A 40,936-nucleotide genomic window follows, 5' to 3' on the forward strand; every position below is an offset into this window, starting at 1 on the left:
ACATGAGCTACATTGGAGAAGCTGTATTCATCATTACTATTTCCATTAGCATTTAAATATGTATGTGTTTTACCGCCAAAGGAACGTAAGTACCAAGCTTGTAAACCAAGACGAGCACCAATTTGTTTCTTGTATTGAATAAATGCGGCCTTATCGATGGCTGGTACAGTATCTTTTTCAAGAACTACACCTTCTGTTCTGATCAAGTTGCCAATGACCTTACCGATTGCTTCGCGTGGTAATTTATTTTCAGACTCTGCATCATGTACAACATTTTCAAGATTATACATATAGTTATACATAGCATTTGGCATGCCCCAACCATAATAAGAACCACCTTCACCATAATCGTTATAGGACATTGTAAAGTTCTTCTTATATAAGGCCTCTTTAGCATCATAATCGCTAAATACGTATTTACCACTATCATATTTATAAGTCTTAGCCCCTAAGAAACCAGTAAATTCGTAATCACTAGATGGTTGACCATAGTAATCATAAGATCTCTTAAATGTACCATCAGCTTGTTTTACCCAAACCTCATCAAGTGAACCATTATTATAATTCTTCCAATTATCTGTAGCATTATATTTAGCAATTTCTGAAATGGATTGATTAATCTCATTACCATGTTTATCAACATAGCCCTTAGGATTCACCAAAGCTTCTTTATTATCAGTAGGTACGATAAGTCCTTTAGCCTTATCTTTTAGATATTCAGGGTATAACGGAGAGTTCACATTATACATAAGATCACCAGTCTTATAGAGTTTTTCCCCTGTTTTCTTATTAGTAATTTCGTACATTGTATATCCACCAGATGGAATATCGAGGGAGAATTTCTTCTCAGCCATCTCTGTAGGATACGCTTTTGTAAGAATATCTTGTAAACGACTCATAACTTGAGCTTGTTTTTGTTGTATTTCTGCCAACTTAGCATTAGCCTTTTCAACTTCTTGATCGCGGTTTGGATTACTCCAATTTAGGTTTAATGTAGCCTTATAAGCTTCATATTCATCTTGCAAATCTTTAAGCTGTTGATAGAAATAAAGGCTATTAGTCTTGCCTTTATAAGTAGAATCATAAATGCCATTAGGACTATCTGGTGCTGCCGGAGCATCAGAATCTTTTATTTCACCATCCGAACCAGATTTTGTAGCACTGTAGATATCATATGGATAATCATCACGATTGATACCAATCAATTCAGCTGCTGTTGGTGGTCTAAAGATAACTTTATGCACTGCATGTGTATATGCAGAATCAGTGATACCTGTACTATGTTTGAAAGTACCAACACCAATACGAACTTGAGAATCATGGCCATTCCAAACAGCACGAACGCCATCATAAGATTGACCAAACCAGTAGCCACTAGCGCCCATAGGCTCGGTTAAGCGGCCCACTGATACATCCCATTTCTTAACGCGTCTTGTAAGATCAACTGTATCGAGTCGTTGATGGTTGAGACCTTTGGAATCAGATTTTGTCCAGCTTGTATCTACTCCACTCATACCACTCATGCTGCCAATAACCTTGAGATTTGTGAACTCATTGAGTCGAGCATCAAAGCCAAGACGTAAGCGTTGTTCAAAACTATGACGATTAGCATCGTACATATTGGCTTTTGCAGAACCGATGGCAGAATTTGCTCTAAATGGAGATTGCGGTCTATTAGAACCATCATGTGCCATCCAACGCGCTCTATAGTCGCCAACCATTGTAATACCACGTTCTTTAGTAGTATCAAAATCAGAACGAATAAAGTCAGTTAAACGAACTATATCAGCTACGTTTTGTACACCAGATTCAGAATTTACCACTTCACCATTAGCTACATTAGCCCCTGTAGCATTAACTTTTGAACCATCCTTAGTTTTGCCGATGGCCGTAGTTTTACTACTATCGCCACCACCAAATTTAAGGTTAACACCCATGCGGTATACGCGTTCTTGTGTAGCACGATCATCATCGCGATGGTTAAAGATATTGTTGATACCGAAATACATCATGGCATTTTTATTGAAACGTTTTTGAATCATTACATTCCAAATGCCAAATGTTTTCTTTTCATACATTTGTTTCTTATAAACGCCTGCATCACCAGACAAGATATCTGGCCAGTAGTTACCACCGTTATTAAGAGTATTACTATCAAGCATATTGATATAGTAATCACCCCAGATGGAGCCATTCCAACCGGATTTAGGGTTATCATAAGTAATGCCAATATCAACTTTGTGCATTGGTTTATCCAATAATTGACGTGGCATGGATGGATCGCTTTTGTTGATGGCGTGTAAATATGTATAACCTAATTTACCAGACCAATATTTGCCGAATTTTTGTTGTACTTCCGCTTGCAACCCTGTAATTTCAGCTTTACCAATATTTTTAAAGCTGTAAATCATATCCGGTGCACGTTGGTATTTCGCATCACCTTTGAGATATGGTGCGAAGTCCATAAAATCACCAGTGAAGTATACAGACATATAGTTCTTAATACGGTTATGGAATACACCTACGCGTGCATATGTATTTTTATTTTCACCTTCCAAGCTCATGTCGAAATTGACTGATTTTTCTGGTTTCAAATTAGGATTGCCAGCCCAGTACCAACCGAGTTTTGCTACCCCAATCCCTACAGGGTTAGAAGCATACATTTCCCAGTTATACCACAATTCGCCCATACCAGGTTCTGTATAACCAGTACCTACATTGGCTTTAAATCTGCGATGTGTATTACCATTAACGTTATATGTCATACCCAAGGATGCAGATACGTTAGAACCAAACAAGCTACTATTATCAAAACGCACAATTGGAGACAATGTTAAATTCTTATTGACTTGCCATGTATCAGAAATATAAGCGTTTATTTTACGAATCGTACCACTACCAGTAGTCAAGCGTTGGTCGCGATTACGGTACTCTTCCAAGAAAGCCTTACCATTTAGCTTAGGTGCTTTCTTACGCATTTCTGGATCGTTAGACTCACCATATTTAAAATAGTCGCCTACGATATTTGCACGATGCGCCGCCATTTCAGGATTTTCCGATTTCAACCGATTTTCTAAAGCATAATATCGCTTCTTAAATTCATCCGTTACGGGCTGATTATTCGGCGATGTGCTTGACCATTCACTAAGTCTGCTTTCCGATAAACCATAATTCACATAATCATCGTACGTAATGCCCGGCTTTTGTGCCTTTGTTTCAGCCCCATAGTATTCATAATCCATATCCCATTGCGGCATGCCGCCACCGGAATTAATGAATTTATAGTCATGGATGTGAGAGTAAACTTTAACACTATTATCGCCTTTACGTCGCACGAGACGATCAAGGCGGTCTACTAACAAGCTTTTATCGTAATCCCATGGATCAATGTACATCGTACTTGTATTAGGAGAACTCTTTAAGCGACTACCAGAACCTTCTTCACGAGCATAGCTAACACCATAGCTTAGCAAATGATTTTTATTGACTTGCGTATTAGCATTGACTCGAATATCTAATTGACGATGATCGATGTTATCAATATAACGCAACTCATTAGAGCCTTCATAAGCGGAACGACCTGTATAGTTAATGAGGGCTACGTCATTTTCTTTAATACGAGAGTAATTAGTTTCTACCGTCCAGTCACTCTTTCCAGCTCTAGAGGACCATTGCAGGTTAGCTGTATTACGATCTGCCGTACGTTTGAAGTGTTGTTGTGGCTCTAAGTCAGAGTCGGAGTGCTTAACATCGCGTACAAGATCTTCCGTGTACCGATTAAGTCGCAATTCCACCTTATTTTTATCATTTGCCTCATAGGTCGCTACAAGACCAATATCTGCCGCATCACCATAGTAACGAAGTACATTTGGCTTGAAGTTATGTTTTGCATAATCAAAGGCCATCCCAGAGGCACGACGTTTAACAGATGCTAGAACAGGCATAAGATCTCGTTTACTACCTGATAAACCAACCTTTAACTTGCCCATTTGACCAGAATCGGCACGAATGAAGAAGTTTTGGAACGGAAACACATCGCCATCGCTCTTGCGACGCAGGCCTTCAGCATTAAATTGTACGGATGGTTTCTTTTGTGCTTTTTTAGTGATGATATTAACTACACCACCTACTGCATCGGATCCGTATTTAGCACTAGCCGCACCTTGAATAACTTCAATTCTCTCTACGTTCTCTGTACCCAAACGTTGTACTTCATCGGCCGCACCAGAGTACTTATCAAAATCACCTAGCACTGGTTGACCATCTACGAGGATAAGAGTGTGACGCGCTTCTGCACCGCGAATGGACACGCCCACACGCCCCATAGCATCAACTGTTCTAGATACGCCTGTTTGCGTAAAAATAATATCTTCAACGGACTTCGCCTGTTTCTTTTCAATCTCTTTCTTGGTAATGATTTGCACTTGCTGTGAGTTCAATTTTGCTTCTTCTTCTGCCCATGTGCCTTTCACATTAACAACATCTGTAGTGACAGTCGCATTATCTGCCCAAACCACTAGAGGTGCGCTAAGCCACAAGGCAACTGCACTAGACAGGATTATGGTACGCTTTGTATGTCCCCACCGGTTCATTATGCCCTCCTAAACTTATAACTAAACATATGTCTTGTATCTCCCACACAAAAATTAAAAAGATACACTTCACCAACATTAATGACATTGAATATCATTCACATTTTAATGTTAGCAAAGTGTATCTTGCATATCTACTCCGAATAGACCAAAAATATACGTTTCGGACAAATCGGATATAAATTTTTAGAATTTATACGTCATTTGGAAACGAGTATAATTCCCAAGTTTAAAGTTTTCAGATCCATATAAGGTATCTCGTTTATTGATCCCTTTTGCATTAAATGTATAGAATGCTTGTAAAAGAAGATCTTTAGTTGGCACATAGCCACCACCAAAGGTAAAGCTCTTAATACCATCTAAGTAACGGTCAGGAACAGCCTCTGTACCATTGCCACCAAAGAAGGAACCATGGGCAAAGTATTTATAGTCTACATAGGCATTCCAAGAACCAGGTTTATTCATATCGGCACGACCAACATCAAAGCGCAATGCCCAGAAATGAGGTACACCACCTACGTCACGGCCCTTGATATCGAATTGAGAGGATCCAGCCTTATGGTCATAATGAGTATTGCCATTCATGAAGCGACCAAAGTCACTACGGTTTTGTCCATAGTCGAAGGAAACACTTACATTATGATTTAATTGATACTTAGCTCCAACGCCGAAAACATTAGCCATATTGTTGAATTCATGCGCTTCTGTAGCATTACCATTCGCCGTATAGAAGCGATAGTCACTACCGCCAAAGGAGCGTAAGTACCACGCAGCTAAGCCAAGTCGAGGTGTGACCATATGTTTAACTTGAACATAGGTAGCCTTTTCAATTGGTGGAATTGTATCCCGCTCCAATACGACACCTATTGAAGGAATAACAGCACCTGTATATTTGCCTAGCGCCTCTCTCGGCAAACGACTGTTGCCGTCCGCTTTTTCTAGCATTCGGGTCAAGCTATTAAAGTACGAAGCTATCATAGAAGGATAATAGGCACTTCCTTTTACGTTAATAAGACCAGACGTGCCGGAGTCGTTAATATCAACGACATTCGCCTTATAAATAGACTTGTCCAGCCCGTCAAAGGCATTATCTTCAAATTTCATCGTATACGGATTATTGCCGAAGCTATAGGTTGCTATATCTTTCGCCTTGGCACGATACGCCTCCACGATAGCCGCCTTATTCTGATTGTACCAATTTGAAATAAACGTTTTTCCACCATTGGAAAGAACAGTGGTATCACTCAACTTCATTTCAAACAATGGGTTTTTCTTATCAAGCCCAATCGTTCCCGGTGCTATTTTCTGAGTGAAAGTACGTTCGTCTTCATACCATTGTTCATCATCTTCATCATAGTATCGCGATTTATAAGAATACGTTACTGACACATCCGGCATCTTAATCGATACAGTCTGTTTAGCCGCATCCGCACCATAAGCTTTCACCGCGATTTCCTGCATCCGGCGCAACACATCAAACTGCGCAGCTCGCAACGGTTCCCGTTCTTTCGCCACACGAGCTTCCACATCCGGTAAAGATGCTTCCAACTTTGCCAACTCCGCTTTTAATGGAGCCAGTTGATCCGCGGACATGCCGTCAATAAATTCTTTAGACCAGATATCGGAAGTCATATCGTCGATTTTCTTCTTTAATGTACCTACCTCCGCATCTAAGGTGCCTTCCTTATCGCGCAAGGCTTTTAATTGCTGGTAGAAATTAATAGTATTCCCTGCATTTGGTACGATGAGTTCCTTATTGGCACCATCCGAATCCATAGTAACACCTAAGAATTCCTCTACCGTTGGAACCCGTTTAAAATGCGTATAAATAGCATGAGTATAAGCACTGTCGCTAATTCCCGTACTATGTTTAAAGGTCCCCACACCGATACGGACTTGAGTATTCTTATTCGTCCAAACACTACGAAGGCCGTCATATTCTTTATTAAACCAATAACCTGTAACCCCCATAGATTCAGTAATACGACCAACACTATGATCCCATTTAGAACCGTGATGTGTTACATCTAGTTCTTCGAGACGTTGATGATTAAAACCTTTAAAACCTTCTGTTTCATGACTGCTATCTACACCAGCTTGGCCAGAAGCACTACCCACAACACGTACATTCGTATTATCGTTAATACGAGCATCGACACCGACACGTATACGTTGATTCAAGCCATGTTCCTTGCGGTCCGCCAAATTCTTTGCGGCCTCGTCGGATACGTAACTTGTAGCAGTCACCCGCGTAGCAGGACGATCAGATCCAAGATGACTGTCATTACGTACACGATAATCACCTACAAGTTCCATACCTCGTTTTCTGTCTGTATCGAAAGGACGCGTAATAAAATCCTGCAGCATAACCGGAGGTAACGATTCAAACTGCTCCTTCGTAAGTTTCGTTTTACTTTCACCTGAACCGAAACCGAATTTCATATTTAATCCGATACGATATACTCGAGCCGATAAAGCCCGATCATCATCACGATGATTAAAGAGATTATCAATACCGAAATAGATTCGCGAATCCTTATCAATCTTCTTTTGAATCATCAAATTCCATATGCCATAAGTTTTATGTTCATACATATCGGCGGTTTTTCTATTATTCAAATTATATCTGATAACGGAACGATCGGAATTATTAGGATCAATATAAGATACCATATAATTACCGCCACCAGACAAGGAGTTACTATCCAGCATATGGATATAATAATCTCCCCACAGACTACCGCTCCATCCGCTAGCCTTATCCTCAAAATCCACACCGATATCCACTTTATGACGAGGTTTATCCAGTAATTCACGAGGCATATCTTTATCGCTCTTATTAAGCGCTCGTAAATACGTATATCCCAAACGGGCCTTCCAGTGCTTATTCAAAGTTTGTTTAACTTCAAATTGAAGTCCCGTAATTTGGGCCTTTCCGATATTACGGAAGCTGTAAATCATATCTGGTGCATGAGCAAATTTCGCCGCTCCATATGTGGTAGTTTCATCATACTGAGGATAAAAATCCATCAAATATCCCGTATTGTAAATCGACATATAATTCCGAATATTATTATGGAATACGGTTACTTTACCATAGGTATTTTTATTTTCCCCTTCCAAAGAGAGGTCAAAATTCATGGATTTCTCCGGTTTAAGGTTCGGATTTCCGACCCAATACCAACCTAATCGGGCTTCACCGCCACCGATAGTGGCATTTGTAATATTCGGGCCATACATTTCCCAGTTATAATACAGCTCGCCCATACCAGGTTCCGTATAACTGGTACCCACATTAGCCTTTAATCTGCGGTGTACATTTCCATGTACATTATGAGTCATGCCGAAATTAAACGACCAGTTGGAGCCAAATAAATCACTATGATCCAGTCTTATAATTGGTGATAAAGTAGTATTTTTATTAACCTGCCACGTATCCTGAATAAAGAAATTCTGTTTCTTGATTTCCGCACGTCCTGCGGTCTGTTGATTAACGCGTTTTAAATACTCTTCTTTAAAATAAGCTCCGTTTAATTTCAACTTCGTAGAATCAAAATCCGGTACGGCGCCATAGTAAAAGCTCGGTAAATATGCATCATAAAGTGCTGGATAATACTTACCGTTTTCATCTTTTCGGCCCTCCTTATTAAAATGATAGTCTTCAATAAATTCTTTATTCTCCGCTAATAAACGTTTAGCAAACTGCTGATATCGCGCATAAGCTTCAGGATTCCGTTTTTTCAGCGTACGCTCCGTCACGGGGCCGTCCACAAGTCCCATTGCGGCCGCTGAATCAATTCCCGCCTGCGGATCCAAATATTGAAGATATTCTTCGTAAGTAAATTCCGGCAATGTATTTGGCTTGCTTTTATCTCCGTTATACCATTCTTTCTCCTTATTCCACTGCTCTACACCGGCCTCGTTTTTTCTGAAAGAATGGTCATAAATTGTGGATGAAGGAACACCGTTTTTTACCGCCAGACTTTTATCGTAATCCCAGGGATCGATATGCCGTTTATAGGTATGAGGCGCATTTTTAAGTCTGCTACCTTCGCCTGTCTCCCGTATAAACCCAATACCATAAGACAAGAGATGTTTCTTATTGACTTGCGTATCTGCCCCGAGTGTTACGCTCCATTGACGATGATCTACATTATCCACATAGTTTAATGTATTTTTCCCTTCATAGGTACTGTTCCCGTAGTCACTGGTTAATGTTACATCATCTTCTTTGGTTCGAGTATAATTCAGCTCCGCTTTCCACGAACTCTTATTGTCCTGACCAGTATACGTCAAATTAAGATTGTTCCTATCTAAATCCCGTTTGTAATGAACCTGAGGTTCCAAATAAGAAGTACTGCGCTTTACATATCGTTCCAAGTCTTCATTATACCTATCGATACGGACTCCCAAAGACTGTTTATCATTAATATCATACGTAGCGGCCAAACCTATATTGGAATTTGTACCGTAATATCGTAGGGAATTCTTTAAAAACCCGTGATCTTCATCATTGGTCATAGCGCTGATACGACGCCGCTCGCTAGCATAAATAGGCATAATATCACGTTTACTACCGTGAATATTAACTTTTAACTTACCTAATGAGCCAGAATCAGCGCGCATAAAGAAATTGGAAAACGGTACGATATCACCGTCGCCTTTAGTTCTACGACCTTCTGCATTAAACTGAAGGCCAGCGATCTTACGCGGTTTATTGGTAATAACATTGATAACACCACCGATGGCGTCGGATCCGTATTTAGCGCTAGCTGCACCTTGAATAATTTCTATACGTTCCACATTTTCTGTACCGAGACGCTGTAATTCATCACCGGCGCCTTGATATTTAGCAAGATCGCCCATCACAGGCTGTCCATCCACAAGAATCAAGGTATGACGCGGATCCGCACCACGGATAGATACACCGACGCGCCCCATCGAATCAACGGTTCTGGATACACCAGTTTCGGAAAATACAATATCTTCTACGGATTTTGCCTGCTTTTTGACAATATCCTTCTTCGTAATAATCGTCGTCTGTTGAGACTCTTGTTTTGCCTGCTCTTCAGCCCATGTACCGCGAACATGAACCACATCGGTTGTTACAGTCGCATTATCCGCCATAACTACCGGCATTTGCAACCAGCACGCTACTGCGCAGGATAATATAACATATCTCCTTGCCCGCACCCAACTCCTATTCATTAAATTTCCTCCACACATATATTTAACCATGCATATAAAAATACACTTTACCACCACAACCAAATGACATTGAAAATCATTTACAGATTTAATGGTAGCAAAGTGTATTATACATATCTACTCCGAATAGACCAAAAACATACGTTTCGGACAATATTTAATTTTCATAGACTATCAAACCTAGCCTAAAGCACAAAAATTTTTAGCTAGGATAATATAAGGTCCAAATTATTTAGACCTTACGATAAGCACTTGGCGTTACACCAGTAGCCTCTTTGAATGCACTAGTAAACTTACTACCATTCTCATACCCTACCGCATTAGCGATTTCTAAAATAGACTGATCTGAGTCTTGAAGCAATCGCTTTGCCGCATTAATACGACATTCTTTTAGATACTGATGTATGGTTGTACCAAATACACCTTTAAAGCAACGTTTCAGGGTAGATGTAGGAATATCAAACTGTTCAGACAAGGAGTCAATAGTAATACGCTTCATAAACTGTGTCAATACATATTCACTTACAGCTTTTACAATATCTACCTGTTGCTTTCTATAGGTACTTCTCTTTTCAGGATTAGCTGTAGAGATAACAGATAATAATAAAAAAATTTCAATTACTTTTAATTTAAAATAGTGCTCCTTTATTTGATCTGGCACATTATATAAACTGGAAAAAATGTGACGAACTGTTTCCGTTTCTTCCATCATCATACCAAAATCAGAATGCTCACAAAACCGATTGGCCAGCTCAGTCAAATCAATTCGAGAATCACTAACAAGTGCATCTAATACGGGTTGTGCCTTTTCAACATCTACTAATAATACAATTCCTTTAAATAGTTTTGTAGGAAAGTAATTTTCATGTTGGTAAGCGGAGCGTGTATGCCACCCTAACGACATATCCCCTGGACCCATATATAAATACTCACCAGATGTGAACTTGCACTCAATGCGCCCTTCTTCACAGTGATTTATAGCAAACGTCTTGGTATGTGATTTAGCATAAAATTGAATCGTCTCTTGCTTCACATCTAAGAACATCAAATCGATACCGTCAAATATCGTATGTCTTGACATAGATGTTCCAGCATGTGAAACCGCATGATTATGTGGATTCATACTATCACCATATACACAAATACTATAAACATAAATTAATAATATTATATTATAGTATACTTATTGATAGTCATTGTCAACTTCTAATTAGTAATAATTCATTTTAGATTTAAAAACACAAGCTAGTTCGTTTTAGTAATATAAAACAATTAAGATCTTCGTTGAGAGTTATTCTAGTGTACTATAAAATAAGCCTCATGAATTAAACTACAACAATTTAATTCATGAGGCTATATTCAAAACTAAGGATATAAGTTCCTATTTTTTTGTTTTAATAATAAAAGCTAATGCTATGACATGCGCTACCCATATAATGCCCATAACCATTAGAGCAATAGGCATATCTTGACTAAAATAGGCACCAACCGCCATTATGGCACTAACGGATACGAGAATGGACAACTTTGCCCGCAAGGTCAACGCTTTATCGCGTTCATAAGCAGCAACAGTCTTTTGATATAAACTAGATTCCAAAAACATTTTATGGAATCGTTCAGACCCTCGAGCTAAACAAAATAAAGTTAGCATATAAAAAGGAACTGTTGGCAATAGTGGTAATACGATACCTGCTGTACCAAGTCCAAAACTTATGGCTCCAATAGTCAGGAATACATATCGTACTACAACATTACTGTGTTGCTCAGTTTTTTTCATTAATCCTCTTCTACATAATTAATAACTTTACCTTTTGTTTTAATAAAGTTAGGAATAATAAGTACTAAAGCGGCAATAGCTACAATGCCATAAATACCAGCCATACCTACCCATTCATAAGCATTACCTAATACGAGACCCATCACTGCAAAGTCCGCATCACCAAAGGTTGTATTTTGGAAGCCTAATTGACCAAGAACTGGCAACGCCAAAGCTGGCAAGAATGTAATAGCCAAACCATTTAGGAAAGCACCTACCGCTGCGCCACGACGACCACCAGTAGCATTGCCATAAATACCTGCTGTAGCACCACAGAAGAAGTGTGGCACAAGACCAGGAATGATTAATACGCCACCTACAGCCCCAAGGATAAGCATACCGATGATACCACCGATGAAGGAACTAAGGAAGCCTAATACAACCGCAGTTGGAGCATAGGTGAAGAATACGGCACAGTCTACAGCTGGAATTGCATTAGGAATAATTTTTGTAGCAATCCCTTGGAATGCAGGAATCAAATCACCTAAGATCATACGCACACCTGAGTATACGATTGTTACACCAACAGCAAAATTCATAGCACTCATAACAGCGTATAAATATGGGCTCATATCACCTGATAAAGTAGCGACAAATTCGGAACCTGCTGCAAATGCCGCAATTAGGTAAAATACGATCATAGTTAATGCTGTAGATAATGTTGAGTCTCGTAAGAACCCCCATTTTTCTGGTATTTCAATATCTTCTGTGCTATCTTCAGCTTTCCCAACATATTTAGCAACCCAAGCCGATAAATAGTAGCCTAAACTACCGAAATGACCAATGGCAATTTCATCACCATCTGTCACTTTGGATGTATAACTTTGACCAATAGCTGGAGAAATGGCAGACCAAGCCCCCATTAAGAAACCACCTACAAGAATTAGTTCCATGCCAGATAATCCTGCAGTACCAAGCACGGCAGACATAAGACATGCCATAAATAAGCTGTGATGACCAGTTAAGAACACATATTTGAACTTGGTGAAACGAGCAATACATAAGTTCATCAATAAGCCTACTACGAGAATAGACATCGTTTCAACGCCAAGTACCTTTTGTGCAACAGCTACGATAGCTTCATTATTTGGCACTACACCAGTAATATGGAATCCATGTTCAATCATTTTCCCCAATGGGTCAAGATTGCTAACGATAACACCCGCACCTGCAGCTAACATTAAATACCCAAGAATAGGTTTTAATGTGCCCGTCATTATTTTATGAAACGGACGTTTCAAGGCGATCAAGCCTATACATGACATAATACCAATCAAAAGTGCCGGTTGAGACAGCACATCACGCAAGAACTCTAATACCATTTCCATGGCACTACCTCCTATATATAATTGTTACATATTATTGAGCGGCTTGTTTTAATGCTTCAAGAACATCTTCTGTAATCTTCTTTTTATTAATATAGCTACGAACAATAGCAACATTTTTATCGTCAAATTGTTCAGCCAATTCTTTTACAGTTACGATAAGGTCAGCCTTACGACCTTGAGCCGCGTTAAAATCGATAGATTCAACTTGTGCATCGATACCATTTTCAGCACAAATTTCTTCAATTTTCATTTTTAACATCAAGCTAGAACCAATACCATTACCACATACAGTTAATACAGAAATCATACTTGCCTCCTTCTAAATGTTTATTGCTCGTCTAAATGCTCTGCCAAGAATGCTTGTACGTCGTCAATACTTTCAAAGTCAACGGCCGCATCTAAGAACTCTTCATCCTCAAATAAAGTAGCAATATCTGTTAACAATTGAATATGCTCATCTTTATTGGGAGCACATAAGAATAATGCGACAGATACTGGGTCATTATCAGGGCTGCCAAAATTCAATGGTTTTTCCAATGTCACTAAAGCTGTCCCTACACGCTTAGCACCATGTTCTGGGCGCGCATGTGGCATAGCAAGACCGGGAGCCAATACGATATATGGACCCATTTCACGAACTACTTCAACCATAGCCTCTGTATAAGATGGATCCGTAAAGCCCGCATCAACCATCAGTTGACCACCATGACGAATTACATCTTCCCACGTTTCGGCGGGATAATGAAAGGATACATTATCCTCAGATAATAAATCTTGTATCAAACTAACACCTCCTAAACATTCTATTGTACATATAATTCTATTATAGCTATTCTAATAAATTTTTCATATATCAAAATAACAATGAACTTATAAAAATGAATAAAGCTAACATAAGATTTTGCTATTTATAATTTAATGAATCTTCACACTTATAATACCTATACAGGTATTAATATTGTATATATATTGAAAATTCTCTATACTTAGATAAGACTTAGACTACCTAAATAAAAATAGAATAAGGAGATTTTATGCAGACTGCGGTAAAAGTATTTATACTCTGTCTAATCCTCTGTATTTCATTGGTAACAGCGTTACAGTTTGGATCTAAATTTGTACCACTAGACCAAATTATTTCAGCACTTATGTCTATGATTGATGTAAATGCTACAGCATCTATGACTGATACGATTATTACAGATATCCGCTTACCACGACTTATTTACTCTGTTCTAACAGGTATAGGCCTATCACTTGTGGGTCTATTAATGCAAACGGTCACGCGCAATGCCCTCGCAGATCCCTATGTATTAGGTGTTTCTTCTGGTGCAAGCACAGGTGCGATTTTCGCTATTATCATGGGTGGGCTTCCATTCTTAGGTCATTACAATACGCCTATTTTTGCGGCCCTAGGCGCAGCACTTTCAATTATATTAGTACTACTATGTGTTGGTAAAAGCAACAGTCCAGTAAAGCTTATCCTCATAGGTATGGGCATGACCGGTGTATTCTCAGCCATAACAATGATGATTATTTACGGAGCTAAACACGAAGCACAAGTGCGAAGTGCCATGTTCTGGCTACTTGGCAGCTTTGCAGGCATACAATGGAGTGATTTACCATTAACAGCAATCATCATAACCTTGTTTATACTATACATCTATATGTTCAATCAAGACCTTGATGTATTGCTACTTGGTAATCATGAAGCAGCACAAATGGGCCTTTCTGTTAAGCAGTTACAATTAAGCATCGTTATCTTATCCTCTATTGTGATCGCTACACTAGTATCAAAGGTTGGTGTAGTAGGCTTTATCGGCCTTATCATCCCGCACCTTGCTAGGATTATAGGCGGACCTAAACATAAACATACATTAGTATTCAGTGCACTCATCGGTAGTATCGTTATGATTTGGTCAGACGTATTATCGAGAGCACTCTACAGTCCAGAAGAAATCCCTATTGGTGTGCTTACATCTTTATTGGGGGCTCCACTCTTTATTTGGATTATCATGAATCGTTATAAACACAATGGTTAGTGTATATCATATCTATAGGAGATACTATGTATCAAATTAATCAGCTGTCTTTTTCTTATGAAACCAAAGAAGTGTTAAAGAATATTTCTGTAACATTTCCTACCAATAAAATAACAGCCATAATTGGACCAAATGGATGTGGTAAGTCTACGCTACTTAGCCATCTATATCGACTTCATCCATCAAAAAACAAAATCACATTAAACGAAAAACCTTTAGAGTCTTATAAAGGTCGCGAGTTTGCTCAATTGGTAGCAGTCTTAACACAATCTAGAGACGCTATGATCGATGATTTTCTCGTAAAAGATATCGTTCTCATGGGCCGGTATCCGTACAAACAACACTTTGGCACCTATAGTTCTGAGGATGTTAAAATTGCAGAGCATTATATGAATGAAGTAGGCATCACCCATTTATCAAATGAAGAAATTCATCATTTATCAGGTGGTGAGAAGCAACGCGTATTCATTGCTAAAGCCTTAACCCAGAAACCTCAAATACTTCTTTTAGATGAACCTACTAATCATTTAGATATGAAGTACAAAGTGGCGCTAATGGAACAATTACGGGCTTTTAAAGGCACTACGATTGTAGTCCTTCACGACTTAAATCTAGCGGCTCAATATTGCGATCATATTGTCATCATGAACAGCGGAACTATCCTAAAAGAAGGTTCCCCTACCGAGGTGCTCACACCTGAAATTCTTGAACCAATTTTTGAAGTTCCTTTTAAAACCTCTTGGGATGAAGGGCGCTATCATTTATATTATTAATTAGTAAAGAAAGGACTTACTATGTTTCAGAATTTAAGAAAGTCAAAAAAATTATTATTAATCGCTATGACATGTGCTACATTCGCTATTGCTGGTTGTGGTTCTGATACTACAAAAACTACAGCGGATAATGGAACCTCTGTAACATGGAGTGAAACATTTGACGGTACAAAAACAGACTTTGCCGTAAAATCCGCCCCTACTCATGCAGTGTCCATGTCGCAAGCAACAACGGAAATGATGTTACAATTAGGCCTTGAAGACAAAATGGCTGGGACGGCTTTCAAAGAAGAAGAAATCTACCCACCTTTACAAGCGGCTTACGACAAAGTAAAAGTATTATCTGATAAATGGCCTTCCTATGAAGTATTCATGTCCGTAAAGCCTGACTTCGCAACGGGATGGCCTGATTCTTTTAGCAAACGAGCTATACCTGCAGATAAAATGATTTCCCAAAAGGTTAATATTTGGATCCCTGAATCCATGTTATCTACTAAAGCTGACCTAGAAACCAACTTCAGCGACATGATTAAATTAGGTGAGATTTTCGGCGTAAAACCTAAGGCAGAAGAATGGGTTGCAGGTCAACGTAAAACATTGGCAGCTATCCAAGACAAGCTAAAAGACTTGCCTCGCAAACGCGTTTTCATTTATGACTCCGAAGATGGTCAACCATTCACAGCATTCGAAGGTTATACTACTAACATCTTAAAACTTATCGGTGCTGATAATGTAATGAGCGGCTTAGGCGTTGATAAAACATGGGCTAAAGGTTCTTGGGAAACAGTAATTGCGCAAAATCCTGACTATATTATTATCGCTGACTATGGCAATTCTATTCGCAACGATGATGATTTCCAACAAAAAATTGAAAAGATCAAGGCTAACCCTCAACTTCAAGATATCACAGCCGTTAAAGAAGGTCACTTCATTCGTGTAAAACTTTCTGAAATCACTCCTGGGGTACGTACCGTTGATGCTCTAAAACGTTTAGCTGAAGAAATTCACGGCATCAAAGTAGACTAATTTAATATAACAAAATATAGAGTAATATGTAATATGTATTGTATATTATATATAACGAAGAAGGTCCCAATTCAAATGAATTGGGACCTTTTCGTACTGCTTGTATTGCACACAGCATATTGTTTTAGAGAGTAAAGATGTGTTGTAGTTGAAAGATTTAGAAATAATGAATTATTGTAAAATAGATTTAAAATGTATTAAATTGTATATGCTGTGACAATGCCTGATTATTTATACTTCTCGGCTATATTGTTGCCTATATCGTTTATCATTATTTGCCTTAATAGCCATGATCAATGGCTTTAGCGAAAGAAACTCTTCATCACTAAGTCGAAAGGTTCTACCAATACGTTTAATAGGATTACGTGGGCGCCCGGCACCGCGTCTAGATCCACCCCATGCCATATACATACCTCACTTTTCACTTGAAAAACTCCTTCTATCGATAGTATAACCTCCGATACATAAGTATGCAATAGCCATTCACGTTAAACAACCTCTTAACAGTCTATAAACAAGTAATAAACTTCATTTATTAGTAAAATGCATAATCAATAAAACACATATTTATAAGTATTTTCCCCTATTCAACTTGAATTGTAACATTAATGTTGCCAAATATAGATAAATCTCTTTTATAGAATATAGTATTTACAAATCAGTTTATTTCTATATTTTTAGATTATTTAGAAACTATCACGTACATATATAATAAATAGAATTTTAAAATAGAAAAGCAAATTATTTATAAATATGACAATATAGCAAAAATATTTTGATAAACAAAAAAGACTGCTTTTGCAGTCTTTTTTACTGTAATAAAAAATATATGAATTAGCCAAATAGTAAGTGACCTACTTCATAAGCAATAGCGGCAACGATACCAGATAATGGAATCGTTACAAACCAAGCCATAACCATAGATCTTGCTACCCCCCAGTTGACTGCTTTAATACGTTTAGAAGAGCCTACACCTAGTAAAGAACCACTTACTACATGTGTAGTACTTACAGGCAAATGTAAGAATGTAGCTGTAAAAATAGTAATCGCCGAGTTTAAATCAGCAGCGAACCCATTAATAGTTTCTAGTTTGAAAATCTTGGTACCCATTGTAGAGATAATTTTCCAACCGCCTACAGCAGTACCCATAGCCATTGCAGTAGCACAACAAAGTTTTACCCAAATCGGTACATCTAATGTATCGATGAAACCACCGCTAAGTAAGGTTAATGTGATTATCCCCATCGCTTTTTGTGCATCATTAGAGCCATGAGAAAATGCCATCATAATTGCTGATACAATTTGCATGGATCTAAATCGATCATTTAAAGCAATTGGAGAAAATCTACCGAAAATAAGCAACAATACTTTCATCACAATATAGCCACCAATCATGGCTACAATCGGAGATAAAATAAGAGACAAAAAGATTTTTAAAATCCCCGCCTCATTCAATGCGTCAAGTCCTACAGACCAACCCACAGCACCGATGATACCACCAATCAAAGCATGGGATGAGGAACTTGGGATCCCCCAATACCAAGTTAAAAGATTCCATGTAATGGCACCGATAAGAGCTGCAGAAATAATACCACTATCGATAAGAGATGGCGACATTACTATATCACCACCGATAGTCTTTGCAACACCTGTACTAACCATTGCACCCAAAAAATTGAGAGCAGCGGTCATCATAATTGCCTTTTTAGGCTCAATAGCTCGTGTAGAAACGGATGTGGCAATGGCATTCGCCGTATCATGAAAGCCATTGATATAGTCAAAGGCTAATGCTAAAAATACAACTAGCCATACTAAATAATGAGCATCAAGCATACTTCAATACTACCCGGCGGAATGTACCAACCAAATCTTCGCAGCCATCGATTACATCTTCCATAGCGCTAAGGATTTCCTTCCATTTGATAATTTCAATTGGATCTGTACACTCTGTAAAGAGCTTAGCCATTTCTTCATGATAAATATTATCCGCTTCAGACTCAAGTTTCAATACTTGGTGAACACGCCCCTCTACCTTCACATGATCCTTTTTAAGACTACCCATATAACCAATGGATTTGTTGATATGCTTAACGCATTTAACAACAATTTCACTCATGCGAATAGCACCATCACTTGGTTTTCCAACGTGATACATAACCATTTTATCCATGATTTCTTTGATATTATCCAATGTAGTATCCAGTTGGTCAATCAAAAGCTGAATATCCTCACGATCCATTGGAGTGATAAATGTTTTGCGCAAACGCTCTACAGTTTCATTTACTAATTCATCGGCAGCTTTTTCCTTTGTATCAATTTCAAGAAATGCCTCTTCCTTAGAGATATCCCCCTTAAACACGCGTTCCATCATTTCCGCACTTTCATAAGTTAGTGCAGCATGCTTTTCCAAAATACTGAAAAATTTTTCTTCTTTTCCTTTTAATTTAAAAGCCATGAAGATCCTCCCGAACCAGTATTGATTGCTTCTATAATAACAATTTAATTATAGCATACTACAGATAATTCCTAAACCAATTTACCAATCTCTATATTTTAACCCCTATGCGTATATGGCATATATAGAATCTACATCTGTGAAAACTTTTATTGACCATATTTCCACTATATAAAATAGATAAAAAAGCAGATAGCTGACTAACATATCAACTATCTGCTATATATTTCTTAGCTATCTTTGTGCTTTTTATTAACTAATAACCATCAACTCTTAGCTATTAGCTTCCGCCGCCGCTTTAGCCGCCTCTGCCGCCTTTTTCAAATTAGGTACGGATGTAGGGCATGTAGCAGGCGTACAAGCACCATTAGGGCCTAAATCTTCAGAACGATTTACAAAGGTAGTATGTAACATATGATGTGCTTTGTGGCTCATTGGTTTGCCATCAAAGAACTCAGCATACAATTTTTGGATATCTGGATTATCACAAGCAGCTTTTACAGTTACTTCTGCATCGCGAGTATACAAGGATGCAATGCGAGCTTCACGAGCTTTGTCAGCCATCGGTAATTTAACGCGTGGTTGACCACCACCACCGATACAGCCACCACGACAAGCCATTACTTCAATGAAGTCATAATGGATATTTTCTGCACGCATGCGTTCGATGAAGTTACGCAAATTACCTGTACCATGAACTGCCGCTACGTGTAATGTTTTATCGCCAATCACTACGTCTGCTTCGCGAGCACCGTCCATGCCGCGAATAGCTTCGAATGGAATCAATGTTTGAGGTGCATCTTCACCTGTCGCCATTTTGTAAGCCGCACGCATAGCCGCTTCCATAACGCCACCAGTGTTACCGAAAATGATACCACCACCAGAAGCTTCACCCATCAATGGATCGAATGCAGAATCTTCAAGATCATCAAAGTTGATTTCTTCTGCGCGCAACCATTTTGCAAGTTCCCGTGTAGTAATACAGTAGTCTGTATCGCGCATTTCTGGTGTATTCCAGTATTCCGCAGAGGAATTCATTTCATCACGACGAATTTCAAATTTCTTAGCTGTACATGGTGTTACTGCAACGGCAACGATTTGTTTTGCATCAAGGCCCATTTTTTCAGCAAAATATGTTTTTTGTGTAGGCGCTTGCATAGCAATCGGGCTCTTAGCCGTAGATAAGTTTGGCAAGAATTCTGGATAGAATGTTTCCGCAAACTTAACCCAAGCAGGACAACAAGATGTGAATTGAGGCAATACTGCATCGCTATTAATAACGCGTTCTAATAACTCAGATGCTTCTTCCATGATAGTCATGTCCGCACCAAAGTTTGTATCAAGAATATAATCGCCACCCAATTTACGAAGAGCAGCCACCATTTTGCCTTCTACAAATGTACCAGCATCAAGACCAAATTCCTCGCCTAAGCCAACACGTACGGCAGGCGCAGTTTGGAAGATGACGATTTTATTAGGGTCAGCAATAGCTGCTTTTACTTCATCAATTTCAGAGCGTTCATTAATGGAATCGAATGGGCAAATAGATGCACATTGACCACAATGAATACAAATTGGATGATCCCCATTTGTTGTTAAATCATAATAATCAAATACACCCATGTCTACAGCACAAGCTTTACGACATAAGGAGCAATTTTTACATTTGGTTAAATCTTGTACTAATGCAATATTTCCGTCTTCAATTGGCACGCGACGGTCTAAAAATTGGTACTTACTCATGAGTTCCTCCTACTTAGGTAACGTTGTTATCGTTAATCGTAGAAATTATACTATACATTGTGAGTTTTATCAATAAACTTACACGTAATTCCTTTGCATAACAGATATTAAAAAATAGCATGATAAAAGGAGTTATAGGCGTTCCTCTAATTCCATCCACCGTTCAGTGAGCGCATCTATTTGAGTCTGTGTTTCTTCTCGTTCCTCCATCAGTGACTGCATTTTTTCATAATCAGTAGCCACTTGGCTTATCATAACATCGAGGCCCTTCACTAAATGTTCTAGCTTAGGCAATTCATCCATAATTTTGGCATACTCCGCTTCTTCTGCTTTATTGAGACCCTTCTTTGGTATTTCTTTGAAAGTATCTGTTTCATCACTAGCTACAACATTATCATTTCCAAGGGTATCTACCCTATTAGATTGATTATCAACAGAGTCATCGCTATCAGCCTCTCCACCTTCTACAGCTCGTACCGCTTTGGAATTAGCCGGTATATTATCATTTGGCATATAGAATGGGCGCTTGCTGCCACTACTTTCATCAAGAGCATCTTTGTAGTCAGAATACGAGCCATGAACGATTTCAATATGCCCATCGCCGGTAAAGACAAACAGTTTATCCACTACGCGGTCTAGGAAGTACCGATCATGGCAAACGGTGATGATGACGCCACTAAAGGAGTCAAGGAAATCCTCTAATACCTCCAATGTTGGAATATCAAGATCATTCGTCGGTTCGTCCAGCAATAATACGTTAGGGGCGCTCATCAACAATTTTAAGAGGTATAAACGACGACGTTCCCCGCCAGAGAGTTTTCGAATCGGTACACCATGTAATTCTGGGGTAAAAAGGAATCGCTCAAGGATTTGTCCTGCGCTCAATGTAGATCCATCACCGAGTACCATATAAGAGTGGTCCTCACGAATATAATCGAGAACGCGCATATCTTCATCAAATTCAGGTAGCTCTTGTTTAAAATGAGCAATGCGAACGGTCTCACCTTTACCGATAGTGCCTCTCGTCGCTTCGTAGGTGCCATCAAGGATATTCATAAAGGTAGACTTACCAACACCATTGGGCCCTACTATACCGATACGATCATGGCGTACCACGTGATAGGTAAAGTCCTTAATCATAGGACGTTCATCAAAATAAAACTCTAAATGCTCAATATCAAAGATGGTTTTTCCTAAACGTGTCTTCAGCGCAATAGGATCCATTTGATCCGGACGACGGGTTTTCTCCATATTCTTTAATTTTTCGTAACGGTCAAGACGAGCCTTTTGTTTTGTAGTTCTAGCCAGAGCACCACGACGTACCCATTCGATTTCTCGTTTTAAAAATTGACGTCGTTTTTCTTCCGTAGCAGCTTCACGAGCCTCTCGATCAGCTTTCAAGGCAATAAATTCTTCATAATTGCCATCGTATTGATACATATGACGATTTGATAGCTCTAAAATACCATTACATACGGAATCGAGGAAATATCTATCATGGGTACTGATTAATAATCCTCCTTGACGTGTACTCAAATACGACTCCAACCAATCGATACTATCTTCATCCAAATGGTTAGTCGGCTCATCTAGCAATAAAAGATCACATGGATATAGCAATGCTTGCCCCAATGCAAGACGACGCTTTTGCCCTCCTGATAACATAGCTACCTTTTGCTCCACATCAGGAAAGCCCAATTTAGATAAAATAATGCGTGCCTCTTGTTCTACTTGCCACCCGTCTTGTTGATCCATTTGCTCCAATGCATTCATATAGTTACGAGACAATTTAGCATCATCACTACCAGACTCTTGCATTTGGCGGTACTCACGACTAATACTTTCAAAGGCTTTTACCATCTGTAAGCGAGGATGATCTCCATCAAGAACTGCTTCTAATAAGGTAGATTCCGCATCAAAATCAGGTGTCTGCGCTAAGTAATGGATGCTGGCCTTACCATTACGCTCAATGGTGCCTTTATCAGCTTCCATTTGGCCTGCTAATATTTTTAGAAATGTAGACTTACCCGTTCCGTTGATGCCCACAAGACCTAATCGTTTTTCCGTGGTAAAAGTCATACTCACCTCTTTAAACAGTAGCCTTGTGCCATATGATTTCTCTATGTTCTGTAAACTAATAACGTTCATATTCCGCTCCTATTTTGTAATTCTGTTATTTATTATACTACACATTACCATTGACAGTAACAGGCGCCCTCAGTAGAATAAACGTAACATATATATTCATGAGGAGGTCCACATGGCGACGGATATAGTTTTAGACTTTTATGAAAGTATCAACTTTGAACTTATCGACATTGATGGGTATGACACATTATTTACTGAGCTCTTAGAGGATGGCACGTATGCAACTGTGTCCGATGATGACGGCTATATGCCAGAGGACTTAGAGACACCAGTCGTATTCAATGTGTACGACGATAACGACTCCTTCCAATGGAGTGTTACCCTTGATGACTCTTACCAATTAAAAGATCTATTGGATGGTGCAGAAAGTACAGATGCTTTCTTAGTTACATTACAAAAACTTCGAAAAGAACATATTGAACAGTATCAATAGAAAAAAGCGATGGCCCTTTAGGTCATCGCTTTTTCTATATTGGTTAGCTAATTGCCTCTTGAGCTTTCACAAGCTCATCTTGTGCACTAGCATCTAAAATTTCAATGAGACTATTTACGATATCAGCAGCCCCATCCACATGCCATTCGCGAGCACGCTCAGACATTTGTTGTAGTCGCGGAGAATTAATTAACAGTGCAGTTACCACATCTTCTAAGTTGTGAATATCACGAGCCCAGCGGGCACAACCTCGTTGCTCTAATAATTCTGCATTTGCCTCTTCCTGCCCTGGGATAGCATTAAAGAATACCATTGGCAATCCGATTGTAACAGCCTCCATACAGGTCAATGCACCAGGTTTTGTGACGAGCAAAGACGATGATTTCATGAGCTCAGAAATATTAGTAGTATAACCATATACGGTGGTCTTCGTCTTCATAGATTCACTAAGGATAACTAACGATTCATAAAGAGACGTATTTTGTCCAGCTACAACGGTAATTTCACCAATACCATTTACTTCATCTAGATGTTTTAAAGCCGTCTCAAGAGAGCCTAAACCCAGGCCACCCCCCATAACAAGAACTTTCACAGGTTCCTCTAAGCTATACTCTTCAATAGCATCACGGAAAAAAGATCGCCGCACTGGAATGCCAGATACATGAATACGAGATTCATCGATACCTGAAGCTACCATTTCAGGTACCATAGATTCTGTTGCAACATAGTAAACATCAATCTGTGGATAGAGCCAAAACTGATGACTACTAAAGTCTGTCATAATAGCCACTAGTGGTACATTTATATGACCTTGACGTTTTAAAATCGATGCCGCCCCACAAGGAAATGGATGTGTAAAGACCATTACATCTGGCTCTTCTTGTTGTACTAGTTTAAGCATGCGGCTTTTAAGTAGGTACGACAATGCGGTTTGCATAATGGTACCTCGTTTTTCCCCTTTCGATACGCGATAAATCATATCATAGAGCATGGGGAATACGTCAATCATCTTGATATAGGTACCCTTAATTAAATGCTCTACAGACATAGTTTCTGTATCAAGAAAATCAACATGAGTAATTGATGCTTGTGGCTCTTTTTCTTTCCAATATTCTTCTATGGCTCTTGCGGCTTGCATATGTCCAGTGCCGATTGAGGCGGACACGATGAGAACCTTCCTTGATGTTTCATTATTCATAATGCACCCTTTCTCTGTGCATTATACCATAAATAGATAAAAAAAAGAGACCTCGAAAGGTCTCTTTCACATCCAATATGGATTATTTTTTGCGTTTTTTAGCTTTTGCAGCGTTAACTTGTTCTTTCAAACCTTTACCAGCTTTGAATGCAGGAGATTTGGAAGCTGCAATTGTGATAGTTTTACCGTTTTGTGGGTTACGGCCTTCACGAGCTGCGCGTTCACGAACTTCGAAAGTACCGAAGCCGATAACTTGTACTTTACCACCAGCTGCTAATTCTTGAGCTACTGTGTCAAATACAGCTTTCACTGCTTTTTCAGCATCTTTTTTAGTTAATTCAGTTTTTTGTGCAACACTTGCGATTAATTCTGTTTTGTTCATGACAGAACCTCCTTAAAATTACAATACCTTAGAAGTGTATAAACCTCTAGGTTACTTTTCCTGCACTTTAGCCTCCTCCCAAAAAGCATCCAGCTCAGCTAATGAAAAGTCTTCCCATGAGCGATCGCTTTGGTTAACACAAGCTTCTACATGTAAAAAACGCTGTCGGAACTTTGTGTTTGTGCGATTTAGTGCATTTTCACCGCTTATTTTATACCATCTGAATAGATTAATCAAGGAAAAAAGCACATCTCCTGCTTCTTTTTCCATATTTTCTCTATTATTTTGGTCAATAGCCTCCTTAAATTCCCCCATTTCTTCGGAAACTTTAGCCCAAACAGGATCAAGCTCATCCCAGTCAAATCCTAGCTTTGCAGCCTTTTCTTGGAGCTTATAAGCCGCCATTAAAGCAGGTAAACTTTTCGATACACCATCCAATACAGAATTTTGAATATTTTTCTTTTCTTGTGCCTTTAATTCATCCCAAGTGTATGACTTTTCATCTTTTTCAGGATTAAAAACACGAGGATGACGACGAATCATTTTTTCAGCAACATCATTAATTACATCTTGAAATGTAAAATGACCAGCCTCCTCTGCTAATTGACTGTGAAAGACAACTTGCAATAATACATCACCTAACTCTTCACGAAGATTTGGCATATCTTTATTATCAATGGCATCTACTACCTCGTAAGTCTCTTCTATAAAATAGCGGCGTAAAGATTCATGCGTTTGCTTTTGATCCCAAGGACAGCCATTTGGTGCACGCAAAGTTTTCACTACATCGACTAAAGGTTGAATATCAATATTGTTCTTCATATAGCTTTGCTTCCTCCCTATTGCGTCTAGCTTGTAAGCGCTTGCCTATGATTGGGAAATGGTAAATATCATCTTTTACGACAGCTTTAGTAAGCCATAACGATAAACCATATACAAAAATAGCCACTACAATTGCTGCAGCCACAGCGCCACCATTGCCTAATAAATCAACAGTGCTCACATAGATGACTTGTGTAGCACCGCCCATGGCCATGGCAGATACTATTATTTTTAATAACTCTAATGTGTTCAGTACCGAACCTACATATCTTTTTACAAAAATATAGTTAATAAGCGCTGCAATAGCAAAGTTTAAATTCGTCGCCCAAGCCGCACCATTAATGCCCAACTCAATACTACCTGTCAATTCATAATCTAAGAATGTCTTCACTAATAAGCCTATAAAAATCGATACCATAGGAATTATTGTTCTTCCTAACCCTTGCAAAACACCTGCAGTAACCTGCTGCCAACCGAGGAACACAATACTCAAGCTAATAACAGCAATAACAGGTCCTGCATGAGGTGTTGCATATATTAGTTGTGATATTGGCGTAGCTAGTACACAAAGTCCAATGCAGGCTGGAATCGTAAACATATTAGCAATTTTAATCGCCGTTTCCGCCCGTTTCACGATGCGATGTACATCACCTTGAGTATGTGCCTCAGATACGGCTGGTACAAGACTAGCGGCTAAGGATGTAGTTAGAATGATCGGCAACCCAATCAGAGATGTTGCCATACCCGTCAGATAACCAAATTGTGTGGTTGCTTCATTGAGATAGTATCCAATATCCATCAATCGTTTTGGGACGATAAATGTATCAATGAGTGATACCATCGGAAGCATAATATTCGCCATAGAAACCGGTATGGCAAGACTAAACAATCGTTTAACTACGGTGCCGTTACTTTCACAAATGGCATTAGGATTCTGTTGTGAAAACATTTTTTCTCGAATATTGCGTTGTCGGTAGTAAAAATAAATTAATACAAGTAACCCCGCCAATACGCCTGGGAATGTAGCAAAGGTCGCACCACCTGCCGCTAAATGAAGTCCTCGATCAATGAAGTAGTATGCCAAACCTACCATAGAAGACACGCGAAAGATCTGTTCAAATACTTGACTCATACCAGTAGGTACCATGTATTGGAAACCTTGGAAATACCCTCTAAAACAGCTTAGGATAGTCACTACAAAAATGGCTGGAGATAATAGCTGAATAGCAATTAAAGCACGTGGATCGGTGATGATTTGATTGTCTACGAGCCATTGTGCACTACCATATAAGGCCAAACTGAACACAAAGCCTAAAATAGCGAGTACCCTTAATGATACAAAAAATACTTGTTGTACGCCTCGCATATCATCATTAGCAAGCTTTTCCGCAATCATAATAGATATGGCTACAGGAATACCTGCAGCAGAAATACTAACGATAATTTGATAGATTGGATAGGCCATCATATATAGGCCAATCCCTTCACCACCTAAAATCCGTGCGATAAGAACTTTACTAAACGCACCGATGACCTTCACGATAATACCGGCTAAGGTTAAAATCATGGCACCCTTTAAAAATCGATTCATAGGCCCTCCTTAGTCGGTGACTTGTGGCTAAGAGCCTTTATCACCGCTTCCGTAATGGTCAAAATAGAACCTTTCATACCATTAAGGCTCACATATAATGTGGCTGGTTTGGTATCCATAAACTTCATTTTTTTCCATAAATCTTCTGGTACAGCCCCCATATCCCAATCGGCCATTTTAGAATCGTCATGCCAATGGATAGTGAGTTGCTTATCTCTACGGACGATACTCTTAATGCCCAGTAGACGTGCTTGCTCCTTAATTTGAGCAATGCGCAACAAACGGTCTACTGGATCGGTTGGTGTACCGAAGCGATCAATGAGCTCATCCGTCATATCGTCGAGTTGCTCTTTAGATTTAATATGTAACAATCGTTGGTATACAGAAATCTTACGAGCACTATCTTTGATATACGCATCATCAATAAACGCATCTACCTCTAAGTCGATAGCTGGATCAATGGATACATCTCGCTCAACTTCTTTATTTTGAGCCTTTGCAATCGCCTCTTCTAACATACTCACGTACATACCAAAGCCGACAGATGCGATATTACCATGTTGCTGTGAGCCTAATAGATTACCGGCACCGCGAATCTCTAAATCTCTCATGGCTAACTTAAATCCTGCGCCGAGCTCAGTGAACTCCTCTATAGCTTTTAAACGCTTTTCAGCTGCCTCTGAAAGTATTTTATCTGGCCGATACATAAAGTATGCATAAGCACGTCTACGAGAACGGCCTACACGCCCTCGCATTTGGTATAGCTGAGATAAACCTAAACGATCCGCATCATAAATAATGATAGTATTGGCGTTAGGAATATCTAAGCCGGTTTCAATGATACTCGTGGACAAGAGCACATCATAATGACCTTCATAGAAATCGGTCATAATCTCCTCAATTTGACGGCCTGTCATCTGTCCATGAGCGATAGCATAGCGTAAATCAGGCAAGGCAGCCGCTAATAGCTCTCCCATATGATTAATGGATGCAACACGATTATATACAAAGTAAACCTGTCCGCCCCTCGCCAATTCTCGCTTGATAGCATCTGCGATGAGATTCATATCGTATTCCACCACATAGGTTTGAACAGGTAAGCGCTCCTCTGGTGGAGTATTGATAACAGACATTTCTCGAACGCCAACGAGGGACATATGTAAAGTCCGCGGAATCGGTGTAGCACTCAAGGTGAGTACATCGATATTGCTAGCCCACTCTTTCCACTTTTCTTTCTGTGCTACCCCAAAGCGTTGCTCCTCGTCTACAACAAGCATTCCTAAGTCTTTGAATACCACCTTTTTGTTAAGTAATGAATGGGTTCCAATGAGAATATCAATAGATCCATCCTCTACGCCTTTAAGAATTTGCTTTTTCTCTGATGTAGTTCGGAATCGATTGAGTACATCTACTTTAACCCCGAATGGAGCAAATCGATTTAAAAAGGTTTGGAAATGTTGCTGTGCTAATACCGTGGTCGGTACAAGTACCGCTACTTGTTTACCGCTCATAACGGCCTTAAAAATGGCGCGCATAGCCACTTCCGTTTTACCAAAGCCTACATCACCAGCGAGCAAGCGATCCATAGGAACAGGTCGTTCCATAGATTCTTTAATTTCCGCCGTAGCCTGTAACTGGTCTTCCGTCTCCTCATATGGGAACGCATCTTCAAACTCTTGCTGCCATGGTTGATCCGGCAAGAATGCAAAGCCTTCTGTGATTTCTCGTTGTGCATATATCTCAACGAGCTTATCTGCCAAATCATCAATAGATTTTTTTGCCTTTGTAACAACTTTAGCCCAGTCACGGCCACCCATCTTATTAATACGTGGCACATCACCTTCGTTGCCAATATATTTTTGCAGTTGATCTAAATTATTAGCTGGTAAGAACAGTTTGTCCGTTCCAGCATAAGCAATCTCAATATAATCGCGGTGAATGCCTTCCGTTTCAATTGTTTTGAGACCAATATACTTGCCGATACCATGCATACTATGTACTACATAGTCACCAGGTGTTAAATCCGTGAAATAATTGATCTCTTGGCCCTTTTTAGGCTTATTTCGAAGCTTGCGCTTTTGTTGTCCGTAAATATTACCTTCTACGACAACTACGAGATGGCTATTGGGCAATTCAAAACCATCTGTTAATAATCCTTTTAAAATAACGACAGTGTTCGGCTTTGCTATCCATGTATCACTATGAGTAAATGCAATATTTTCCCCTTCAAGGGCACGCTCAATACCTTCTCGTCGTTGCTGATTATTTAATACTAGTACCACTTGGTGATTTAAACGATGCCATTGGTTTATTTCGTCTGTTAATAGGGGAATTTGACGCTCAAAGCTCGTCATCGTCTTCCCTTGAATACCAATAGGGTTAAATCCAGTGAGACCAATAGAGCGTTGTTGCATAAATGTGAAAGCCACTTGATTCATAGAATCTACAGTGCGTTGTAGTTCATTCCAATCACAATGATTTTTCCGATGTGTAGGATCTTCCTTAAGGAATTTCTTTAATGCTTCTTGAATACGACCTGGCTCATCATAAATTAGAGTGCCCTCTTTCACATAAGATAATAAAGTACTTTCTGCATCACTTTTACCAAGAAAGAAAGGCGTCACCGTGTAGGATTCAATTTGCTCAATGGAACGTTGATTCTCAACGGAGAAGAAACGCAATGTATCGATCTCATCGCCAAAGAATTCAATACGAATCGGATGATCACTATTTACAGGATAAATATCCAAAATATCTCCACGCACGGCAAAATGACCACGTTGTTCCACCTGGTCTACGCGTTCATATCCAATTGTTACGAGCTGTTCAAGGACTACATCACGTTCAATCGCATCATTTAAAGCAAAATGCAACGATTGTCCCTTTAAGTAATGAGGAGATACAACATACTGTGTAACCTCTTCAGCATTGGCAATGACTACTGCCGGCTCTTGCCACGCCAACAGTGCTAATGCTCGCATCTGCGCACCTTGGTCTTCAAGACTGCGAGCCACAGTCGTAAAGTCTACATGATCTGTTGTAGGAAATGATAAGACTGGCACATTAGGCATGAAAAAAGCTAAGTCCCGTTCCCACATCTCTTTATGGTCCTTATCATGGACTACGATGACTACAGGTTTTGTAAGACCTGCAGAAAAAGATTGACTTAAGAGGAAACTCTTTTGAGATCCGCTAAGACCATATATGACTGACTTCCCCTTTCGCTGAAATGCGTTTAGCCCATCCACAAAGGATGGGTTCTGTGAAAGCAGTTTTGTTAATGTATTATCCATACTGCACCATATAGTATTACTATGATTGTATTAATTAAATAGTTCTAACTCATTTATTATAACATATAACGTAGTAGTTAAATCTGTACCTATCTTCCTATCAAAATGTATGTGTTTATCGATATAAATATCCACGTTAATACTTAATTTAGGCAAAAAAAATACACCTCTAAAGGTGCAATAGGTGCAATAAAGTTGGTGCGGGAGAAGGGACTTGAACCCCCACGCCGTAAGGCGCCAGATCCTAAGTCTGGTGCGTCTGCCAATTCCGCCACTCCCGCGTCTCAACTGAAATAATAATATCATGTATGGAATTCATCGTCAATCATTTTTTTATAAATGACTTAAAATCCATATATCTAAAAATAAATTCCAAGAAAAACAACTATCTAAACCTTATGATTTACGTAAATCTAAAACAAATTCTAAAACTAAAAAATCTTAACTCTACAATTGTATATCTATTAACGCTTAACGCCTCATCTAAACCTAAACTCTACAGGTCTCAATCTAAAAGGTCTTACCGATAACTAATATTTACAAAATAAAAAGAGACTGACCCAGAATCCGAACTACTAGAACCCTGGGTCAGCCTCTTTTTTAGGATGATGATGAATAAATGCATGCCCTACATTTACCATAAAATATATTAACAGTCATAACATATGTCATGCTGGTAATACCAAAAAGGTAATCCACCATGACCATAGCACGACATTTAGGTCGTATAGAACTAAAATCTAAATCAAATATAATGCAATTTAGATTCAATAGAACTAAAAAATCCTTTTTACGAATACGTAAAAAGGAGCTATTAACTTCTCCTCCCTATCTCTCGTAGGTCAAATGGTGAATGTTGAATAGGCAGTTCTCCTGACTCGGCGTCATCGCTCATCTAGCCTTCCCAGTTTCCCAGTGACTTAATTTAGACTCGCTCGACCATACAGTGGCGGGACCGTGCCGGCCTTTAACCGGCTTCTCTATTATGCTTTTCAGCACCTATTCCCAAATATGATATTTTCTATGCCTTTATTCTAACAGTCTACATTCATTTAGTCAATACGGCAGTAGCATATTTATTAATAAAAAAATGCTATATAGGTCTGCCGTATTGTTATAACAAAATATAAAAAGTTTAACGATCTAATCATTAGCTTTATCCAACGCGATTTCTAAATAGCCATCCTGCTATGGACATGCTTATAATGATTAGGATAATCATAGGAATAAAATTAAACCAAATATCCGTCAATCCTGCACCTTCTAAATAAATCCTGCGCATTGCATCAACAGAAAACCGCATAGGATTTCCATATGTAAGATATTGCAATATTTTCGGCATGTTATGTACAGGTGTGATTAATCCGGACAATAATGCTAGTGGAAAAAGAAAGACAAAAACATATACGAGAACTTGCTGCATATTTTTTGCAATAGCCGAAATAGATAACCCCAATCCAATACTACTACTTATAAATGTAAACAACACGGCATACACAAGAAATATGTTGCCCCGAAATGGAACTTTAAACCAAAACATGGCTATTAATAACAATACAGTACTTTGAAACAGTCCTATTATCATGGGTGGTATAGACTTTGCAATCAAAATTTGCATAGATGATACGGGCGTCACCAATAATTGATCAAAGGTCCCCTGCTCTCGTTCTCTCGCCACAGATAAGCCCCCCAACATGATAACTTGTGTCATACTGATCAATATAACGAGACCTGTCAAAAAAGTCCAGGAAGACTGCTGATTTTCATTGTACCATGTACGAGATTCAATCGTGATTCCCTTATGCTCAACACCTAACCAAGTCTGATTGAATTGAGAAATGATTTGCCCCATATAGGCTGCTGCAAGACCTGAAGTCATTGTATTCGTTCCATTTACAATAACAGTAATAGATGTAGGTTGTTTAAGCTTTAAATTTTCTTCAAAATCCTGAGGTATGATAACCGCCATAATAACCTTGTTGGAGTCTATTAGTGGTGCGATTATATCCGGAGAGTTTGCAGATTGATACAGTTCAAAAACACCGGATGAATTAATAGTCGATTCTAATGCAGCTGCGGTCTGCGTATGACTTTCATCAATCAATACATAGGGAACCTTGTTGAGATTATAGGTTGCGGCGTAACCGAAGAGGAACCCTTGAATAATAACCGGTAACAGTAAGATTATACGAGTTTTCGGATCTTTAAAGGTGGCTAATAGCTCTTTCCATATGATGGAGACAATTTGATTCCAATACAGTCGCCAATTCATTATTCCACCTTCTTCCGCGTAATATAAATTGTCAATATTGTAAAGCAAATAGCAAACCCCGATAATACGGCACTATTTTTAATAATCAAATACCAGTTATTTCCACCTAGGAACAATGATTTCAGTAATTCTAAAAAATATGTAGGAGGTAAAAGCCGTGAAATATATTGAATCACCACAGGTTGTGAATGTGGATCAAATAAAAACCCCGTCAATATCAACGCCGGTAAAAAACTGGTAAGTAACGCCATTTGACAAGCTAAGAACTGTTTCTTCGTAAACGCAGATATAAGTAGTCCCATATTTAAGGAAACAATTAAATACAATGTGGACACGATGCAGATGATCCATAAGGAACCACGCATAGGTACTTCATAAAAGAAATACGAAACACCGAGGCAAAACAACAGCCCCAACATGGCCAATACATAATAAGGCACTACCTTAGCCAAAATAATTTCAATAGGCTTAACTGGTGTAACGAATAAAGACTCAAAAGTACCACGTTCCCATTCTCTAGCCATAACGACAGCCGTAAGAAAAACAGATACAATCGTCATGATAATCATGATGAGCCCAGGAATCAAAAACCAGGTACTTGTATTTGCCTCATTAAACCACATGCGAGGGTTCATTGTTATATATCCACCACGTAGCATAAACGGAATATTCTTAACTGCCCATAAGTTAATAGCTGAGTTTACATAACTTTCTATGCTCATCGCTACCGAAGTATCGACACCGTAGTAAATCCCCTGCACTTTCCCTTGTCCACGCATAACTTGAGCAGAAAAGTCCTGTGGAATCACCAATATGGCATCTACCTTTCGTTTTTCCATCAATAGTTCCGCCGTTTTTCTATCGCGAACCGCTATAGGTTGAAAGTACTCAGAGCCGTATAAGGAGTCATACACACTCTGGGTCATAGAATCTTGCCGTTCCATAACCACTGCTATCGGCACGTGTTTAACATCCAAAGTAACCCCTGAGCCGATGAGGATAATAAGTAGTATAGGTAGCACAACACCCAACAAAATAGTGCTAGGGTCGCGCAATACTTGTAAGGTTTCCTTATATACCAATGAGGAAAACCGTCTTATAAATCCGTTCATACGTCATCCTCCTGTTCCCGTTTTTTTAGTATGACGGAGATAAACGCTTCATCCATAGTACAATTCTCATCGCCGGCAATCCGTCTAACTTCATCAGGTGTTCCCAGTACAACGAGTTTTCCTGCATCCTGAATCATAATACGGTCACAATATTCCGATTCATCCATAAAATGAGTCGTAATAATAATCGTTGTTCCTCGCTTTGATAAAGAAGTAATCTGTCGCCAGAAATTACGCCTTGTAAGAGGATCAATACCACTTGTGGGCTCATCCAAGAAAAGAATTTTAGGCTCATGCATTAAGGCAGCCGCCATGGACAAGCGCTGTTTATAACCACCAGGCAAATCACCGGCTATCATATCTCTCACGTCATTCAGACGAAACTCACTGATAACGGCTTCTATACGATCAAGCTTCTTCTGTCCGTGAAGGCCGTACACACCGGCAAAAAAATTCAAGTTTTCCATAACAGACAGATTACCGTACAAAGAAAACTTTTGCGCTACATATCCGAAATTGCTTCTTGCCGCCGTACGGGATTTAACGACATCAATGCCGGCCACGCGCAAATCCCCGCTCGTTACAGGCAATAATCCACACAACATACGAAATGTCGTCGTCTTCCCTGCTCCGTTTGGTCCGAGTAACCCGAATACTTCTCCGCGCTGCACCGTAAATGATGTATTAGCCACCGCCGTAAAATCACCGAATGTCCTCACCAAATGAGATACGGAAATTTCTACTGGACGCTCAACCATTTCATTGGGGGCCAACAAATACTTTCGTTCTTTCTCTATCGCACTTTCATCCAAATCCATATCGATACTATCTAAAGGCTTAGCCCCTTGTTTTGAGGCAATTTCATCCTCTTTTAACAGCATCATAAAGGTATCTTCCAAACGGCTCTGAACTGGTTCTTCCTCCATACCGTACTCATTAAGCCAAGGAATCGAAAGCATTTCTTTTGTTTTTATGTACCTCACAGCACCGGCCTCCGGAACTGCATCCGCCACGCATTTCCTGTCATCCATCAATGCGGCCTGTACATTTCGCATGCTCAATGACTTCGGAATCTTTACCTGAAAGCATCGTTCCTCAGACATTTGAGTCAACTCATGCGGTGTCCCGGTTGCTAAAAAGCGCCCCTTATTGAGGACGAAAACATCTTTACAACGCTCCGCCTCATCTAAGTATGCAGTGCTAACAAGTACGCTAATTCCATCTGTACATACCAGCGACTCTAAAATCTCCCATAACTCCCGCCTTGAAAATGGATCGACCCCTACGGTAGGCTCATCGAGCAGTAATAGCTCCGGAGAACGAACCAATGTACAAGCTAGGCTAAGCTTTTGCTTCATACCGCCTGACAATTTACCGGCTTGACGCTTAGTAAATTTGACTAGCCCTGTCATATGCAGTAATTTTTCAAACCGCTTCGTTCTCACATGCAAAGGAATACCGTGTAAATCTGCATAGAGATTCATGTTTTCACTGACGGATAATTCCTCATAAAGCCCAAATTTCTGAGGCATATAACTGAGTCTATCTTGAACTGCCTGTGAATGTGCTTTCACATCCATTCCGAGGACCTCTAAAGAACCAGCCGTGGCATCCAATAAACCAGCTATCAAACGAATCAAAGTCGTTTTTCCCGCCCCATCTGGACCAACCAACGCAGTTAAACAGCCTTTCCGGATTTTAAAATCCAAATGGTCCAATGCTATTATAGGATCAGCTCCGACAAGGGGGAATTCTTTATATAATTGTGACCCTTCGATTGCATATACATCATTCACTGCACACCTCTATATATCAATGGAAACAGTGGCAGGCATTCCTAAACGGAGACGATTATCAGGATCATCTACATATACCCGCACTTCATATACAAGTGTAGTACGCACATCCTCCGTTTCTACCGATTTAGGTGTAAATTCCGCTACGGAAGAAATATATCCGATTGTTCCGTGAATCGGTTCGTTCTTATATGTATCCGTTGTTACATTTGCATCCATACCGTTATAAATTTTTCCTAAATCCCGTTCGTTCACATATACACGAACCCATTTCTTAGTATTCTCAGCCAATTTAAATACAGGTGTATTCGGTGAAGCCATATCACCGACCTGTAATAATCGGGCCGTTATAACACCGTCTATCGGGGACGTTAATACAGATTGGTTCAGCAAGAACTCCTGACGGGCCAGTTCGCTTTTCATCGCATCCAATTGGGCTTGGGCCTGTGCTATATCTTCCTGTCTTGGCCCTGCGACAGCTAAATTGTATGCTTGCTGAGCCTCGTTTAATTTGGCTTCCGATACTTTCACCTTCGCCTGTATATCATCTACAGACTGTCGACTAACGGCCTTACCATTTGAAGCATTATAGGATTTTTGTAACTTCTCTGCTTCTTGTTTCGATTGCGCTAACGCAGCTTCTGCAGATGTAACTCGTGCCGATGCTTGAGCGATTTCTTCTGGTCTACTGCCTGCTTGCAACTTGGCCACTATAGCTTCCTGTGCTGCAATGCTAGCCTTAGCCTGCTGTACAGCAAGATTCAATTCATCAGAATGTAAATACCCCAAAATCTGCCCTTGGCTCACCACCGCACCTTCATCCACCAAAAGGCTGGCAATCCGGTCACTTCCCCGAAATGCAACATTAACTTCACGCAGATTCACATTGCCTTGCAACACAATATGATGAGAGGCCATGTACGCTTCGTATTGATTATAAGCATAATAACTTACTCCACCCAAAATTATTAGAAAGGCAATCATTATACCTGCGCACTTTTTTCTATTATTCGCCATCCACCGTTTAAGGACATCAAGTTTCTCTTTCATAATCATTCCCCGTTTCTCACACTATTTCTTAGCATGCGAGTCCGCCTCTGCCTCCTGATCCATGTCCATGGCTTCCCAACCACCGCCTAAGGATTTGAATAAACGAACGGTATCAGCAAACTCTTGCCCCCGACTCATGATATATTGCCGCCTTGCAGACAATACATTTCTTCGTGCATCAAGAACACTTAAGTAATCGCTAAGACCGGAGTCAAAATTGGTTTGCGCCAAAGATTCCGCTTGCTGTGCAGATTCTACAGCAGATTTCAATTCCTCAGATTTAATATGATCCTGAGATGCATCCGTTACCGCATTTCGGACCTCTCCTACAGCTTTCAAAACAGTCTCTTCGTAAAGTGCCAAGTATTCCTGTTCCTTTTCCGTTTGTACTTTTATATTCTTACGAATAGCACCGGCATTGAAAATAGGCATAGTAATAGATGGTCCTATTCCTATCATTTTACCGATAGCCGAAATAAGACCTCCCGATGAAAACGACTCCAAGCCTATACTGCCATTTAGTGAAAATCTAGGCTTAATGTCAGCCTTTGCAGCCTTGGTTTTCTGTTGTTGCGCCGCAATACGTCTTTCCGCCGCCTGAATATCAGGCCGTTGTCGTAAAGCTTCCGCCGGTATGCCGATAAACATATGTGGATCCACCGTAGGTAATGAAGTATTTTCCATCAATAACGCGTCAATCTCGCCTGGAACTGTTCCTGTCAATATAGAAAGAGCAGACATTGTGGAAGCTATATTTTTCTTTAATGAAGGAATCTCCGCTTGAGTCTGAGATAATGCATATGTAGCTTGTTGTACAGGTAATTCGTTGATAATACCAGACTGATAATTTATCTTAATCAGCTCCAACGCTTCCTGCTGACGCTTCACATCCTCTTCCGTTATGCGCAATTGCTCCTGTAAAGTTCTTAACGACATATACTGTAATGCTGTTTCCGCGCTCAATGATACCCAGGTGGAATATAAATCCGCCTGTGATGCTTGTAACGAATTCGATGCAGCACGTGATTTTGCTTTTTGTCTCCCGAATATATCAATTTCCCATCGCGCATCAATTCCCAATTTACCGGTTTCTACATTTCCTGTCATCTTATCAGGTATAGGCAAATTCTTTATCGCTTCTCGGTCCGAATCCCATTCGCCCTGACCTCTATTAGCCGACCATGAACCGGAAGCATCTAGCCAAGGTAATCGTTGTGCTTCAGCAATTCCCAACTGTAACCGCCCTTGTCTAACTCGAGAACGAGCTACCTCTAACTGCCGATTATTTTTGAGTGTCAAATCAATTAATTGATCCAATACAGGATCATTAAAAACCTTCCACCAATGGGCTAATTCTTCTTCACTGACCGCTTTTCCTTCTACAACCTCATACGGTAACGGATGTTTTCCCGATTCTTCTACCCAAAAATGTTCATTTAATTCTTTAGTTGCTTTTTGTTTCTCTGAAAGCTTAGGCTCTTCAGCAGCAGTGCTCTTTTTCTTCTTTTTTTTGCCATCCTTGTAATACGATGCAATGACAGAACTGCCTTGGTCAGAATCGTCAACAGTTTTTTCAGACCTATGCTGTACTGTCGTATTATCTCGACTCATTCGATTCGCATCGCCGTTTGATTGACTAAAACTGACGCCCGCGCTAGCACTCCAAGCCCCTAATGCTAAACATATATAAACAATTAAAAGTTGTTTTCTATTCGTCATCATAGCAAACCTCTTTTCATTTCCATATATATCAGTATCATTGTATGTTCATCTTATAATATAAAACCATTATGTATCAATAATATGAAGTATCATTTTAATCTAACTTGAGTTTTATCAAACTTTCACATAAAATAAAAATGTATTAATATAATTCAAGTGGAGGCGATTATGTATATCGGTGAAATCATTAAAAGCTATCGCGAACAACATAATATGACGATCGAAGAATTCGCAAACAAATCGAATCTAAGTCAAGCAGAAATCAACCAATTGGAAGAATTATTTCAAAGCGATGGAACAACACCTTATCCTGTTGCAATGCGACAAATTAAAAGTATAGCTGAAGCCATCGAACAGCCAATCCCCATCATTATGAATCTTATTTCTGCAGATCAAGAAATTGTCGTTAACGTAGTAGCTGAATCAGATCAGCCACATGCGAAATAATAAAACTTAGTTAATTAAATAAAGATCATTAGCTCATAAAAGGACCCTACATAAATATGTAGAGTCCTTTATATACATATAAAAAAAAATAAAAAAGCACCACATTACTGTGATGCTTTAATTTGGTGACCCAGAAGGGATTCGAACCCCTGGCCTTTTGATTCGTAGTCAAACGCTCTATCCAGCTGAGCTACTGAGTCATGTACAAGGTACTCACTTATATTAACATAATGATTGCAGCTACGCAAGCATTTTTTAATATTTTTTGAGTAATTTTATGGACATGCGGTCCGAAGACCGCCATCCAAAATTTGGCAGGGGCAGTAGGACTTGAACCCACAACCAACGGTTTTGGAGACCGCTACTCTACCAATTGAGCTATACCCCTATGTTCATCAAGCTTTGCTTGATACTTGATTAGTTTAACAAATATTACATACTCTGTCAAGAAATAAAGGCTTTTTAATCGATAAAATAATAGTGATTATTAAAGGAAAAGAGCCCTTTCTCAAGGGCTCTTATGTCTACCTAACTTTTACCTTTATATATACGGGAGATGGTATATATAATTAGAGAGTTTTGTATATGTATTGTTTTGTTTATACACAGGGAGAGTATTGTTGTGTATTTAAGTGTTGTTTTATGTGTTGTATTGTTTTGTGTTGTTTGTATTATTTGTAAAAGGGACAGGTAAAAGTTATTAGTAGTAGACCTCCATTTCCTTAGTTGATCTCAATCAACTATAGCTAGTATATAGATAATTCGTGAAAACATAGTGAAAGTGATATGAAATATAATCAAAACGAGTAATTTTTTGTACATTTTGGTATATTATTAAATATCAGAAAAATATCTACAACACACGTATTTACTAGGTTAAACAGAGATCTATATAAAATAGTGATAATTCTATGCATGAATAGAATATGTAATAAATAGTAATTATTAAAATTTATAATTGAACCTCCATTAATTATTTAATCTCAACTAATTGAAAAATATGATTAAAAAATAATGAAATAATTAATACAGTAAACCAGTCATCGCTCTAGCATTTCTATCTTCTACATCCCCACTCATCAGATTTTCTAGTAGAAGAAAAGCCATACATAAAAAAAACACCCCCTTATGTGTGCCTTCAATCAATCAGCGACTTTCTATCAATCCTCACTGTGGATTTTCCTTCACTGCTTTGCAGCTCGGTAAATCTTACGTTCGGAAGAAAGCGATGTGTGGGCCCCATACGTCGTTTAATCCTAATTACTTTTCGCTTGCCCTACTTGCTTCCTCACTGTGGATTTTCCTTCACTGCTTTGCAGCTCGGTAAATCTTACGTTCGGAAGAAAGCGATGCAGTGAATCTGTCGTCGTTTCACTCCTCCATCTTCTACTGCCCTGCTTTTCCCAAGGCCGTCTTACACAGACACGCAAATAGATATAACCTCTACAACCTTGGCTGGAGACGGTTCTAGCAAGGTTAGCTAGTCGAAGACTAGCAAAAAGAAAAGGCCTACCATTCGGTAGACCTTTTCTTTTCGTTAATCAGCAGCTTCCTATCCTCCCAGGCCGTCTCCAGCCAAGTACTTTCAGCGTTTATGAGCTTAACTACTGTGTTCGAGATGGGAACAGGTGGATCCTCATAGCCATCGCCACTGAATCTGTCAGAGTTTGTACTCTGAAAACCACAT

At 39.3% G+C, this 40,936-nt stretch carries 27 protein-coding genes, 3 tRNA genes, 1 rRNA gene, 1 pseudogene and 1 riboswitch (1 of these 33 running past the window's edge); of the genes and pseudogenes, 5 read left to right on the forward strand and 27 right to left on the reverse strand.

Annotated elements, in window-relative coordinates; translation table 11 throughout:
• The 7 genes from E7K77_RS03785 to E7K77_RS03815 all read right to left on the reverse strand — a co-directional run.
• Positions 1-4,592, reverse strand: partial view of a TonB-dependent receptor domain-containing protein gene (locus tag E7K77_RS03785; protein ID WP_325306470.1) — the 5' portion only. 487 nt of this gene lie to the left of the window's left edge; the window shows 4,592 of its 5,079 coding nt (coding positions 1-4,592); its start codon is at positions 4,590-4,592; its stop codon lies off the left edge, out of view.
• A 186-nt stretch (positions 4,593-4,778) separates the two neighbouring features.
• Complete coding sequence (locus E7K77_RS03790) at positions 4,779-9,800, reverse strand: TonB-dependent receptor plug domain-containing protein (protein ID WP_325306471.1); 5,022 nt, start codon at positions 9,798-9,800, stop codon at positions 4,779-4,781.
• Between the two features lie 232 nt (positions 9,801-10,032).
• On the reverse strand, positions 10,033-10,923 hold the full coding sequence (locus E7K77_RS03795; protein WP_278606799.1) for a helix-turn-helix transcriptional regulator: 891 nt from the start codon (positions 10,921-10,923) through the stop codon (positions 10,033-10,035).
• A gap of 258 nt (positions 10,924-11,181) precedes the next feature.
• The gene (locus E7K77_RS03800) at positions 11,182-11,577 is read right to left on the reverse strand and encodes a YbaN family protein (protein ID WP_004698716.1); all 396 of its coding nucleotides are present in this window, start codon (positions 11,575-11,577) and stop codon (positions 11,182-11,184) included.
• Positions 11,577-12,944, reverse strand: a complete 1,368-nt coding sequence (locus E7K77_RS03805) for a PTS ascorbate transporter subunit IIC (protein ID WP_004698733.1) — start codon at positions 12,942-12,944, stop codon at positions 11,577-11,579. Before E7K77_RS03805 ends, E7K77_RS03800 begins: the two co-directional genes overlap by 1 nt.
• A gap of 31 nt (positions 12,945-12,975) precedes the next feature.
• The gene (locus E7K77_RS03810) at positions 12,976-13,251 is read right to left on the reverse strand and encodes a PTS sugar transporter subunit IIB (RefSeq protein WP_004696686.1); all 276 of its coding nucleotides are present in this window, start codon (positions 13,249-13,251) and stop codon (positions 12,976-12,978) included.
• Between the two features lie 20 nt (positions 13,252-13,271).
• Positions 13,272-13,727, reverse strand: coding sequence for a PTS sugar transporter subunit IIA (locus E7K77_RS03815; protein ID WP_004696688.1), 456 nt, complete (start codon positions 13,725-13,727; stop codon positions 13,272-13,274).
• Positions 13,728-13,978: 251 nt separating this feature from the next.
• Between E7K77_RS03815 and E7K77_RS03820 the strand changes: the two genes are divergently transcribed.
• Genes E7K77_RS03820 through E7K77_RS03830 form a run of 3 tightly spaced genes read left to right on the forward strand, consistent with a single transcriptional unit; the run spans position 13,979 to position 16,785 of the window.
• Complete coding sequence (locus E7K77_RS03820; RefSeq protein ID WP_195394604.1) at positions 13,979-14,986, forward strand: FecCD family ABC transporter permease; 1,008 nt, start codon at positions 13,979-13,981, stop codon at positions 14,984-14,986.
• A 26-nt stretch (positions 14,987-15,012) separates the two neighbouring features.
• On the forward strand, positions 15,013-15,759 hold the full coding sequence (locus tag E7K77_RS03825) for an ABC transporter ATP-binding protein (RefSeq protein ID WP_325306474.1): 747 nt from the start codon (positions 15,013-15,015) through the stop codon (positions 15,757-15,759).
• A gap of 21 nt (positions 15,760-15,780) precedes the next feature.
• Positions 15,781-16,785 (forward strand): ABC transporter substrate-binding protein, encoded by a 1,005-nt coding sequence (locus E7K77_RS03830; protein ID WP_120055524.1) that lies wholly within the window; start codon positions 15,781-15,783, stop codon positions 16,783-16,785.
• Positions 16,786-17,016: 231 nt separating this feature from the next.
• On the opposite strand, the gene E7K77_RS03835 is transcribed toward E7K77_RS03830, so the two are convergent.
• From E7K77_RS03835 to E7K77_RS03855, 5 genes are all read right to left on the reverse strand, one after another.
• Positions 17,017-17,190, reverse strand: coding sequence for a hypothetical protein (locus E7K77_RS03835; protein WP_004697552.1), 174 nt, complete (start codon positions 17,188-17,190; stop codon positions 17,017-17,019).
• Between the two features lie 429 nt (positions 17,191-17,619).
• Positions 17,620-18,618: an inorganic phosphate transporter gene (locus E7K77_RS03840; RefSeq protein WP_325306475.1), complete on the reverse strand. Its 999-nt coding sequence runs from the start codon at positions 18,616-18,618 to the stop codon at positions 17,620-17,622.
• Positions 18,611-19,240, reverse strand: coding sequence for a DUF47 domain-containing protein (locus E7K77_RS03845; RefSeq protein WP_004697557.1), 630 nt, complete (start codon positions 19,238-19,240; stop codon positions 18,611-18,613). The genes E7K77_RS03840 and E7K77_RS03845 overlap by 8 nt, the downstream gene beginning before the upstream one ends.
• 273 nt (positions 19,241-19,513) lie before the next feature.
• Entirely contained in the window at positions 19,514-20,983 is a 1,470-nt protein-coding gene (locus E7K77_RS03850; protein WP_278468322.1) for a [FeFe] hydrogenase, group A, read from the reverse strand.
• A 132-nt stretch (positions 20,984-21,115) separates the two neighbouring features.
• On the reverse strand, positions 21,116-23,131 hold the full coding sequence (locus E7K77_RS03855) for an ABC-F family ATP-binding cassette domain-containing protein (protein ID WP_278468324.1): 2,016 nt from the start codon (positions 23,129-23,131) through the stop codon (positions 21,116-21,118).
• 112 nt (positions 23,132-23,243) lie between these two features.
• Between E7K77_RS03855 and E7K77_RS03860 the strand changes: the two genes are divergently transcribed.
• The gene (locus E7K77_RS03860) at positions 23,244-23,564 is read left to right on the forward strand and encodes a hypothetical protein (protein WP_278468326.1); all 321 of its coding nucleotides are present in this window, start codon (positions 23,244-23,246) and stop codon (positions 23,562-23,564) included.
• A 43-nt stretch (positions 23,565-23,607) separates the two neighbouring features.
• Here E7K77_RS03860 and E7K77_RS03865 read toward each other — a convergent pair whose 3' ends face one another.
• The 12 genes and pseudogenes from E7K77_RS03865 to E7K77_RS03915 all read right to left on the reverse strand — a co-directional run bounded on the left by E7K77_RS03865 (position 23,608) and on the right by E7K77_RS03915 (position 38,802).
• Positions 23,608-24,762, reverse strand: coding sequence for an MGDG synthase family glycosyltransferase (locus tag E7K77_RS03865; protein WP_325306477.1), 1,155 nt, complete (start codon positions 24,760-24,762; stop codon positions 23,608-23,610).
• Between the two features lie 82 nt (positions 24,763-24,844).
• Positions 24,845-25,144 (reverse strand): HU family DNA-binding protein, encoded by a 300-nt coding sequence (locus tag E7K77_RS03870; RefSeq protein WP_004696710.1) that lies wholly within the window; start codon positions 25,142-25,144, stop codon positions 24,845-24,847.
• A 51-nt stretch (positions 25,145-25,195) separates the two neighbouring features.
• Positions 25,196-25,966, reverse strand: coding sequence for a nucleoside triphosphate pyrophosphohydrolase (mazG, locus tag E7K77_RS03875; RefSeq protein ID WP_101928795.1), 771 nt, complete (start codon positions 25,964-25,966; stop codon positions 25,196-25,198).
• Positions 25,950-27,557, reverse strand: coding sequence for a putative polysaccharide biosynthesis protein (locus E7K77_RS03880; RefSeq protein ID WP_101928794.1), 1,608 nt, complete (start codon positions 27,555-27,557; stop codon positions 25,950-25,952). Before E7K77_RS03880 ends, mazG begins: the two co-directional genes overlap by 17 nt.
• Entirely contained in the window at positions 27,554-30,850 is a 3,297-nt protein-coding gene (gene mfd / locus E7K77_RS03885) for a transcription-repair coupling factor (RefSeq protein ID WP_278468331.1), read from the reverse strand. Before mfd ends, E7K77_RS03880 begins: the two co-directional genes overlap by 4 nt.
• A gap of 196 nt (positions 30,851-31,046) precedes the next feature.
• Positions 31,047-31,131: transfer RNA gene (locus tag E7K77_RS03890), tRNA-Leu, on the reverse strand.
• A 565-nt stretch (positions 31,132-31,696) separates the two neighbouring features.
• Positions 31,697-31,868, reverse strand: a riboswitch (cobalamin riboswitch).
• Between the two features lie 138 nt (positions 31,869-32,006).
• Positions 32,007-33,122, reverse strand: a complete 1,116-nt coding sequence (locus E7K77_RS03895; RefSeq protein ID WP_101928792.1) for an ABC transporter permease — start codon at positions 33,120-33,122, stop codon at positions 32,007-32,009.
• Positions 33,122-34,234: an ABC transporter permease gene (locus tag E7K77_RS03900; protein ID WP_101928791.1), complete on the reverse strand. Its 1,113-nt coding sequence runs from the start codon at positions 34,232-34,234 to the stop codon at positions 33,122-33,124. The genes E7K77_RS03895 and E7K77_RS03900 overlap by 1 nt, the downstream gene beginning before the upstream one ends.
• Positions 34,231-35,217: an ABC transporter ATP-binding protein gene (locus tag E7K77_RS09965; RefSeq protein ID WP_443084075.1), complete on the reverse strand. Its 987-nt coding sequence runs from the start codon at positions 35,215-35,217 to the stop codon at positions 34,231-34,233. Before E7K77_RS09965 ends, E7K77_RS03900 begins: the two co-directional genes overlap by 4 nt.
• 315 nt (positions 35,218-35,532) lie before the next feature.
• Positions 35,533-36,030: pseudogene (locus tag E7K77_RS09970) on the reverse strand (ABC transporter ATP-binding protein); the annotation flags it as partial.
• Between the two features lie 9 nt (positions 36,031-36,039).
• Positions 36,040-36,915, reverse strand: a complete 876-nt coding sequence (locus E7K77_RS03910; RefSeq protein WP_325321172.1) for an efflux RND transporter periplasmic adaptor subunit — start codon at positions 36,913-36,915, stop codon at positions 36,040-36,042.
• 186 nt (positions 36,916-37,101) lie between these two features.
• Positions 37,102-38,802 (reverse strand): TolC family protein, encoded by a 1,701-nt coding sequence (locus E7K77_RS03915; protein ID WP_325306480.1) that lies wholly within the window; start codon positions 38,800-38,802, stop codon positions 37,102-37,104.
• Positions 38,803-38,970: 168 nt separating this feature from the next.
• Between E7K77_RS03915 and E7K77_RS03920 the strand changes: the two genes are divergently transcribed.
• Positions 38,971-39,249: a helix-turn-helix domain-containing protein gene (locus tag E7K77_RS03920; protein WP_012864691.1), complete on the forward strand. Its 279-nt coding sequence runs from the start codon at positions 38,971-38,973 to the stop codon at positions 39,247-39,249.
• 123 nt (positions 39,250-39,372) lie between these two features.
• Here E7K77_RS03920 and E7K77_RS03925 read toward each other — a convergent pair.
• The 3 genes from E7K77_RS03925 to rrf form a co-directional block, all read right to left on the reverse strand.
• Positions 39,373-39,449 (reverse strand) — tRNA-Arg (locus tag E7K77_RS03925).
• Between the two features lie 112 nt (positions 39,450-39,561).
• Positions 39,562-39,637: transfer RNA gene (locus tag E7K77_RS03930), tRNA-Trp, on the reverse strand.
• 1,151 nt (positions 39,638-40,788) lie between these two features.
• Positions 40,789-40,905 (reverse strand): 5S ribosomal RNA (gene rrf, locus E7K77_RS03935).
• Between the last annotated feature and the right edge of the window lie 31 nt (positions 40,906-40,936).

Source organism: Veillonella parvula (assembly GCF_032577575.1).
GTDB lineage: Bacteria > Bacillota > Negativicutes > Veillonellales > Veillonellaceae > Veillonella.

Bases quoted from the DNA above. Each gene is read 5' to 3' on its own strand.
- E7K77_RS03790 (WP_325306471.1), bottom strand. From the start codon at position 9,800: ATGAATAGGAGTTGGGTGCGGGCAAGGAGATATGTTATATTATCCTGC.
- E7K77_RS03820 (WP_195394604.1), top strand. From the start codon at position 13,979: ATGCAGACTGCGGTAAAAGTATTTATACTCTGTCTAATCCTCTGTATT.
- E7K77_RS03800 (WP_004698716.1), bottom strand. From the start codon at position 11,577: ATGAAAAAAACTGAGCAACACAGTAATGTTGTAGTACGATATGTATTC.
- mfd (WP_278468331.1), bottom strand. From the start codon at position 30,850: ATGGATAATACATTAACAAAACTGCTTTCACAGAACCCATCCTTTGTG.
- E7K77_RS03865 (WP_325306477.1), bottom strand. From the start codon at position 24,762: ATGAATAATGAAACATCAAGGAAGGTTCTCATCGTGTCCGCCTCAATC.
- E7K77_RS03845 (WP_004697557.1), bottom strand. From the start codon at position 19,240: ATGGCTTTTAAATTAAAAGGAAAAGAAGAAAAATTTTTCAGTATTTTG.
- E7K77_RS03870 (WP_004696710.1), bottom strand. From the start codon at position 25,144: ATGAACAAAACAGAATTAATCGCAAGTGTTGCACAAAAAACTGAATTA.
- E7K77_RS03920 (WP_012864691.1), top strand. From the start codon at position 38,971: ATGTATATCGGTGAAATCATTAAAAGCTATCGCGAACAACATAATATG.
- E7K77_RS03900 (WP_101928791.1), bottom strand. From the start codon at position 34,234: ATGAACGGATTTATAAGACGGTTTTCCTCATTGGTATATAAGGAAACC.
- E7K77_RS03840 (WP_325306475.1), bottom strand. From the start codon at position 18,618: ATGCTTGATGCTCATTATTTAGTATGGCTAGTTGTATTTTTAGCATTA.
- E7K77_RS03810 (WP_004696686.1), bottom strand. From the start codon at position 13,251: ATGATTTCTGTATTAACTGTATGTGGTAATGGTATTGGTTCTAGCTTG.
- E7K77_RS03880 (WP_101928794.1), bottom strand. From the start codon at position 27,557: ATGAATCGATTTTTAAAGGGTGCCATGATTTTAACCTTAGCCGGTATT.
- E7K77_RS03895 (WP_101928792.1), bottom strand. From the start codon at position 33,122: ATGAATTGGCGACTGTATTGGAATCAAATTGTCTCCATCATATGGAAA.
- E7K77_RS03795 (WP_278606799.1), bottom strand. From the start codon at position 10,923: ATGAATCCACATAATCATGCGGTTTCACATGCTGGAACATCTATGTCA.
- E7K77_RS03830 (WP_120055524.1), top strand. From the start codon at position 15,781: ATGTTTCAGAATTTAAGAAAGTCAAAAAAATTATTATTAATCGCTATG.
- E7K77_RS03805 (WP_004698733.1), bottom strand. From the start codon at position 12,944: ATGGAAATGGTATTAGAGTTCTTGCGTGATGTGCTGTCTCAACCGGCA.
- E7K77_RS03825 (WP_325306474.1), top strand. From the start codon at position 15,013: ATGTATCAAATTAATCAGCTGTCTTTTTCTTATGAAACCAAAGAAGTG.
- E7K77_RS03850 (WP_278468322.1), bottom strand. From the start codon at position 20,983: ATGAGTAAGTACCAATTTTTAGACCGTCGCGTGCCAATTGAAGACGGA.
- E7K77_RS03835 (WP_004697552.1), bottom strand. From the start codon at position 17,190: ATGGCATGGGGTGGATCTAGACGCGGTGCCGGGCGCCCACGTAATCCT.
- E7K77_RS03860 (WP_278468326.1), top strand. From the start codon at position 23,244: ATGGCGACGGATATAGTTTTAGACTTTTATGAAAGTATCAACTTTGAA.
- E7K77_RS03855 (WP_278468324.1), bottom strand. From the start codon at position 23,131: ATGAACGTTATTAGTTTACAGAACATAGAGAAATCATATGGCACAAGG.
- E7K77_RS03915 (WP_325306480.1), bottom strand. From the start codon at position 38,802: ATGATGACGAATAGAAAACAACTTTTAATTGTTTATATATGTTTAGCA.
- mazG (WP_101928795.1), bottom strand. From the start codon at position 25,966: ATGAAGAACAATATTGATATTCAACCTTTAGTCGATGTAGTGAAAACT.